Annotated in this window: 45 protein-coding genes and 2 pseudogenes (2 of these 47 running past the window's edge); 18 read left to right on the forward strand and 29 right to left on the reverse strand. The window is 57.3% G+C overall.

Annotated elements, in window-relative coordinates; all coding sequences use genetic code 11:
- The 5 genes from bcsZ to MMW58_RS01075 all read left to right on the forward strand — a co-directional run.
- On the forward strand, nt 1-710 hold the 3' portion of the coding sequence (gene bcsZ / locus MMW58_RS01055; protein ID WP_241722623.1) for a cellulose synthase complex periplasmic endoglucanase BcsZ. It extends 400 nt beyond the left edge of the window; 710 of the gene's 1110 nt are visible here — the last part of the coding sequence; the start codon falls outside the window, past its left edge; the stop codon is at nt 708-710.
- The gene (bcsC, locus tag MMW58_RS01060; RefSeq protein ID WP_241722624.1) at nt 692-4171 is read left to right on the forward strand and encodes a cellulose synthase complex outer membrane protein BcsC; all 3480 of its coding nucleotides are present in this window, start codon (nt 692-694) and stop codon (nt 4169-4171) included. The genes bcsZ and bcsC overlap by 19 nt, the downstream gene beginning before the upstream one ends.
- A 285-nt stretch (nt 4172-4456) precedes the next feature.
- Entirely contained in the window at nt 4457-6463 is a 2007-nt protein-coding gene (gene hmsP, locus MMW58_RS01065; RefSeq protein WP_241722625.1) for a biofilm formation regulator HmsP, read from the forward strand.
- 155 nt (nt 6464-6618) lie between these two features.
- The gene (locus MMW58_RS01070) at nt 6619-7905 is read left to right on the forward strand and encodes a dicarboxylate/amino acid:cation symporter (protein ID WP_076946222.1); all 1287 of its coding nucleotides are present in this window, start codon (nt 6619-6621) and stop codon (nt 7903-7905) included.
- Between the two features lie 219 nt (nt 7906-8124).
- Nucleotides 8125-9627, forward strand: coding sequence for a M16 family metallopeptidase (locus MMW58_RS01075; RefSeq protein WP_133600129.1), 1503 nt, complete (start codon nt 8125-8127; stop codon nt 9625-9627).
- A gap of 58 nt (nt 9628-9685) precedes the next feature.
- On the opposite strand, the gene kdgK is transcribed toward MMW58_RS01075, so the two are convergent.
- Complete coding sequence (gene kdgK, locus MMW58_RS01080) at nt 9686-10615, reverse strand: 2-dehydro-3-deoxygluconokinase (RefSeq protein WP_241723678.1); 930 nt, start codon at nt 10613-10615, stop codon at nt 9686-9688.
- A gap of 194 nt (nt 10616-10809) precedes the next feature.
- Here kdgK and MMW58_RS01085 point away from each other — a divergent pair, with 194 nt between their 5' ends.
- Nucleotides 10810-12861, forward strand: coding sequence for an AsmA family protein (locus MMW58_RS01085; RefSeq protein WP_241722626.1), 2052 nt, complete (start codon nt 10810-10812; stop codon nt 12859-12861).
- Nucleotides 12862-12907: 46 nt separating this feature from the next.
- Here the strand turns inward: MMW58_RS01085 and MMW58_RS01090 are convergent, their stop codons facing one another.
- From MMW58_RS01090 to MMW58_RS01100, 3 genes are all read right to left on the reverse strand, one after another.
- Nucleotides 12908-14230, reverse strand: a complete 1323-nt coding sequence (locus MMW58_RS01090; RefSeq protein WP_045853937.1) for an MFS transporter — start codon at nt 14228-14230, stop codon at nt 12908-12910.
- 269 nt (nt 14231-14499) lie between these two features.
- Nucleotides 14500-15531 carry an inner membrane protein YhjD gene (yhjD, locus tag MMW58_RS01095; protein WP_133600126.1) on the reverse strand — a complete coding sequence of 344 codons (1032 nt, stop codon included), beginning with the start codon at nt 15529-15531 and terminating at the stop codon, nt 14500-14502.
- A gap of 121 nt (nt 15532-15652) precedes the next feature.
- The gene (locus MMW58_RS01100; protein WP_241722627.1) at nt 15653-16552 is read right to left on the reverse strand and encodes a LysR family transcriptional regulator; all 900 of its coding nucleotides are present in this window, start codon (nt 16550-16552) and stop codon (nt 15653-15655) included.
- 118 nt (nt 16553-16670) lie between these two features.
- Between MMW58_RS01100 and MMW58_RS01105 the strand changes: the two genes are divergently transcribed.
- Complete coding sequence (locus MMW58_RS01105) at nt 16671-17429, forward strand: SDR family NAD(P)-dependent oxidoreductase (protein ID WP_159236572.1); 759 nt, start codon at nt 16671-16673, stop codon at nt 17427-17429.
- A 17-nt stretch (nt 17430-17446) separates the two neighbouring features.
- On the opposite strand, the gene MMW58_RS01110 is transcribed toward MMW58_RS01105, so the two are convergent.
- From MMW58_RS01110 to MMW58_RS01120, 3 genes are all read right to left on the reverse strand, one after another.
- A complete protein-coding gene (locus MMW58_RS01110) occupies nt 17447-17995 on the reverse strand; it encodes a GNAT family N-acetyltransferase (protein ID WP_133600123.1) in 549 nt (182 codons plus the stop codon).
- Nucleotides 17996-18064: 69 nt separating this feature from the next.
- Complete coding sequence (locus MMW58_RS01115) at nt 18065-19717, reverse strand: alpha,alpha-trehalase (protein WP_241722628.1); 1653 nt, start codon at nt 19715-19717, stop codon at nt 18065-18067.
- Between the two features lie 257 nt (nt 19718-19974).
- Nucleotides 19975-21123 carry an iron-containing alcohol dehydrogenase gene (locus tag MMW58_RS01120; RefSeq protein ID WP_241722629.1) on the reverse strand — a complete coding sequence of 383 codons (1149 nt, stop codon included), beginning with the start codon at nt 21121-21123 and terminating at the stop codon, nt 19975-19977.
- Nucleotides 21124-21362: 239 nt separating this feature from the next.
- Here MMW58_RS01120 and MMW58_RS01125 point away from each other — a divergent pair, with 239 nt between their 5' ends.
- The gene (locus MMW58_RS01125; protein WP_133600120.1) at nt 21363-21986 is read left to right on the forward strand and encodes a glutathione S-transferase family protein; all 624 of its coding nucleotides are present in this window, start codon (nt 21363-21365) and stop codon (nt 21984-21986) included.
- A 60-nt stretch (nt 21987-22046) separates the two neighbouring features.
- On the opposite strand, the gene MMW58_RS01130 is transcribed toward MMW58_RS01125, so the two are convergent.
- From MMW58_RS01130 to MMW58_RS01155, 6 genes are all read right to left on the reverse strand, one after another.
- Nucleotides 22047-22391 carry an EthD domain-containing protein gene (locus MMW58_RS01130; RefSeq protein WP_241722630.1) on the reverse strand — a complete coding sequence of 115 codons (345 nt, stop codon included), beginning with the start codon at nt 22389-22391 and terminating at the stop codon, nt 22047-22049.
- Between the two features lie 105 nt (nt 22392-22496).
- Nucleotides 22497-23840: an MFS transporter gene (locus MMW58_RS01135; protein ID WP_133600118.1), complete on the reverse strand. Its 1344-nt coding sequence runs from the start codon at nt 23838-23840 to the stop codon at nt 22497-22499.
- 105 nt (nt 23841-23945) lie between these two features.
- The gene (locus MMW58_RS01140; protein ID WP_241722631.1) at nt 23946-25199 is read right to left on the reverse strand and encodes a class II aldolase/adducin family protein; all 1254 of its coding nucleotides are present in this window, start codon (nt 25197-25199) and stop codon (nt 23946-23948) included.
- Nucleotides 25200-25250: 51 nt separating this feature from the next.
- Complete coding sequence (locus MMW58_RS01145; RefSeq protein WP_241722632.1) at nt 25251-26792, reverse strand: FGGY-family carbohydrate kinase; 1542 nt, start codon at nt 26790-26792, stop codon at nt 25251-25253.
- A gap of 35 nt (nt 26793-26827) precedes the next feature.
- Nucleotides 26828-27853 (reverse strand): hypothetical protein, encoded by a 1026-nt coding sequence (locus MMW58_RS01150; RefSeq protein ID WP_133600115.1) that lies wholly within the window; start codon nt 27851-27853, stop codon nt 26828-26830.
- 31 nt (nt 27854-27884) lie between these two features.
- Nucleotides 27885-28865, reverse strand: coding sequence for an NAD(P)-dependent oxidoreductase (locus MMW58_RS01155; RefSeq protein WP_241722633.1), 981 nt, complete (start codon nt 28863-28865; stop codon nt 27885-27887).
- Nucleotides 28866-29603: 738 nt separating this feature from the next.
- On the opposite strand from MMW58_RS01155, the gene MMW58_RS01160 reads away from it, so the two are divergent.
- Together MMW58_RS01160 and MMW58_RS01165 are read left to right on the forward strand one after the other, a co-directional pair.
- The gene (locus MMW58_RS01160) at nt 29604-30314 is read left to right on the forward strand and encodes a FadR/GntR family transcriptional regulator (RefSeq protein WP_133600113.1); all 711 of its coding nucleotides are present in this window, start codon (nt 29604-29606) and stop codon (nt 30312-30314) included.
- Nucleotides 30315-30548: 234 nt separating this feature from the next.
- On the forward strand, nt 30549-31682 hold the full coding sequence (locus MMW58_RS01165) for a serine hydrolase domain-containing protein (protein WP_241722634.1): 1134 nt from the start codon (nt 30549-30551) through the stop codon (nt 31680-31682).
- Nucleotides 31683-31849: 167 nt separating this feature from the next.
- On the opposite strand, the pseudogene MMW58_RS30245 reads toward MMW58_RS01165, so the two are convergent.
- The 4 genes and pseudogenes from MMW58_RS30245 to MMW58_RS01175 form a co-directional block, all read right to left on the reverse strand.
- Nucleotides 31850-31960: pseudogene (locus MMW58_RS30245) on the reverse strand (integrase); the annotation flags it as partial.
- 453 nt (nt 31961-32413) lie between these two features.
- Nucleotides 32414-32536, reverse strand: a pseudogene (locus tag MMW58_RS30250) (integrase core domain-containing protein); the annotation flags it as partial.
- A gap of 113 nt (nt 32537-32649) precedes the next feature.
- Nucleotides 32650-33495 (reverse strand): hypothetical protein, encoded by an 846-nt coding sequence (locus tag MMW58_RS01170; protein WP_241722635.1) that lies wholly within the window; start codon nt 33493-33495, stop codon nt 32650-32652.
- Nucleotides 33477-34457, reverse strand: a complete 981-nt coding sequence (locus MMW58_RS01175) for an IS5-like element ISKpn26 family transposase (protein WP_000019450.1) — start codon at nt 34455-34457, stop codon at nt 33477-33479. Before MMW58_RS01175 ends, MMW58_RS01170 begins: the two co-directional genes overlap by 19 nt.
- 310 nt (nt 34458-34767) lie before the next feature.
- Here MMW58_RS01175 and MMW58_RS01180 point away from each other — a divergent pair.
- Nucleotides 34768-35888, forward strand: a protein-coding gene (locus MMW58_RS01180) for an IS3 family transposase (protein WP_241722119.1) whose coding sequence is annotated in 2 segments (ribosomal slippage) — nt 34768-35026 and nt 35026-35888 — 1122 coding nt in all. Because the reading frame shifts where the segments join, the coding sequence is not laid out codon by codon here.
- A gap of 530 nt (nt 35889-36418) precedes the next feature.
- On the opposite strand, the gene MMW58_RS01185 is transcribed toward MMW58_RS01180, so the two are convergent.
- From MMW58_RS01185 to MMW58_RS01210, 6 genes are all read right to left on the reverse strand, one after another.
- The gene (locus tag MMW58_RS01185; RefSeq protein WP_241722636.1) at nt 36419-36571 is read right to left on the reverse strand and encodes a hypothetical protein; all 153 of its coding nucleotides are present in this window, start codon (nt 36569-36571) and stop codon (nt 36419-36421) included.
- A gap of 78 nt (nt 36572-36649) precedes the next feature.
- Nucleotides 36650-39142: a S8 family peptidase gene (locus MMW58_RS01190; RefSeq protein WP_241722637.1), complete on the reverse strand. Its 2493-nt coding sequence runs from the start codon at nt 39140-39142 to the stop codon at nt 36650-36652.
- A gap of 37 nt (nt 39143-39179) precedes the next feature.
- Nucleotides 39180-40184: an AAA family ATPase gene (locus MMW58_RS01195; RefSeq protein WP_241722638.1), complete on the reverse strand. Its 1005-nt coding sequence runs from the start codon at nt 40182-40184 to the stop codon at nt 39180-39182.
- Between the two features lie 64 nt (nt 40185-40248).
- Nucleotides 40249-40803: a recombinase family protein gene (locus MMW58_RS01200; protein WP_241723679.1), complete on the reverse strand. Its 555-nt coding sequence runs from the start codon at nt 40801-40803 to the stop codon at nt 40249-40251.
- A 323-nt stretch (nt 40804-41126) separates the two neighbouring features.
- Complete coding sequence (gene gorA / locus MMW58_RS01205) at nt 41127-42482, reverse strand: glutathione-disulfide reductase (RefSeq protein WP_241722639.1); 1356 nt, start codon at nt 42480-42482, stop codon at nt 41127-41129.
- Nucleotides 42483-42553: 71 nt separating this feature from the next.
- Nucleotides 42554-43396, reverse strand: coding sequence for a 23S rRNA (adenine(2030)-N(6))-methyltransferase RlmJ (locus MMW58_RS01210; RefSeq protein WP_133600110.1), 843 nt, complete (start codon nt 43394-43396; stop codon nt 42554-42556).
- A 193-nt stretch (nt 43397-43589) separates the two neighbouring features.
- Here MMW58_RS01210 and MMW58_RS01215 point away from each other — a divergent pair, with 193 nt between their 5' ends.
- The 3 genes from MMW58_RS01215 to rsmJ all read left to right on the forward strand — a co-directional run bounded on the left by MMW58_RS01215 (nt 43590) and on the right by rsmJ (nt 47976).
- The gene (locus MMW58_RS01215; protein ID WP_133600109.1) at nt 43590-44861 is read left to right on the forward strand and encodes an acid phosphatase; all 1272 of its coding nucleotides are present in this window, start codon (nt 43590-43592) and stop codon (nt 44859-44861) included.
- Nucleotides 44862-45046: 185 nt separating this feature from the next.
- On the forward strand, nt 45047-47089 hold the full coding sequence (gene prlC / locus MMW58_RS01220) for an oligopeptidase A (RefSeq protein ID WP_159236560.1): 2043 nt from the start codon (nt 45047-45049) through the stop codon (nt 47087-47089).
- A 134-nt stretch (nt 47090-47223) separates the two neighbouring features.
- Complete coding sequence (gene rsmJ / locus MMW58_RS01225) at nt 47224-47976, forward strand: 16S rRNA (guanine(1516)-N(2))-methyltransferase RsmJ (RefSeq protein WP_241722640.1); 753 nt, start codon at nt 47224-47226, stop codon at nt 47974-47976.
- A gap of 81 nt (nt 47977-48057) precedes the next feature.
- Here rsmJ and MMW58_RS01230 read toward each other — a convergent pair whose 3' ends face one another.
- Nucleotides 48058-49260 (reverse strand): NAD(P)/FAD-dependent oxidoreductase, encoded by a 1203-nt coding sequence (locus MMW58_RS01230; protein WP_241722641.1) that lies wholly within the window; start codon nt 49258-49260, stop codon nt 48058-48060.
- Between the two features lie 232 nt (nt 49261-49492).
- Between MMW58_RS01230 and MMW58_RS01235 the strand changes: the two genes are divergently transcribed.
- Nucleotides 49493-49996, forward strand: coding sequence for an RrF2 family transcriptional regulator (locus MMW58_RS01235; RefSeq protein ID WP_045853952.1), 504 nt, complete (start codon nt 49493-49495; stop codon nt 49994-49996).
- Between the two features lie 38 nt (nt 49997-50034).
- On the opposite strand, the gene dtpB is transcribed toward MMW58_RS01235, so the two are convergent.
- A complete protein-coding gene (gene dtpB, locus MMW58_RS01240) occupies nt 50035-51507 on the reverse strand; it encodes a dipeptide/tripeptide permease DtpB (RefSeq protein ID WP_159236558.1) in 1473 nt (490 codons plus the stop codon).
- A 321-nt stretch (nt 51508-51828) separates the two neighbouring features.
- Nucleotides 51829-52266, reverse strand: a complete 438-nt coding sequence (gene uspA, locus MMW58_RS01245; protein ID WP_041143102.1) for a universal stress protein UspA — start codon at nt 52264-52266, stop codon at nt 51829-51831.
- Nucleotides 52267-52643: 377 nt separating this feature from the next.
- On the opposite strand from uspA, the gene uspB reads away from it, so the two are divergent.
- On the forward strand, nt 52644-52979 hold the full coding sequence (gene uspB / locus MMW58_RS01250; RefSeq protein WP_045853954.1) for a universal stress protein UspB: 336 nt from the start codon (nt 52644-52646) through the stop codon (nt 52977-52979).
- Nucleotides 52980-53033: 54 nt separating this feature from the next.
- Here the strand turns inward: uspB and pitA are convergent, their stop codons facing one another.
- Entirely contained in the window at nt 53034-54530 is a 1497-nt protein-coding gene (pitA, locus tag MMW58_RS01255; protein ID WP_076946205.1) for an inorganic phosphate transporter PitA, read from the reverse strand.
- Nucleotides 54531-54760: 230 nt separating this feature from the next.
- Between pitA and MMW58_RS01260 the strand changes: the two genes are divergently transcribed.
- Nucleotides 54761-55954: a BaiN/RdsA family NAD(P)/FAD-dependent oxidoreductase gene (locus MMW58_RS01260; RefSeq protein ID WP_133600104.1), complete on the forward strand. Its 1194-nt coding sequence runs from the start codon at nt 54761-54763 to the stop codon at nt 55952-55954.
- A 4-nt stretch (nt 55955-55958) separates the two neighbouring features.
- Here the strand turns inward: MMW58_RS01260 and MMW58_RS01265 are convergent, their stop codons facing one another.
- Nucleotides 55959-56852 carry a LysR substrate-binding domain-containing protein gene (locus MMW58_RS01265; RefSeq protein WP_133600103.1) on the reverse strand — a complete coding sequence of 298 codons (894 nt, stop codon included), beginning with the start codon at nt 56850-56852 and terminating at the stop codon, nt 55959-55961.
- A gap of 109 nt (nt 56853-56961) precedes the next feature.
- Between MMW58_RS01265 and MMW58_RS01270 the strand changes: the two genes are divergently transcribed.
- Complete coding sequence (locus MMW58_RS01270; protein ID WP_133600102.1) at nt 56962-57543, forward strand: nuclear transport factor 2 family protein; 582 nt, start codon at nt 56962-56964, stop codon at nt 57541-57543.
- Nucleotides 57544-57589: 46 nt separating this feature from the next.
- Here MMW58_RS01270 and MMW58_RS01275 read toward each other — a convergent pair whose 3' ends face one another.
- Nucleotides 57590-57671 carry the end of a magnesium transporter gene (locus MMW58_RS01275; protein WP_241722642.1) on the reverse strand. Its footprint extends 932 nt past the window's final position, so 82 of the gene's 1014 nt are visible here — the last part of the coding sequence; its start codon lies off the right edge, out of view — the gene reads right to left on this strand; the stop codon is at nt 57590-57592.

Below are 57671 nucleotides of genomic sequence, written 5' to 3' on the forward strand. Positions count from 1 at the left end.
AGATGCCGCAGTACGTTGAGGTGGGGAAAGCGCTGCTGTCGCGCATTGCCGATGAAGAGGTGGCGGACGTGCCGGGGCTGGGGCCGCTGGTGCTGCCGGGGAAGGTTGGCTTTGCCGACGATAAAGGCTGGCGCTTCAATCCCAGCTATCTTCCGCCGCAGCTGGCGAACTATTTTGTCCGCTACGGCGCGCCCTGGCCGAAGCTGCGCGACGGCAATATCCGCCTGCTGCTGGAGACGGCGCCCAAGGGCTTCTCCCCGGACTGGGTACGCTACGAGAAAGAGAAGGGCTGGCAGCTGAAGGCGGATAAACCGATTATCGGCAGCTATGACGCGATCCGCGTCTATCTGTGGGTCGGCATGCTCAACGACGCCGATAAGCAGAAGGCGCGGCTGCTGGCGCATTTTAAACCGATGGCGGAACAGACCATTCGCCAGGGCCTGCCGCCGGAAAAAGTGAATATCGCCACGGCGAAGACCGCAGGAAACGGCCCGGTGGGCTTCTCGGCCGCGCTGCTGCCGTTCTTACAAAATGAGGATGCCCGGGCCGTTCAGCGCCAGCGCGTCAGCGACAACTATCCCGGCGCGGACGCGTACTATAGCGCGGTCCTGACCCTTTTTGGCCAGGGATGGGATCAACATCGTTTTCGCTTTACCGCCGATGGCGAATTACAACCTGACTGGAACCAGGAATGCGCAAGTTCTCACTAACGTTTATCACCCTGGCGCTGGGGGCTGCGCTTCTGCCGCTGGCGCAGGCCGCGACTACGCCTGCTCAGGACCATCTTCTGGAACAGGTGCGGCTGGGGGAAGCGAGCAATCGTGAAGATCTGGTGCGTCAATCGCTGTACCGGCTGGAGCTGATTGACCCGAACAATCCGGACGTTATCTCCGCGCGGATGCGCTATCTGCTGCGCCAGGGCGATACCGATGGGGCAAAGAAACAGCTCGATCGCCTGTCGAAGCTGGCTCCGGACTCGACCGCCCTGAAATCCTCGCGCAGCGAAATGAACCTCAGCACCGGCGACGGACGCCAGGCGCTGCAGCAGGCGCGTCTGCTGGGCGTGTCGGGGCATGTAGAAGAGGGCGTGGCCGCATATGAAAAGCTGTTCGGCGGCGTGCCGCCGGATGAAACGCTCGCCATTGAGTACTGGTCTCTGGTCGCGCGGCTGCCGGCGCGGCATAACGAAGCCGTCCTTGAGCTGAAAAAAATTAACGCCAGCTCCCCGGGCAACGTCGCCCTGCAAACCGCGCTGGCTAAGCTAATGTTTGCCGACAATAAGCCGGATGAAGGTTTTGCCTGGCTAGAGCAGATGTCGCGCTCGGCCGCCGGGCGCAGCACCGCCGCCTCGATATGGTTCGACAAAATAAAAGATATGCCGGTCAGCCGCGCCAGCGTGCAGGCGCTTCAGCGTTTTCTGCTGCTCTTTGCCACCGGCGAATCGGCGGCCAATGCCCGGGTACTGCTCGAGCAGCAGCAGGGGCAGCTCAAAGACCCAACCTTCCTCGCCCGCTCCGAAGGGCTGGCGGCGGTTAAAAGCGATAAACCGGGCCAGGCGGTGGCGGATTTACAGCAGGCCGTTCGCGCGGATGCCAGGGACAGCGACGCCGTGGGCGCGCTGGGCCAGGCCTATTCGCAGCGCGGGGATCGCGCCCGCGCCGTGGCGCAGCTGAATAAAGCGCTTGCCATGGACCCCGATAGTCCGAATCGCGACAAATGGCGCAGCCTGCTGCAGACCAACCGCTACTGGCTGCTGATTAAGCAGGGCGACAGCGCGCTGAAAGCCGGGCAGCTGGCGCAGGCGCAAAACGCCTACGCGCAGGCGCAGCGGGTGGATCGCACCGACAGCTACGCGGTTCTCGGCCTCGGCGACGTGGCCGCCGCGCGCAAGGAGAGCGCCGCGGCGCAGAGCTACTATCAGCGCGCGCTGCGCATGGATCGCGGCAACAGCCTGGCGGTACGCGGGCTGGCGAACCTCTATCGTGCGGAATCGGCGGAAAAAGCCAGCGCCTTTATCGCCGGGCTGACGCCGGCCCAGCGGCGCAGCATTGACGATATTGAGCGCAGCCTGGCTAACGAACGTCTGGAAAAGCAGGCTGAAGCGCTGGAGAGCCAGGGCAACTGGGCGCAGGCTGCGGAAGTGCAGCGTCGACGACTGGCGCTCGACCCCGATAGCGTCTGGATAACTTACCGCCTGTCGCGAGATTTAGTCAGCGCAGGCGAGCGGGCCGAGGCGGATACGCTGATGCGCACGATGGTCAAGCGTAAGCCCGGCGACGCCGATCGGGTCTACGCCTGGGGCCTTTATCTATCCGGAAACGGCCAGGACGAGATGGCCCTTGCGCAGATTAACGCGCTGCCGCGTAGCCAGTGGAGCGATAATATTCGCGAGCTTGAGGCGCGCCTGCAGAGCGATAATATTCTGCGTCAGGCCAACGGGCTGCGCGAGGCGGGCGAGGAAGAGCAGGCGATTGCGCTGATTAAGCAGCAGCCCGCATCGGTGCGCTACGATCTGACCCTCGCCGACTGGGCGCAGCAGCGCGGCGACGAGCAGACGGCGATCCTCCAGTACAACGCGGCGTTGAGCAAAGAGGCCAACAACGGCGACGCGCGCCTGGGGCTGGCGGAAGTCTACCTTGCCGAGGGCGACAAAAACGCCGCCCGCGCGCAGGTCGCGCAGCTGAAGGGCGAGGACGCCGAATCGATCAATATGCAGCGGCGCGTCGCGCTGGCCGAGGCCGGACTGGGCAACGCGGCGCAGGCGCAGCAGATCTTTAGCCGTATCACCGCCCGGGCGAAAGCGCAGCCGCCGTCGATGGAGAGCGCGCTGGTGCTGCGCGATGCGGCGCGTTTTCAGGCGCAAAACGGCCAGCCGCAGCAGGCGCTGGAAAGCTATAAAGACGCGATGGTGGCCTCCGGCGTGGCGACGGCTCGTCCGCAGGATAACGACGCCTTCACCCGCCTCACCCGCAACGACGCGAAGGACGACTGGCTTAAGCGCGGGATCCGCAGCGACGCGGCGGATCTTTATCGCCAGCAGGATCTTAACGTCACGCTGGAGCATGATTACTGGGGATCCAGCGGTACCGGCGGCTATTCCGATTTAAAAGCCCAAACGACGATGCTGCACGTGGATGCGCCGCTGGCCGACGGCCGGATGTTCTTCCGCACCGATTTGGTCAATATGAACGCCGGCAGCTTCTCAACCAACGGCGACGGCAGCTATTCGCCGAGCTGGGGCACCTGCGGCGAGATTGCCTGCACCAGCGGTAGCCTTCACCAGAGCGACGGCGGGGCGAGCGTGGCGGTCGGGTGGAAGAACGACACCTGGAGCGGCGACATCGGCACCACGCCGATGGGCTTTAACGTCGTCGATGTCGTCGGTGGTCTGAGCTACAGCGACGATCTTGGCCCGCTGGGCTACACCCTCAATCTGCACCGTCGGCCGATTTCCAGCTCCCTGCTGGCGTTTGGCGGGCAGAAGGACAGCGCCAGCCATACTGGTAAAACCTGGGGCGGGGTGCGCGCCGACGGCGGCGGCGTCAGCCTGAGCTACGACAAAGGGGAAGCCAACGGCGTCTGGTCTTCGCTGGGGGCCGACCAGCTCACCGGCAAAAACGTCGCCGACAACTGGCGCGTGCGCTGGATGACCGGCTACTACTATAAAGTTATCAACGAAGATAACCGCCGCGTGACGGTCGGTCTGAGCAATATGCTCTGGCACTATGACAAGGATCTCAGCGGCTATACTCTGGGACAGGGCGGCTACTATAGCCCGCAGGAGTACGTCTCTTTCGCCGTGCCGGTGACCTGGCGCCAGCGTACCGAAAACTGGTCGTGGGAGCTTGGCGGCTCCGTCTCCTGGTCACACTCGCGGACGAAAACCCAGGCGCGCTATCCGCTGCTGAACCTCATTCCCTCTGAGTATCGCGCCGATGCCAGCCAGCTCAGCGAGGAGGGCAGCAGCAGCCAGGGCTTCGGCTACACCGCCCGGGCGCTGGTCGAACGGCGGGTGACCGGCAACTGGTTCGTGGGCGCGGCGGTTGATATCCAGCAGGCCAAGGACTACACCCCGAGCCACGCGCTGCTCTACGTTCGCTACTCGGCCTCCGGCTGGCAGGGCGATATGAATATGCCGCCGCAGCCGCTGGTTCCCTACGCTGATTGGTAGCAGAATAGGCTGAATTACGCGATCAACCGTCACTCCACCCCCGTGTTCGCGTATACTCGTCGTACTTCGCGCCGTGGGGGGCATCCCCCCGTTCGCGCTGCGCTAATCGCGACGCCGGCCCGGCGTGTCCGCAAGCCCGGGGGCGGTGCCTGGCACCCGTCCTGGTGACCCGCCTGGCGCTCTCTGTCGGGCGTTTACGCGCTATTTCGCAGAGACAATCAGCCGCAAAATACCGGCGTTGATGGACGAAATCCGGACAGTATTCAGTATCAGTGGAGAACACAGTTGCGCGTCAGCCGCTCACTTACAATTAAACAGATGGCGATGGTCGCAGGCGTGTCCATGGCATTTGTATTGGTCTTTTGCTCTATTTTACTCTTTCACTTTGTGCAACAGAGTCGCTTTACTACGGCCACGCAGTTAGAAAGCATCGCCCGTTCCGTTCGCGAGCCGCTCTCTGCGGCGATCCTGAAGGCGGATATTCCTGAGGCGGAAGCCATTCTCGGTCGTATCCAGCCCGCCGGCATCGTCAGCCGGGCGGACGTGGTGCTGCCGAACCAGTTCCAGGCGCTGCGGATGCGATTTATCCCCGAGCGCCCGGTTCCGGTCATGATTACCCGCATGTTTGAGCTGCCGGTACAGATATCGCTGCCGATATATTCCCAGGAACGACCCGCTAACCCGCAGCCGCTTGCCTATCTGGTGCTGCAGGCCGACTCGTACCAGATGTATAAATTCGTGATGAGTACGCTTTCTACGTTAGTGACTGCTTACTTTCTGCTGGTGCTGGTTCTGACGGTGGCGATCACCTGGTGCATCAACCGCCTGATCGTCCGTCCGCTGCGTAAGGTGGCGCGTGAACTTAACGACGTCCCGCAGCAGGAGCGTCTCGGGCATCAGCTGACGCTGCCGCGGCTGCATCACGATGATGAGATAGGCATGCTGGTGCGCAGCTACAATCGCAACCAGCAAACCCTGCTGCGCCGGCACGATGAGCTCTCTTTACAGTCCACCCGCTTTCCGGTCTCCGACCTGCCGAATAAGGCCTTCCTGATGGCGCTGCTTGAGCAGGCGGTCGCCCGCCCGCAAACCTCGGCGCTGCTGGTGGTCGCCTGCGAAACGCTGCAGGACACCGCCGGCGTCCTGAAGGAGGCCCAGCGCGAAATACTGCTGCTGACTCTGGTGGAAAAGCTGCGGGCAATCATCCCCTCGCGTATGGTGCTGGCGCAGGTCAGCGGCTATGACTTTGCGATTCTGGCCAGCGGCATTACCGAGCCCTGGCAGGCGGTGACGTTAAGTAAGCAAGTGCTCACTGCAATCAGCGAGCGTCTGCCGCTGCACGGCATCCAGCTCCGCCCCTGCGCCAGCGTCGGAATTGCGATGTTTAACGGCGAGCTGAGCGCGGAGCAGCTCTACCGACGTGCGGTTTCCGCCGCCGTCGCCGCGCGGCGCAAAGGTAAAAACCAGATTGAGTTCTTCGATCCGCAGCAGATGGAGAAGGCCCAGCGCCGGCTGATGGAAGAGCACGATATTCTGGCGGCGCTGGATAATCAGCGTTTCGCCATCTGGCTGCAGCCGCAGGTGAATATCGCCAGCGGCGAAGTGTGCGGCGCGGAGGTTCTGCTGCGCCAGCGCCAGGAGGACGGCAGCTGGCTGCTGCCGCCGGATCTGATTGAACGCATTGAGGCCTGCGGGCTGATTGTCCCGGTCGGCTACTGGGTGATGGAAGAGGCCTGTCGCCAGCTTGCGGCATGGCAAAGCCAGGGCATTATGCTGCCGCTATCGGTGAACGTGTCGCTGCTGCAGCTGCTGCATCACGACCGGGGCGCAGAGATGCTGACCCTGCTCTCGCGCTACCGCATTGCGCCAGGCACGCTGGTTATCGAAATTACCGAAAGCCGCCGGCTGGACGATCCGCGGACGGTGGTCTCCCTGCTGCGCCCGCTGCGCGAAGCGGGGGTGCGCATCGCCCTCGATGATTTTGGCATGGGTTACGCCGGGTTGCGCCAGCTCCAGCATATGAAGTCGCTGCCGGTCGATATCCTGAAAATCGATAAGGCCTTCATCGATATGCTGCCCGAAGATACCAGCATGGTGCCGGCGATTATTCAGCTGGCGCGCGGTCTTAACCTGCGCATCGTGGCGGAAGGCGTTGAGAGAGAGGAGCAGCACCGGTGGCTGCAGGAGGCCGGCGTCGATATCGGCCAGGGCTACCTCTTCGGTTGCGCCTTACCGCAGGAGGCGTTTGCGGCGCAGTTTTTGTCGGTGAACGAAGAGGGTGCAAGCCTGTAACGGGAGGCTGACTTGTGCGAGTCAGCTCTAAGTTTTTAACAATTCCGTTGCAATTTCGCGCTTAGTTATTTCTGAAATGTTTCCCGGGTGTTACTTTTAAGCCACAGACGACCTATAACCCTTCCAGGTCTGTGGTTATACCCAAAGGACACCCTATGAAAACCTCTCTCTTCAAAAGCCTCTATTTTCAGGTTTTGTCGGCCATTGCGATCGGTATTCTGCTGGGCCATTTCTACCCGGAACTGGGCGCGCAGATGAAACCCCTCGGCGACGCCTTTGTTAAACTGATTAAAATGGTTATTGCACCGGTTATCTTCTGCACCGTCGTGACGGGGATTGCCGGGATGGAAAGCATGAAGGCCGTTGGCCGTACCGGTGCGGTAGCGCTGCTCTATTTTGAAGTTGTCAGTACCCTTGCGCTGATTATCGGGCTTATCATCGTCAACGTGGTGCAACCCGGCGGCGGCATGAACGTCGATCCGGCCACCCTGGATGCGAAGGCGGTGGCGGTCTACGCCGAGCAGGCAAAAGATCAGGGCATTGTCGCCTTCCTGCTGGATATTATTCCCGGCAGCGTGATCGGCGCTTTCGCCAGCGGCAACATCCTGCAGGTGCTGATGTTTGCGGTGCTGTTTGGTTTTGCCCTGCATCGTCTGGGCAGCAAGGGCCAGCTGATTTTTAACGTTATCGAAAGCTTCTCGCAGGTGATCTTCGGCATCATCAACATGATTATGCGCCTCGCGCCGATCGGCGCCTTCGGGGCGATGGCCTTTACCATCGGCAAATACGGCGTCGGCACCCTCGTGCAGCTGGGCCAGCTGATCGTCTGCTTCTACATTACCTGTATTCTGTTTGTGGTCGTGGTGCTGGGCACCATCGCGCGGATCACCGGCTTTAGCATCTTTAAATTTATCCGCTATATCCGCGAAGAGCTGCTGATTGTTCTCGGGACCTCCTCGTCCGAATCGGCGCTGCCGCGCATGCTGGATAAGATGGAGAAGCTGGGCTGTCGCAAATCGGTAGTGGGTCTGGTGATCCCCACCGGCTACTCGTTCAACCTTGACGGCACCTCCATCTACCTGACGATGGCGGCGGTATTTATCGCTCAGGCGACCAACAGCCATATGGATATTTTCCACCAGATAACGCTGCTGGTGGTGCTGCTGCTCTCCTCGAAAGGCGCCGCCGGCGTCACCGGCAGCGGTTTTATCGTCCTTGCAGCCACCATTTCTGCCGTGGGCCATCTGCCGGTTGCCGGTCTGGCGCTGATCCTCGGTATCGACCGCTTTATGTCCGAGGCGCGCGCGCTGACCAACCTCGTGGGCAACGGCGTGGCGACTATCGTGGTGGCGAAATGGGTGAAAGAGCTGGATTCCCAACAGCTGGATGATGTCCTTAATAACCGCACTCCGGCGAACAAATCGCACGAATTATCCTCTTAAATCCATCTGTTAGGCCCGTTGCTCTTGCTGGACTCCGGGCTCCTGCGCATAATTAGGTATCGCTCCCCGGGGTTGGGGAGTGATACTAAATGATTATTTTACGTCTCCGTGCGACATTTTCCTCTCCGCGTGGTCTAACCGACGTACTTACTCACCATATTTTTTGGCAGCCCTTCAGCGGGCTGCTTTTGTAACCAGGAATGTTCATCAGGGGTTCACATGCAGGGCACAAAAATTCAACTCTTAACGGGTGGTTTGCTGATGATGGCAGCGGCCGGTTATGTGCAAGCAGAAGCGCTCCAGCCGGACCCGGCCTGGCAACAGGGGACTCTCGCCAACGGACTTCAGTGGCAGGTTTTAGCCACTCCGCAGCGTCCTAGCGATCGTATTGAAGTCCGCCTGTTCGTCAATATTGGCTCGCTGAGTGAAAGCACTCAGCAGAGCGGTTTTAGCCACTTTATTCCCCGCCTGGCCTTAACGCAGAGCGGCAGCCTTCCGACGATGCAGGCGCGCTCCCTGTGGCAGCAGAGCATCGATCCGAATCGTCCGCTACCGCCGGCGATCGTCTCCTATAGCTACACCATGTTTAACCTCAGCCTGCCGAATAACCGCAACGACCTGCTGAAAGAGGCGCTGAGCTGGCTGGCCGACGCCAGCGGGAAGCTAACGGTGACGCCTGAAGCGGTGAATCACGCCCTGCAGGGTGGCGACATGGTCGCGACCTGGCCGCTGGATACCAAAGAGGGCTGGTGGCGCTACCGGCTGAAAGGTTCCACCATGCTGGGGCATGACCCCGCCGCGCCGCTGAAAACCCCGGTCGACGTTGCGCAGCTGAAAGAGTTTTATCAGAAATGGTACACCCCGGACGCCATGACGCTGATCGTCGTGGGCAACGTTGATAGCCGTAACGTAGCGGAGCAGATCGGCAAAAACTTCGGCGAGCTGAAGGGCAAACGAGAAACGCCGGCCGCGGTGCCGACGCTGGCTCCGCTGCCGACGACGCCGGTGAGCATCATGACCGATACCGTGCGTCAGGATAAGCTGTCGATCATGTGGGACGCTCCGTGGCAGCCTATTCGCGATTCGGTGGCGCTGCAGCACTACTGGCGCGACGATCTGGCCCGCGAGGCGCTGTTCTGGCACGTGCAGCAGAACCTGAGCAAAAACAATATCAAAGACGTGAACCTCGGCTTTGATTGCCGGGTGCTGTACCAGCGCGCCCAGTGCGCGATCAACATTGAATCGCCGGGCAACAAGCTCAATGCGAACCTGATTGCGGTGTCCCGCGAGCTGGCGAAGGTCCGCGATAACGGTTTACCGCAGGATGAGTTCGATACCCTGATTGCGCAGAAAAAGCTCGAGCTGCAAAAGCTCTTCGCCACCTACGCGCGTACCGATACCGATATTCTAATCAGCCAGCGCATCCGCTCGCTGCAGAATCAGGTGGTGGATATCGCACCGGAGCAGTATCAGAAGCTGCGTCAGGAGTTTCTTGATTCTCTGACCGTCGATATGCTGAATCAGTATCTGCGTCAGCAGCTGTCGCAGGATATGGCTCTGGTGCTGCAGCAGCCGCAGGGAGAGCCGGAATATAACATGAAGGATCTGAAGGCGACGTGGGAGAAGCTGATGGTGCCAGTGCCAACGGCGACGACGACGGCCGGAAGCGGCGAGGCTGCCGAGGCGCGCAGCGACGCGACGGATATTCCCCCCGCCCAGTAGGCCCGGTTGACGAGGCTCTTCCCGGGCTGCGGCATCGATGGCGCAGCCCGGGCGAAGGTTACTGCGGCATCGCGTCGCGCGGAATAATCGCCCCGCGATACTGAATGACCGTGCTGGCGGTCAGGTGCCCGCGGACGGCGGCGGACCGGGCGTCACCGCCGGTCAGGCGCACGGCGAGGTAGCCGGCGCTGAACGAATCGCCGGCGGCAGTGGTATCAACCACCTTCTCTTTCGGCAGCTTGACGGCAGGGATCTCCTGCTGCGGCTCGCCGACAATCGACACCAGGCACGAGTCGGCCCCGCGTTTTACCACCACCTCTTTGACGCCGGCGGCATGCGTGCGGGCAATCACTTCTGCTACCGGTTTTTCACCCCATAGCGCATCTTCGTCGTCCAGCGTCAGGAAGGCGATATCGGTGCAGGTCAGCATTTGCTGATAAACCCGCTGAGTCTCTTCTTTGCTGGCCCACAGGCGCGGGCGGTAGTTGTTGTCGAATATCACCTGCCCGCCGTTAGCGCGACATTCGCACAGCAGCGTAAGCAGCTTCTCGCGGCTCTGCGGGCTGAGAATGGCGAGGCTAATTCCGCTGAGATAGAGGTAGTCAAAGGTCGCCAGCTCTTCGCAGATCGCGGCAGACTGCTCGCTCTCCAGCCAGAATTTTGCCGCCGCTTCGTTGCGCCAGTAGTAAAACGTCCGCTCGCCGGTATCGTCGGTTTCGATGTAGTAGAGTCCCGGCAGACGATCGGCCATACGCTGGATAAGATCGGTTTTGACCTCCTCAGCCTGCCAGGATTCCAGCATCTGCTGGCTGAAGGCGTCCGTCCCCAGCGCGGTAACGTAGTGCACGGCGAGCGCGCTGGCGTCGGTCTGACGCGCAATATAGACCGAGGTATTTAAGGTATCGCCGCCAAATCCACGGTTTACCGCCGCGTTTTTCTCTGACAGCTCAATCATACATTCGCCGATAACGGCAATTTTTTTAGACATCATCATGACCTGGGATTAAATCGGAATTAGCGCTAGTGTGCGCCGCGTCGTTTTTATGGTCAACCATATTAAAACATCGTTCCATTATTTTTTTGACATCAGGCACGTAATGTGACGAAAGGCGCATTTGTCGGAGAAAGATGCGCTTTTCAACTATATTCAGGACTGACGAGGAGCAAAGGAGCTGAGAGGGTATGACCACAACCCGCAAGACGATTGCCATTATCTCGGGAACGATAGTCTTACTTATCGTTGTGTTTTTCATCGTACTGGCGACCTTCGACTGGAACCGCCTGAAGCCCACGATTAACCAGAAGGTCTCCGCCGAGCTGAACCGGCCGTTTGCCATTCGCGGCGACCTCGGCGTGGTCTGGGAGCGCCAGCGCGACGAGCGGGGCTGGCGGAGCTGGGTGCCCTGGCCCCACGTCCATGCCGAAGATATTGTCCTCGGCAACCCGCCTGATATCCCCCAGGTTACGATGGTGCACCTGCCGCGCGTCGAAGCCACGCTGGCGCCACTGTCGCTGCTGAGCAAAACGGTCTATCTGCCGTGGATTAAGCTGCAGCAGCCCGATGCCCGGCTGATCAGGCTCTCTGAGAAAACCAATAACTGGACCTTTACCCTCGGATCGGACGACGCTGCGGCCAGCCAGGCCGCGCCATCCGACTGGTCTTTCCGGCTGGATAACATCCTCTTCGATCGCGGACGGATCGCCATTATCGACAAGGTGACGCGCGCCGATATTACCCTGACGGTCGATCCGCTGGGCAAACCGCTGCCGTTTAGCGAAGTCACCGGCACGGAAGGCAAAGAGGCGCCAAAGAGGGTGGCGGACTACGTTTTTGGGCTGACGGCTAAGGGGAGCTATCGTGACCAGCCGCTCTCCGGCAGCGGTAAAATTGGCGGCATGCTGGCGCTGCGCAGCGAAGGGACGCCGTTCCCGCTGCAGGGCGACTTCCGCTCCGGCAATACCCGGGTGGCCTTTAGCGGGACGGTGAGCGATCCGCTGAGCCTGGGCGGCGTCGATTTACGCCTGAAGTTCTCCGGCGATTCGCTGGGGGATTTATACGATCTCACCGGAATCGTCCTGCCGGATACGCCGGCGTTCTCCACCGACGGGCGCCTGAGGGCGACTTTCAATCAGCAGGGCGGGTCGCGCTTTAGCTATCGCGATTTCAACGGCCGGATCGGCGAAAGCGACATTCACGGCTCCCTGACCTACGCCACCGGCAAGCCGCGGCCGAAGCTGGAGGGCGACGTTGAATCCCGCCAGCTGCGCCTGGCGGACCTCGGGCCGCTGATTGGCGTGAACTCCGGGAGTAAGGCGAGCAAAACCGAGCAGCGTAAAGGCGAAGCTACGCCGCAGCCGGCCGGGAAAGTCCTGCCTTACGATCGCTTTGAGACCGACAAGTGGCAGCTGATGGATGCCGATGTCCGCTTCAAGGGGCGGCGAATTGAGCACGGCGGCACGTTACCGATTAGCGACCTCAGCACCCACGTTATCCTTGAGCGCGGCGACCTGCGCCTGCAGCCGCTGCGCTTCGGCCTCGCCAACGGCACGATCGCCGGCAGCCTGCATCTGCAGGGCGATAAAAAGCCGCTGCAGGGCAGCGCTAACCTGCAGGCCAGGCGCCTGAAGCTCAAGGCGCTGATGCCGAACGTGGAGATGATGCAAAAGACCCTCGGCGAGATGAACGGCGATATGCAGCTGCGCGGCACCGGTAACTCGGTGGCGGCGCTGCTGGGCAACAGCAACGGCAATATCAAGCTGCTGATGAACGATGGCCTGATTAGCCGAAACCTGATGGAAATTCTGGGGCTGAACGTCGGTAACTATCTTATCGGGCAGATCTTTGGCGACGACGAGGTGCGGGTAAACTGCGCGGCGGCGAACGTTGACGTGGTTAACGGCGTCGCGCGGCCGCAGATCTTTGCCTTTGATACCGAAAATGCGCTGATTAACGTCACCGGGACCGCCAGCTTCGCCTCGGAGCAGCTCGACCTAACCATCGACCCCGAAAGCAAGGGGCTGCGCATTATTACCCTGCGCTCGCCGCTGTACGTGCGCGGCACGTTTAAATCCCCGGATGCCGGAGTGAAGGTGGGGCCGCTGATTGCGCGCGGTGCGGTAGCGGCCGCGCTGGCAACGCTGGTCACCCCGGCTGCGGCGCTGCTGGCGCTGGTATCGCCGGCGGAGGGCGAAGCCAACCAGTGTCAGACGATTTTGTCGCAGATGAAAAAGTAGGCGCAGAGGAGAAGGTGCCCGGCGCGGCGCGCCGGGCAGCAAAGGATTACAGCGACTGGTGGCGAGTTTCGTGGGTCAGCAGCAGCGCAATCAGCGTCAGCGCGGCCATCGACGCCAGGTAGAGCCCTACCGCCGTCAGGCCGTAGTTGCCCTGCAGCCAGGCGGCAATATACGGCGCGACGGAGGCGCCAAGAATCGACGACACGTTATAAGAGAATGATGCGCCGGTGTAGCGTACTTCCGTCGGGAACAGCTCCGGCAGCAGGGCGCCCATCGGACCGAAGGTCAGCCCCATCAGGCTCAAACCAATCAGCAGAAACGCGAAGACCAGCACCGGCTGACCGGAACCCAGCAGCGGCTTAAAGGCGAACAGGGCAAAGAGAATAATCATTGAGGTAATGACGATCATGCTCTTACGACGGCCAAACGCGTCCGCCAGCAGGCCGGCAATCGGCACCATCACGCCAAAGCCAATCACCGCCATCATCAGCATCCACAGCACTTCGTTACGCGGCAGACCGAGTCCCACCGGCGCAGCACCGGTGCTGAAGGTCATGGAGTAGACGGTCATGATATAGAACAGGGTATAGGTAGCCAGCATGATAAAGGTGCCGAGTACGGTCACCCGCACGTGCTTAGTCAGCAGCGTCCCCAGCGGAATTTTCACCTGCTTCTTCGCCGCGGCGATTTTGGCAAAGACCGGCGTTTCATGCAGCGAAACGCGGACGTACAGCCCGATAATCACCAGCACGGCGGAGAAGATAAACGGCACGCGCCAGCCCCATTCCATAAACTGCTGGTCGGTCAGCAGCCAGGAGAGCAGCAGGAAGGTGCCGTTTGCGAAGAAGAAGCCGATCGGCGCGCCCAGCTGCGGGAAGGAGCCGTACAGCGCGCGTTTGCGCGGCGGGGCGTTCTCGGTGGCCAGCAGCGCCGCGCCGCCCCATTCGCCGCCAAGGCCCAGCCCCTGACCAAAGCGCGCCAGCGCCAGCAGCATCGGAGCCAGAATGCCAATGCTCTCATAGCCCGGCAGCAGGCCGATGACTACGGTAGAGATCCCCATGGTCAGCAGCGAGGCGACCAGCGTCACCTTACGACCGACGCGATCGCCGAAGTGGCCGAACAGCGCTGAGCCAATCGGACGGGCGACGAAGGCAATAGCGAAGGTTGCCAGCGACTGTAGCGTCGCGGCGGCCGGGTCACCCTGCGGGAAGAAGATATGCGGAAACACGATAACCGCGGCGGTGGCGTAGATGTAGAAGTCGAAGAACTCAATGGCGGTGCCGATGAGTGAGGCAACGACGACCTTATTGCGCGAGTTAACCGGTGCGGTTTCCTGCGCCTTGTCGAGCGTGGTGGCTGTGGCTTGCATAGATCTTTCTTATTTTTAGCGAACGAAAGGCCATATAGCCACAGCAAAAGCGACATTTCAATCTGTAACAGGGCGCGGGAGAGGTCAAAAAACGGGCAAAAAGCGGATAATTTGTGTGCCTGAAAAATAACTTCTATGAAATGCTTCACATAAATAAAACAATGGCAGATAAAACCAGGTTTAGGTTAAATAAAAGTTACACGTTGGATTTATCTGCTGAAATGATGGATCGGGCTGAATGATACCTCTCCATTCAGCCCGAACCGGCATCAATCGTGGGTTTTCCCCGGCATCCGGCGGTCGTCTTTATACTCGGCGGTGGCAATCCACGCCGCGCAGAACAGCGTCAGGCGCGCGAAGAAATAGAAAAAGGCCATCAGTCCTAAAACGGAGCCAAACGCGGCGCCCGAAGGGGACTTCACCAGCGCCGGCAGCGTCCAGGTCATCACGATTTTGATCACCTCAAAGCCGATTGCCGCAATCATCGTGCCGCGTATCAGCGCCTTGCGCCGCGGTCGGTGGCGCGGCAGGCGCCAGAATATCCAGAAAAACAGCAGGTAGTTGGCGAAAATTGAGATCGCCAGGCCAATTAGCCGCCAGGCCGGTTTTAACCACTCAATATTATCGAGATACAGCGCGGAGATAATGGTCTGCTGCGCGGCGCCGGCAATGGAGGTAATGGAGAGGGTAATAATCAGGGCGACCAGCAGACCAATCAGCGAAATAAAGTCGCGGAAGTATTTTACCCAGATTTTTTCCTGATCCTGCGGCGTACGCTCCCAGACGTCGCGGGACTGGGCGCGGATGGCTTCCCGCAGGTTGCCCATCCAGTTAATGCCGGAATAAAGCGCGACCAGCAGCCCGACCAGGCCGACGGTAGTGCGCTGCTGAACCGCGGTATTGATGGTGTTCTTCAGCGTCGCCGCCAGCGTCGGATCGCTGACGTTGAGCAGGATTTTATCGAAGATATCCTGCAGCAGCGTTGGATGCCAGGTGAGGACAAAGCCGGCGGCGGCGAAGGAGACCATCAGTATCGGGATCATCGACAGAAACGAGAAGTAGGTGATGGCCGCGCCGAACTGATTGCCCAGGCGGTCGTTAAAGCGTTCGGCCGCGCGGATCAGGTGCGCAATAATCGGATTTCGCTGGACCTTTTCCGCCGTCCCGGTCACGCTTTTCAGCGCCTGGTTCGCTTTCTGTCCCACGGCGGATTCGTTGATGGCGGCCAGCTTGCTTTTACTTTTTTCCGGCTGCTGGCCCGGATCCTGGGTCGGGCGTGTGGCGTCGTTTTCCGGTGTCATTAGTTATTTCTTCCTTTTTTTACAGCGAGATTCAGCAAAAATTATATACGCAAAACGCCGGTTGCGGCGGCGGAGCGGTAAACCCGACCGCAGGGCCCCGGCAAAACGGGCCCGTCGCGGGCTAATCAACGTAGCCTTTCATCACGCCGCCGAGCCACTCCATAAACAGGTGTACGCGGCGCGAAAGATTGCGCCGATGCGGGTAGATTAGCGAAACCGGCAGCGGTTCGGCGCGGTATTGCGGCAGAATTTCAATCAGCTCGCCGGTGCGCAGCGCGTCGCGAACGCCGACGCGCGGAACCTGAATAATACCCAGCCCGGCCAGGCAGGCGGCCTGGTAGGTCTCGGTGCTATTGACGGTCAGTATGCCGCCGGTTTTTATCCAGCGCGCGGCGCCGTCGCTGATGACCTCAAAACCCGCCGGGCGGACGCCAAGGGTGCTGGCATAGTGGATCAGGGCATGATCGCCGAGATCGTCAAGAGAGTGCGGGTAGCCGAAGCGCGCCAGATACTGCGGGCTGGCGCAGTTAATTTGCGTCAGCTTACCCAGCGGACGCGCGATCAGGCCGGAATCTTTCAGCGTACCGACGCGGACGACGCAATCAAAACCTTCACGGACCACGTCAACCAGCCGATCGCTGCTGCTCAGTTCGAGCTCGATCCCCGGATACTGCTGCAAAAAAGCCGGCAGCCGCGGAATAATCAGCTTTTTTGCCAGGCCGACGGGCATATCTACCCGCAGTCGTCCGCTGATGCTGGAGGGATCGTGCTGGAATATGCCGTCCAGCTCATCGAGGTTGCTCAACAGATCTTTGGCGCGTTCGTAATAGACCATCCCGTCCTGAGTGAGCTGGACCCGGCGGGTGGTGCGGTGCAGAAGGCGCGCGCCGAGGTGGCTTTCCAGCGCCTGGATCTGGCGCGATACGCTGCCTTTCGGCAGGCCCAGGGTGTCGGCGGCGCGGGAAAAGCTCTCCAGCTCCGCCACGCGAATGAACAGCTGCATTGCGTGAATTTTATCCATACCTGAGACCTATTGTTGTTGCCAAAGAAACAGTAAAACGTAATTTAGCGTATTTATTGTTTTTTCGTCAGCTAATAAGCTCTTTTACGATGCAAATGCAACTGATAAGGGGTTTCTGATGACACAACGTATTGCTTTAGTGACCGGCGGTAGCCGTGGATTGGGAAAAAACGCGGCGCTGAAGCTGGCGGCGAAGGGAACCGATATTATCCTGACCTACCACAGCAACCGGCAGGCGGCGCTGGAAGTTGTCGCTGAAATCGAACAAAAAGGGGTTAAAGCTGCGGCATTAGCGCTTAACGTCGGCGATACGGCGAGCTTCGAAAGCTTTGCTCTGGAGGTGGAAAAACTCCTGCAGCAGCGCTGGCAGCGCGGCACCTTTGATTATTTATTAAACAACGCCGGGATCGGTCTCAACGTCGCCTTTGCTGAGACCCGCGAAGCGCAGTTTGACGAGCTGATGAATATCCATTTTAAAGGCCCGTTCTTTCTGACCCAGCGTCTGCTGCCGCTGCTGCAGGACGGCGGACGCATACTCAACGTCTCAAGCGGGCTGGCCCGCTTCGCGCTGCCGGGATACGCCGCCTATGCATCAATGAAAGGGGCAATGGAGGTACTGACCCGCTACCAGGCAAAAGAGCTGGGGGCGCGCGGGATCTCGGTGAACATTATTGCGCCGGGGGCCATCGAGACGGACTTCGGCGGCGGCGTGGTGCGCGATAATGCGCAGGTAAACCAGCATATTGCGGCACAAACGGCGCTGGGGCGGGTTGGGCTGCCGGACGATATCGGCGATGCGATAGCGGCGCTGCTGAGCGACGATCTGCAATGGATGAACGCCCAGCGCGTGGAGGTTTCCGGCGGGATGTACCTGTAAGCCGCCAGGCCGCGGCGCTAGCCCGCTGCGGAGGCGGGGCGGTGATAATCGCGCGGCAGCAGGCCAAATAGCCAGTCGTTATGCCAGCGGCCGTTGAGCCAGTAGCATTCGCGCAGCTCGCCCTCCAGCAGAAAGCCGGTTTTCTGTAACAGGCTTTTCGAGGCGATGTTGCCGGCGGTGACGGTGGCGGTCAGGCGACGGACGCCGCCTGCGGAAAAGGCGAAATCGCACAGCGCCTGCAGTGATTCGTAGCCGTAGCCTTTTCCCTGGGCCTGGGGAGTGAACAGGAACCCGACCTCAGCGCAGTCGTCCTCGTGGTGCCGGTAGCCGGTCATCCCGAGCGGCACGTGGGTGTGTCGGTCGCGGACGATCAGGCACAGCCAGTGCCTGGCGCCCGGCGTCCACGGCGACAGGCGCGAATCGAAGGCTTCGCGGATCTCGGCGAGCGGGCGCGAATCGGCAATATAGAGCATCACCTGCGGATCGCGCTGCAGGGCTAAAAAGAAGGACCAGTCATCCAGCTGCAGCGGCGAGCAGCGCAGTCGTGGCGTAAGCAGTTCAGGCATAGTTCAGGATTCCTGCAACGGTCAATAGCGTGACCATAGCAGGACATTCTTCGCCGGAATAGCACCTGGTTATAATGGCTCGCCGTAGAGGCCTATCAGCCGACGCACCACGCCGTTGGTCCAGCCGAAACCATCCTGCAGCGGGTATTCCCCGCCGCCGCCTTCGTGAGGGACGCCGCTGGCAATATGGTACTTCTCAATCAGCTTATGATGCTGTTTGTAGAAGTGGTTCACCGTTTGCAGCCAGCTTTGGGCTATTTCATCGCCGAGCGGGTCCTGACCGTACATTTTGAAGCCCTGCACCGCCATCCACTGCAGCGGCGCCCAGCCGTTGGGCTTATCCCACTGCTCTCCGCTTTCATACTCGGTGGCCATAATGCCGCCAGGGGTCAGCAGGCGAGCCCGCACCGCGTCGGCAAGGCGATCCGCCTGTTCATGCGTGGCCATCCCGACGTACAGCGCCACGATGCTGGCGGCTGAAAAGAGCGCCAGCTGCTCGCGGCGCCAGTCGTAGTCGCGGAAGCAGCCGCTGTCGTCATCCCACAAATAGCGGGTCACCGCCGCCCGACGGTCGCTGGCCTTCTGGCGAAACGCGGCTTCCGTTTCGCGATCGCCCTCAACGCCGGAGAGATTGGCGATGGTATTTTCCAGCTTGAACAGGAAGGCGTTCAAATCGATGGGGATAAACTGGGTGGTGCGAATACTCGCCAGGCGGGTAATATCGCGCAGCCAGCGGCTGGAATAGTCCCAGCCGGAGGCGGCGCCGGCGCGCAGGTCGCGATAAACCTCGTTAGGCGGGCGGCCGGAGCGTTTTGCCGTTTCCACATCTTCACGCCAGGACTCGTCGCGCGGGGTGTCGCGATCGTCCCAGTAGCGGTTGAGCAGCGAGCCGTCCGGCATACGTACCGCGTGGCGATACGCCTGGTTCGGGATCAGCGACTCGGCGCCGTCCATCCAGAAGCGGTACTCCATCTTCAGATGCTCAAGGTAGCGGCGAGCGCCGCGCACGCCGTCCTCTTCAAACAGCTCAACCATCAGGGCAAAAACCGGCGGCTGTGAACGGCTGAGGTAGTAGGTGCGATTGCCGTTAGGGATATGGCCGTAGGTTTCAATCAGCCAGGCGAAGTTGTCCGCCATGCACTTCAGCAGGTCTTCGCGGCCGCTCTCCGCCAGACCCAGCATCGTGAAGTAGGAGTCCCAGTAGTAGGTCTCGCTAAAGCGGCCGCCGGGCACAATATACGACTGCGGCAGCGCCAGCAGCGACGACCACGGGATATGATCCTGCGGCTCGCGGGTGAGGATCGGCCAGAGGTGATCGATATGCTCTTTCAGGGATCGCTTAGGATCGGAAACGTAATCTTCCGCACGATGATCCGGCAGCCAGAAGTGATCCTCAACGAACTGCCGCAGATCGAACCCTGGGGTGCGCCTCACCCGGCGGTAGTGGATTAAAATATCCAGCGGGTCCTGCTTTGGCGCGCAGTCGGGGAAGGTTTTGCTGTCGGCGAAAATGCGCGATTTTTGCACGTGGGCGAACAGCTCCAGATAGCGATCGGCCGGGGTCAGAGCGTCAGACGCCGGCAGCCCCTCGATAATTTCTGGCTCCGGTTCGGCGTCGAACATTTCGTCCAGTTTTAACTCATACGGATCGGCTTCGTAGCGCAGATCGACGTCGATCTTTAACTCATCGCTATTATCGTTGCGTAATGTCTGGCTGGACATAGTGATACGGACCTCCGGATCGCGTCGCTTAATGGCGCCGGGTATTCCCGGCATGGCTTTTAAGCTTAGTCATTCGCTTCGGTTTTCGTGGGGGAAACTGTGCGTCAGGTCACGCTTCTGTGCAAATACCTGAAGGCTGTATTTTTATTACTAACTGATTTTTATCGTTAATTTATGATCTGATGCTCTGAATCGCGCAGAAAAATTCAGAGCAATCGTTTTGCAACAAAATCTTATTTTATGGCGAAGGCGCGGGATTACTCCCACGCCGCTTCCAGCATCTCCAGCAGCTGTTCGCTGCTCAGCGTGACCGGGTTGGCTTTCATCGACGACGAGCCGCTGGCGGCCAGCGCGGCGGGCTCAAGCGCCCGATGCGCCACGCCAAGGTCATTGAGGTTGCCGAGCCCGGCGCCGCGGCTCCATTCGTGCAGGCTCTCCCAGGCGGTATCCGGATGCACGTTGAGCCCGTCGGCCAGCCAGCGGCGCACGTCGTTAAAGCGCCCGCGCAGGGCTTCGTCGGTGACCAGCGATTCATTCAGCGCGAGGCCGAAGGGCAGCAGGCAGCCGCACAGCGCGCCGTGGGAGGCGTTGCTCAGGCCGCCCAGCGGCCCCGCCAGGCCGTGAACCACGCCGAGACCGGCATTGGCCAGCGCCAGGCCGCCGCACAGGCTGACCCACGCCATTTCATCGCGACTCTGCGGGCACTCTTTCGCCATCAGCGTTTTTAGCGCCTTGATGCCGCGCGGGATCGCCTCCCGGCACAGGGCGTCGGTAAAAGGGTTGGCCCGGGTGCACAGCCAGGGTTCGATAAGCTGGGTGATCGCATCGAGGCCGGAGCCCAGGGTTACCGACCGCGGCGCGTTATCGGTAAGCGACGGGTCGACGATCGCCAGGTCCGGCAGCATCCGGTCATCGCGCAGGCTGACCTTACGCTGCTGCTGCACGACGTTAATCACCGCGTTTTTCGTCACCTCGGCGCCGGTGCCGGAGGTGGTGGGGATGGCGACAAAGGGCAGCGGATGCGCTTCCAGTACCCGGCCGCTGCCGACCACTTCCAGATATTCGATGACCTCCCCGGATGCCGGCACCAGCGCGGCGATGGCCTTCCCGGCGTCGATCACCGCGCCGCCCCCGAGGCTCACCACCGCCCCGACGCCCCTTTCGCGCGCCAGGCGTACGCCCTGCTCGATCGCCTGCAGGTCGGGCTCATGGGCGATGGAGAGGGTCGTCACCTCCAGCGCGTGGGCGAGAAGTTCGGCCAGCAGAAAGTCGGCCCGCTGCGGGCTGGCGCCGTGTACCAGCAGCACCTTGTCGCTGCGCTGGGCCAGCCAGGGCGCAGCGCTCGGCGCCAGGCCGCGACCAAAACGAATATTTCCCGGGGTTAAAACGTTAAAGGGGGTCAGCATCACGGGCTCCTGTATCGGCAAATAGGGCAAGCACCAACTATAACCTAAATCATTCGCGTTGCAGGAAGGCGGCAACGCAGGCAAGTGACCGGGGCGAGCGAGGAGAGCCAACGCACGTGCAGCTTGAAGCATGACGGGTATCGACACATTATCCGACGGGCTACTCTTTGTTGGCTGTACTCGCGTAGCCGATGGAGTATGGTGAATAAAACGTCTCTTCAGTTAAGGAATCCCTGACAATGCTAACAATATTGGGTAAACGCTCGTCAATTAACGTTCGTAAAGCGCTGTGGACCTGCGAAGAAGCGGGCCTTGAGTATCAGCAGGAGGATTACGGCAGCGGGTTTCAGCCGATTGATACCGCGGAGTTCCGCGCGCTGAATCCGAACGCCCTGGTGCCGGTGCTGCTGGATGACGACTTTGTGCTGTGGGAATCGAACAGTATTTGTCGCTACCTGGCGCGTAAGGCCGGGCGGGAGGATCTGCTGCCCGTTGCGCCGCAGGCGGCGGCCGAGGTTGAGCGCTGGATGGACTGGCAGGCCACGGAGTTTAATAACGCCTGGCGCTACGCGTTTATGGGGCTGGTGCGTAAGGACCCGCGCTTTCAGGACCCGGCGGCGCTGAAAGAGAGCATTGCCAGCTGGACCCGCTGCGTGCAGATAGTGGACCAGCAGCTTCAGCAAACCGGCGGCTGGCTGGCCGGCAGTCGGTTTACGCTGGCGGATATCGTTCTTGGGCTGTCGGTCCATCGCTGGAAAATGACGCCTTTTGCCCATCCGGAGATGCCGGCCGTCGAACGCTGGTATATGGCGCTCAACCAGCGCCCGGCGTTTATGCGCCACGGTAACAACGGCATGGCGTGACGGCAGGCTCCAGGAGCGCCGGCCGCGCCCCTGAGCCGCAAGCGGCCACCCGCCGTCGCTTCAGCTCCCGGCGGGAGAAAGATGATTAAAGACGGTATGAAATATCGTTCCCTCAAACATGGCGATCAGCGTCGCGGATTCGCGCTTGCTCTGCGCGCGTACCGGTGACGCCAGCGCCAGCTCAATATCCTGATGGCTATCGAAACGCATAACCATCACCAGCGGATAGGCGGGCCGATCGATGTCGGCGCTCTCCTGCGTCAGGACGCGTACTTCCCGCACCGCGGGGAAACGCGACCACAGCGGGATCATGACGTTTTCTACGTGCTGATAGAACGCCGCTTCCATGCCGGGAAGAATGCGTCCCTGAAAAAAAGCGCATCGGGTCAGGCCTGATTGATTCATGATGTATCCTTTATCTGCGCCCGCCTGGCGGCGGGCAGCTTAGCGTTAACTAACGGGGCGAGCCGGCTCTTCGCCGCGAAGGTCGCCGCGGAGAAGAGCGGTGAATCAATGAATGGCGTCCTTCAGGTCGGTCAGGTCGCGGCCGCGGGTCTCCGTCGAAATGGCGACGCCAATTAAGGTCAGGATGGAAAGGATGCCGGTATAGACGCCCATTACCCAGAACGCGCCTCCCGAAAGGCCGATCAGGTAGATGCCGAGCAGCGGAGCGATGCCCCCTGAGAGCATGGCCCCCAGCTCGCGCGCCAGGGCTACGCCGGAGTAGCGATAGCGGTTGCCGAAGAGTTCGGCAAAGTGCGAGCACTGCGCGCCCAGCATGCTGTTACAGCCGATCGCCAGCCCGCCGAACATGGCGATGGTTACCCACAGCACATCGCCCGTATTGATCATCCACCAGGCAGGAATGGCCCACAGCAGCATAAATGTCGCGCCCCAGCGGTAAATCGTCTTACGGCCAAAGCGATCCGACATGGCGCCAAAGAACGGTGTGGTAATCACGCTCGACAGGGTGGCAATCAGCGCGGCGGTGGTACCGACGCGGCTCAGATCCCCGGCCGCGAGGCCAAGCCGCGGCGCGACGACGCTGCCGAGGAAAGCGATAACGATGGTGGTATAAATCGTCGAACCGCCTTGTTCCGCGAGGCGCATCAGCACCGCGGCCAGAATCGGCCGACGCGCTTCTTTGATGACCAGCTTCATGGGCGAATGCACCACGTTACGTTCGCCTTCCAGCGCCGCGAACGTCGGGCTCTCCCGCAGGCGTAAACGGATCCATACCGCCACGCCAATCAGAATGATGCTGGCGAGAAACGGCAGGCGCCACGCCCAGGCAAGAATTGTCTGCTGATCGAGCAGGTACTGCATGACGCTAAAGGTTGCGGTCGCGATGCCAAAGCCGGCGAAGATGCCCACGAAAGGTAGCGCTGCGTAGAAGCCACGCTTAGTCACGGGCGCGACTTCCGCCATCAGCGTAGAGGCGCCCGCCTGTTCCGCTCCCGCGCCAAACCCCTGCAGCAGGCGCAGTAAAACCAGGCCGATCGCGCCCGCCGGTCCGGCGGGCAGCAGACCGACCATCATGGTTGACGCGCCCATGATGGCAATAGTGACCAGCAGCACGAACTTGCGTCCCTTACGGTCGCCCAGTGACCCAAAGAAGAGTCCGCCGAGCGGGCGGGCGAGGAAGCCCACGCCGTAGGTGGCAAAGCTGGCGAGCAGGCCGGCGTTGGAATCCAGGGTGGCGAAAAATACGTGGCTGAAAATCAGCGCCGTTGCCAGCCCGAAGATGGCAAAGTCGTAGTACTCCAGCGCGCTGCCGACCGCGCTGGTGAGGATGGCCCGCCGCAGCTGCTCGGGCGTGACTTCGAGTGACTTTATTTTGGGTTGCTGGGGCATCGAAGAAAAAACTCCTTCGACGGCCGATTGTTCTAATCGCATGATTGCCTCCATCATTATTATAAAAATAGGACGCGGCGGTGTACTCCGCCCGTCCCGGGCGGGTTACAGATTGAATGCCTGATGAATATCCTCGATATCCTGCGGTGGAATATGCACGATGTGGCCGAGTGCCCGGGCGTAATCCCCCGCCCTGGCGCTGAACTCCAGCACCTCCAGCCGGTCGTAAGCCTTAAGCGGGCTTTCGCCGCACACCATCACCATCGCGTTCTGAATCAGCAGCACGTCGCTGCGTCGGTCGATAAAGTCGGGTAGCGAGCCGTCGAACAGCGCTTCATATTCCGGCGATTTCACCTGCCGCATCACCATGTAGGACTCGGGGATAAGCCGCGAGTCGAACGGTACGCCGGTGCAGGCGAAGCCCATGGCGTGCGGCGGGAGCGCCATCATGATGGTGCGAATGCGCGGATGGCGCGCATAAATCGCCTGATGCAGAGCCGCGAGCGACGAAGGGGCTGGCGTCTCCTCTAGCCGGACGAAATCGTCCGCGGTCAGGGTATGCAGCATCTTATCGGAGCGGGAGATCAGGACGGTGTCGTCCTCCAGCCGCTGCGATAGGGAGAAAAAGGCGCAGGGGGAAAGGCCTTTTTGCTGCACGCGATGGGCGATGTCGTTCAAAGCCTGGCGTTCGGGCAGATGCTCCTGAGTCAGCGGATAGCGCTGCCGCGCCTGCATCAGGCCGCGGAATTTTTCGCACTGTTCGTCGCTCAGCGTTTTCAACGGCCCCAGCGGCGCGCCGTGAATGGCGGTGGCGGCACAAAAATTCAGCAGCTCAAATTTGAGCCAGGCGTCATCCAGCGATTTGTCACCCACCGCGATCCCGTGGTTTTCGAGAATGACGGCGTCGCAGCCCAGCGCGAACTGCTGCGCGATATTTTTGCCCAGCAGAGGGCTGCCGGGCAGCGCGTAGCGGGCGATATCGATTTTTGCGCAGTGCAGTTTAAACAGCGGCGCAATAGCGATCGGCGGCGTTTTATGTACCAGGCTTGCGGCAATCAGCGCCGGTGGATGCGCGTGAATAATCGCGCGGATATCGGGTCGGCTTTGGTAGATCTGCTGATGGAACGGCAGCTCGATCGACGGTTTATGCCGTCCGGAAATCGTGCCGTCGGCGCCGATCCGCACAATATCATCTTCCTGCAGACTGCCTTTATCCACGCCCGATGGCGTTATCCAGATTGCGCCATCGTCGTCCAGAATGGAAAGATTGCCGCCGGACACCGTCGTCAGGTTATTCCGGTAAATCAGGTTCATCACCTCGACGATTTTCCGGGGACTGCTTACCGCGATCTCACTCATGGGAGATTCCTCACCGCTATTAATCGAAAAGCACAAGAGGCAGAGCCGGGATCAGTGGAACCCGGTGACGTCCGCCAGGTCCTGGTAATTCTTTTTGATGTCCTCGTAGATATTGCGGTAGATCCGAAATAGCTGACGATACAGCGCCGTATTTTCCGCCTGCGGCTGGTGGGAGGCGCCGATGTCGGTCCAGCGTTTCGCCACCGAGTAATCGCTGAAGATACCGGAGCCGACCCCCGCGACCAGCGCGTTGCCGAACGGCGCGCCCTTCGCTTCTTTCATAAAGACGCAGGGCACGCCCAGCATGTCGCACACCATCTGGCGCCAGAACGCGTTGCTGGCGCCGCCTTCGGTCAGCACCAGCGGCAGGTTCATTTGAACCCCGCTCGTCTGGATCAGATCGTAATTGTGCTTGAGGGCAAAGCAGGCGCCTTCCATAAAGGAGCGCAGCAGGTGGCTTTTGCCGTGGGATAGCGACAGGCCGAATACCACCGCGCGGGCAATCGGATCCCAGACCGGCGTGCGCTCACCCATGAAATAGGGCACGGTGATCAGCCCGTCGCAGCCGGCTGGCGCCTGCTGGGCAAGCTGTGAAAGCAGTTCGTAAACCTCCGCGCCGCTGCTCCGTGCGGCCTGCATTTCCATCTGCCCGAAGGTATCGCGGAAGTAGCGCATCACCGAGCCGCAGGCGGTAATTGCGGCGACGGTGGTGTAGGTATCGCGGGAGTCCACCGCATGGGCGATGGTTATCATATTTTTGGTAAAGCGGGGCTCTTTGTGCACCACGCCCATCACGCCGGCGGTGCCCATCGCCAGCGACATATCGCCGTTTTCGGTCGCACCGCCGGCAATCCAGGCCGCCACGCTATCTACCGTTCCCGCCATCACCGGCGTGCCTGCCGCCAGGCCGGTACGCAGCGCGGCTTCGCGGGTCACTTCGCCGATGATTTCATCGCAGGGGAAAGAGTGCGGAAATTTATCCGCATCGAGGCCAATCTCTTCGAGCAGCGCGGTGTCCCAGCGCTTATTGACGATGTCGTAGCCGGCGCCGAACAGGCTGGCGTTGGAGAAATCGGTGATCGCCCGTCCGGTCAGCTTCATGCACGGATAATCCGCCGCGGTCTGGATTTTGTACGCCTCGCGGTACAGTTCGGGGCGGTTATCCCGCTCCCACATCAGCTTGACCGTGGCGTAATAGGGGTCGACCGGGTTACCGCTGGCGGCGTGGATACGCTCTTCGCCGATGTGGTCGCGCAGCCACTGGGCCTGCCGGGTGCCGCGTCTGTCCATCCAGATATGGCTGTTTTGCAGCGGCCTGAGCTTTTTATCCACCAGAATACAGGCCGGCGCGAGGGCGCTAATGCTGATGCCGCGGATCTGCCGGGGGTCGATTTTAGCCTGCGCAAGCGCCTGCTTAATCGTATCGGCAACGGCGTTCCAGTAATCTTCCGGGTTATGTTCTGCCCAGCCGGGACGCGGGGTGATTAAGGGATATTCGATATAGGATAATCCCAATATATTCCCATCTTCGTCAATAATGACGGACTTCGTGCCGGTGGTACCCACGTCGGAGCCTACGAAATAGTTTGTCATAAACCATTCCTTTATTTCAGAGGAGGTAAAAGAAATTAAGACGCGCTATAAATGACGGCTTCGTTATTTTCACGATTGGCTGCGAGAATAATGTCCTGGCCGTTATGCTGGAGGACATGAATATTACTCGGGCCCTGGCCGCTATCGATAAGCTGCGTTTTAAATTCGCCTTGCTGATAACGAATTTCAAATAACTCTTTTTTTCCGGCGCGATAGCCGCAAATAAATAGCGGCTGGTCTTTTAGCTTTCCGCCCCAGGCCACGTGACCAAATTCTATTTCACCGGAGTATTCCCAAATAGCCTCATAGCGGTTGCCCTGCTTTTTATATATTTTGGCCTGGTTGCCGTGGAAGGCCTCGATGGTCAGCAGCTCGTCCACGCCGTCGCCGTCAATATCCACCGCAGCGACGTCGCCGGTCGGGTTGCTGAGCAGCGGGCGGATACGCCACTGGCCGGTGGGCTCCTGCGGTGGGTATACGGCAAACACCCCCTCATCGCTGGAGATGAGAAAGGTTTTCTCCCCATCGAGCGTTCCCTGCCAGAAGCCGTGGTTACGGGTCAGGCCGTCCATCAGCACGTCCAGCGACAGTGGGCCATCCGGGGTATCCGGCAGTTCGCCGATCAGCACCTTGCCCGGATCGGACCAGTCGTCGATGGACTGTTTCGATGAACACAGGGTGGCAATGATAATGAAGTTTTTCTCGCCTATCCGAATGATGCCGAAGCGATGAACGTACGGAATATCAAGAAAAGGTGCGACCTGGAAGGTCCCGTCTTCCTGCGGCTGAACCCAGACGATGTTGGACTCCGCCGCCTGGTAGACCGGGAAAAAATTCTGTACCGCGAGGAAAGCGCCGTCCGCGCCGGGAATTTCCGCTATTGAGAGGGTGCCTCCCGGCTCTTCCCAGACGGTCTGCGTGTTCCTGTCTGCCGTATCGTACAGGTAGCAGCCACCGTGCGCTTCGGTGGCAAAAATCAGCTTTTTGCAGCCGCCGATAGTGGTGCTGGAGACGGCATAGCAGGTATCCAGCGTTCCAATCACGTGTTTCTTGTAATTCATCACTTCTCCCTGGGCTAAACGAAGCCGTTAGTTAGTTATCAAAAACGTGGCGATTCACCAGATTCGTCGGCCGCTTGCCTTCTAAAACCGCAGCCATTCCGGCAAGCGCTTCTTTCAGCATCGTGACGCGTACTTCCTTCAGATTGGTGCCAACGTGCGGGGTAATCACAATATTGTCGAGAGCGGCCATCTCTGCGCTGATGGTGGGCTCAAATTCAAAAACGTCGAGCGCCGCGCCGCGAATGGTTTTGTTTTGTAGCGCATCCAGCAGCGCGCGCTCCTCGACGATAGGGCCCCGCGCCGCGTTCACCAGGTAGGCCGTGGGCTTCATTAGCCTGATGTTGTCGCGGTTGATCAGATGGTGAGTTTCCGGGAAATAGGGGGCGTGGATGGCGATAACGTCGCTACGCGCCAGCAGCGTCTCCAGCGCCAGGTACTCCGCGTGGTAAGCGGCATCCAGCTCCGGAGTCAGGGGGGAGCGATCGGAATAGCAGATTTTCATCCCGAAAACGCGGGCCTTTTCGGCGAGCTTTTTACCGATATTGCCCATGCCGATAATGCCGAGCGTTTTACCTTCCAGCACCATATCGCGCTCGAAGAACATGTCCTTCCGGCAGCGGCGGGTGGTTTTCAGCTCGTTGTTATACATCACGATGCCGCGGGTGATGGCGAGGATCAGCCCGATAGCCAGTTCGGCGGTGGGTTCCACGACAGAAACCGGCGTATTGACCACGGCAACGCCATGCGCGGTGGCCGCGTTAATATCGATATGATTAAACCCTGCTCCGCCGTTGCCAATAACCGCCAGCCGGTCGGCCAGGGCGATCATTTCCTCCGGAATAGGATATTCATTAATACTGAGCAGCGCATCGTGATCCGGCAGCAGCGCGGTTAGCTCTGCGGCGGAGAATATATCTTTCCCGGCGTCGGGCATGGTGATCAGATAGTTTTTTTCAACATCCGCAAGCGCTTCTTGCGGGATATTCCGGGTTAATAAGATCTTTTTCATCATGTGTACTCAACCAAAATGGTTAAAGTCTCCGGTTCAGGTTACTGCGTTAAACAACGATATTTTTTAAAGTCCCTGGAAATAAACCGATCGCGATCGGCGGTGGACCTGGTGTTACGCGATATACAGGCGATCTGCGCTCCAATAACTCCATAAGATCTCTTGTGGATGCCGATAATAATTCGCGGCAAGCCGGTTCGTGATCCTGTTTATGACGGTCAGCCGCGGTTGAACGATATCGAAGGAAGAAAAACGGAGGACCGTTTTTTATCCCTTTATCGCGGCGAACCGGCAGATTTTCCTAATCTGATATCTGGTAATGAGTCATCTGATGACCTATGTCTCATTTGCTGCTTAGTTGATGTCAAAGTCAACGGCCTTTATGAGATTTTGTGAGGAGAATAACGTTGTTAAATTTGCTGAAGCGAAGCGTAAAAATGGGCGTAAAGCCGCGAGCCTTCTGGGCTGGGATAGGGAAAGCGAGCCGCGGGGCGATAGATAAAAAATGTGCGTTGCACGCTTTGAGCCTGGCGATACCGGCGGTATTTTCTTCTTGCTCGCGAAGGCCGCTCGCAGGTCGAATGACGCCTTAGCACCGCCAGACGCGCCGGCGATGGCGGCCGGAGGGATACCGTTTTTATGCTTAACCCTGTATCATCAGCGGGTGAAAAAGCGTAGATAACTCACTGAAAAAAGCTGCTTTATAGGTTGTCGTTACGAATGGATTATTGAGGCAAGATAATGAATAAAGAAGAAAAATCAGACTGGATAACGCCAATTCCCAAACAATCTATTTCCAGAATGGTGCTGGAAAAGATCAAAGACGCCATGATCAGAAAAGAGTTAAAACCCGGTGATTTTCTGCCCTCGGAAAATGAGCTGGTGACGAAAATGGGAGTAGGGAAATCCAGCGCGCGTGAAGCCATTAAAATGCTGGAAGCGATGGGCGTTATCGAAATCATTAAAGGGCAGGGCTGCCGCATAAAAAGCACCTTCGATAGCGATGTTTTACAACCGATGATCTTCCAGATGATCCTGCAGCAAAATACGGATAAGGACCTGATAGAACTGCGCCTTTTGTTTGAAATCTCAGCATCCCGGCTGGCCGCGCAAAACGCCACGGAAGAGGATTTTTTACAGCTGGAGAAATCTATCGAGAAGACTGAAAAAGATTATGCGCGGGGCATTCATACGGCCGATAACGACATTGATTTTCACAATTTGATTTTTAAAAGCACCCACAACCCGTATCTGGTATTAATCGGCGCCACCATTATGGAGCTGTTCCGCAGCTCGCTGACCGTTGTTAACATTACGCAGTGCGAGGCGATTCTTGAGCAGCACCGCATGACGCTAAAAGCGCTGCGGGATAACGACATCGACGCGATTGAAAAAGTGGTGCACAGCACCGTCGATAAATGGAAAGAACACTCCCTGGACCACCATAAATAGCCGCGAAACGACAGTCCCATGCGGCAGGATAAAAGACGTCCAGATTGACCGCGCCGCGGACGTTAAATTCAGCCTATTCGCTTTGCAATCACCGATGACTGCCGTTACGATCTGCGTCCCTTTTTTATCCACCCGGTAGCGCGTACGGCAGGAAGGTATGGTTTGAGCAGGCGGTTGAGCCCTGTGTTGCTGGCGTCTGCGCTGCTTGTCGGATGCTCCGGAACGCTTTCGCAAATGAGTGTCCCTTCTGACGAAACCAGTCAGATAGGGCAAAACGGGCATCGACTCTCCGTCGATACCTTCGTTAACCACTATATGCAGAGCAAGCAGGTGAGCGGCGTGGTGGTGGCGGTGATCCGTCATAACGGCCCGGCGGAGTTTCACTGCTACGGCGTGACCGATGCCAAAAATCGCTACCCGATTACCCCGGATACGCTCTTTGCCCTCGGCTCGCTGAGCAAAGGGGTCACCGCAGAGGCGATCACCCTGCTGGTCAATGAGGGGCGGCTGCACTGGGACGACACGCTCGCCATGCTGCTGCCGCCGGAGACCCGGCTGAGCGCAGACGCCAAAAAAATCACCCTGCTGCAGCTGGTGACGCACACCTCCGGGCTGCCGCGCCAGCCAATGAACCTGCTGTCGCTGGAGCATCTGCTGGCCTACCTGAGCGATGGGGAAAACTTCTATCACGAGCTCGACGGCGACGGCGCGCTGGGCTATCTCAGCACCTTCAACGCGCCGCTGGTGCGCGAGCCTGAATACTCCAATCTCGGCTACGCCATTCTCGGCTACATCCTCAAATATCAGACCGGAGGATCCGTTGAGGCGCTGGCATCGCGGATGATTTTCCAGCCGCTGGCCCTGCATAACACCAGCTTCGTGCCGTCAACGCTGCGCGGATACTCCCGGCGCGCCCTCGGACATGCGGGGGATCAGCCGAAATTTAAAACCCGCGGTGCGCTGACGCCGGACTGGCAGTTCAGCAACAATATGGTGGGGGCGGCAAACCTGTACAGCGACGCCCGCGACCTTGTCGCTTACGCCCGCGCTCATTTTTCACCGACCGGCAATCCGGCGCTGGATAAAGCCTTCGCCGACGTTAGTCACGACTACTATCCGCGGCAGACGGAGGCGGCGAATATTGCCTGGGTGACCGATACGATCGGCGGGCAGAAGATTACCTATCAGGTGGGCTACATCGGCGGCTATTCCAGCTATATCGGCTTTGATAAAGCGAACCAGAATGCGGTGGTGGTGCTGCAAAATAGCTTTAACTGGAGTAACTACATCGGGCATGCGATTTTGCAAAATCAGGCGGCGGGAACGGCTTATCAGGCGCGTCATGAGGGATTAAAAAAAGCCCCGTGAGTACGGGGCCTTGACGTTTAGCGCATGGTCACGCAATACCTATGCACTTTTTTAGAAAGAATATTTAAATATATTTTAAACAATGAGTTAAATGTTATTTTGAGTTTTTCAGAAAAAAATTCATTCAGAAATGAGCAGGAATTAAACATATTGTAAGCATACCCGTTTTAGTTCCACGCACTTTTTGTGATTTCCATGTTTTCAGACACCAACCGGTACTCTTCCGGTGTCAGATTATTCAGGGACTCATGTGGCCGTTCGCTGTTGTATTCCGTCAGCCCATTGAGTATTTTTCTTTATTAGCTCTAGGCTATTAGGGTTAACTAGTGAGCACTCATTATAGTCCTCCTGTGTAACATATAGGCCGACAATTCGAGGGTAATTTCTGAGCCTATTTGTCCAACTGAAGATCATCTTTGGCTTAGTGGATCGTTGACCCCGTGAAAACCAGAGACTCTGAGCAAGATTTTTTCCTCGTGCGGTGACTGCATGTGAGAGAATTTTAGTTGTCCAATGGGTTGTCAGTGCAGCCATGACTTCGATAACTTTTTGCACGATCGGAGAAACTACCCACTCTGTATTTTTTCCACCATTTTATGGTTTTAGCTTTTAAAAAATGAAAAGATCTGCTGACCCGCGACCCATATGTGGTCCATTCATAATCAGGAATAACTGGCCTCATTATGATTACTTATTCTGGCAACCGGCAGTGCAAATTCGTAGGGTGTCATCTAGCCCAGTGCATAATAGAGACGACTCTGGTTATAGTGTATGAGCTAGGCTTCGATTTTGCTCCGTGCATCTTCTAGCGACATGAACCAGTTTTCGTTCGGGCACTCCTGCCGCAGTGAACCGAGATGTGTTTGTAAAACAGTCACGGGATTTTTTTGGGCGGAAGCAGTATAAATAAGATATTTTTCAGAATAATAATTTCATTAATAATCAATATTATATAGCTTGGCGAGATCTAAAAAGGCCCGGTTTTATACTTGGATGACTCAATGTAGCTATGCATGCACTGAACAAACTCACAGATTTTATCGATAGTGAAGTTTAATATTTCAAGGTTTAGTTCATGTTCATCCCCTTCTTTATTATAGCCATTTCTATGGACGATATCATGCCTGATATCAACGGCTTTGCAGATGAATTCAGTTTTTTCTGTGATATTTTCTGGTTTTCTCTCTCCAAGAACCATACTGTATATTGATATGACTTTTGGGATGTTGTGATAAAGGATATCACTAAGTGTACTTAGAGCCATTTTTTTCACAATATTTACATCATTATGCACCTGAAATAAAGTAACTTTTTGTTGTTTCAGGTCTTCAATTTTAGTTATTGCATTTTTCAGATATGCATCATCGTATAAAACAATGCTTTTTAGCATATCACACAAGCACGACTCCATCAGGGTAATAACATAAGAGTAATTCATCTTTATTAAGATGGGGGAAGGGTTTTGTGGAATTATGGATTGGATTTCATTTATACTGGCAAGGAAATTTTCGAAGGCGTGTCTTTCTTTTGACAGCCAACTTATCTCTTCTGAATACCTCTCATCTTTGAGTACATCCCAGTATTCAGTTCCTTGATAAAAACTACCTTCATGACTAGAAATAAAATCTCTCAATTCTTCATCACTAAGGAAGGTGCGAATAAGCAGGTCATTTCTTCCCAAGCTGACTCGCTGATTAAAATTTCGCGGATCTGGGCCGATTTTTTTCCCGCAAACACATCGAATCAGCCTATTTAGGCTATTTTTTCCACCATTTCTGGCGTTATTTCCGGTTTTTACTGAGATCTCTCCCACTGACGTATCATTTGGTCCACCCGAAACAGGTTGGCCAGGGTGAATAACATCGCCAGTTGGTTATCGTTTTTCAGCAGCCCCTTGTATCTGGCTTTCACGAAGCCGAACTGCCGCTTGATGATGCGAAACGGGTGCTCCACCCTGGCACGGATGCTGGCTTTCATGTATTCGATGTTGATGGCCGTTTTGTTCTTGCGCGGATGCTGCTTCAAGGTTTTTACCCTGCCGGGACGCTCGGCGATCAGCCAGTCCACATCCACCTCGGCCAGCTCCTCGCGCTGTGGCGCTCCTTGGTAGCCGGCATCGGCTGAGACAAATTGCTCCTCTCCATGAAGCAGATTACCCAGCTGATTGAGGTCATGCTCGTTGGCCGCGGTGGTGACCAGGCTGTGGGTCAGGCCACTCTTGGCATCGACACCAATGTGGGCCTTCATGCCAAAGTGCCACTGATTGCCTTTCTTGGTCTGATGCATCTCCGGATCGCGTTGCTGCTCTTTGTTCTTGGTAGAGCTGGGTGCCTCAATGATGGTGGCATCCACCAAAGTGCCTTGGGTCATCATGACGCCTGCTTCGGCCAGCCAGCGATTGATGGTCTTGAACAATTGACGGGCCAGTTGATGCTGCTCGAGCAGGTGGCGGAAATTCATGATGGTGGTGCGATCCGGCAGGGCGCTATCCAGGGATAATCGGGCAAACAGGCGCATGGAGGCGATTTCGTACAGGGCATCTTCCATGGCACCGTCGCTCAGGTTGTACCAATGCTGCATGCAGTGAATACGCAGCATGGTCTCCAGCGGATAGGGCCGTCGGCCATTGCCCGCCTTGGGATAAAACGGCTCGATGACAGCGGTCATATTCTGCCATGGCAGAATCTGCTCCATGCGGGAGAGGAAAATCTCTTTTCGGGTCTGACGGCGCTTAGTGCTGAATTCACTATCGGCGAAGGTGAGTTGATGGCTCATGATGTCCCTCTGGGATGCGCTCCGGATGAATATGATGATCTCATATCAGGAACTTGTTCGCACCTTCCCTAATGGAAATGAGATATTCTTTAAGTCTCTTTCTTAGCTCTGACTCTTCATAAATTTTTTTTACACCACCCATTGTTGTCTCCTGTTTTGCATTTTAAGCATTTTAAGCATTTTAAGCATTTTAAGCATTTTTAGTATGGTTTCTGACTGGCAAGATACTGTATTTAGGATGACCTGCTCCCTGTTGATTAACACACTGCGATGCTAGTAATGTCTTCATAAGCCACATGAGGACATCCCCATGAAGAAGCGTTTTTCCGACGAACAGATCATCAGTATTCTCCGCGAGGCCGAGGCTGGCATTCCCGCCCGTGAGCTTTGCCGTAAGCATGCTATTTCTGACGCGACCTTTTACACCTGGCGTAAGAAGTTTGGTGGCATGGAAGTACCGGAAGTAAAACGCCTTAAGTCGCTTGAAGAAGAGAACGCCCGTCTCAAGAAGTTGCTTGCAGAAGCCATGCTGGATAAGGAGGCGTTACAGGTGGCGTTGAGCCGAAAGTACTGACGACAGACCACAAGCGGGAAGCTGCTGTAGTGATGTGTGAAGCGACGGGTCTGTCGCAACGCCGAGCCTGCAGGCTGGTTGGTTTGTCCCTGTCGACCTGCCGCTATGAGGCGCAGCGTCCGGCGGCTGATGTGCATTTATCCGGACGCATCACTGAGCTGGCGCTTGAGCGCAGGCGTTTCGGTTACCGCCGTATATGGCAACTACTGCGTCGGGAAGGCCTGCATGTTAATCACAAGCGCGTGTACCGCCTTTATCACCTCAGTGGCCTGGGTGTTAAGCGCAGACGACGTCGTAAAGGACTGGCAACAGAACGTCTGCCACTGCTCCGTCCGGCTGCTCCTAACCTGACGTGGTCGATGGATTTCGTCATGGACGCACTGGCTACCGGACGCAGAATAAAGTGCCTGACCTGCATCGATGATTTCACGAAGGAATGCCTGACAGTCACTGCCGCCTTCGGTATATCAGGAGCTCAGGTCACACGCATTCTGGACAGTATTGCGTTATTTCGTGGCTATCCGGCAACGATCAGAACAGATCAGGGACCAGAATTTACCTGCCGGGCACTGGACCAGTGGGCTTTTGAGCATGGCGTTGAGCTTCGGCTTATTCAGCCGGGTAAGCCGACACAGAACGGGTTTATCGAAAGCTTTAATGGTCGATTTCGGGATGAGTGTCTGAACGAGCACTGGTTCAGCGATATCGTTCACGCCAGGAAAATCATTAACGACTGGCGGCAGGACTATAACGAGTGCCGGCCTCATTCCTCACTGAATTATCGGACGCCAGCGGAATTTGCAGCGGGCTGGCGAAATGGAAAAATTGAAGGTAAACAAACCGACATTACTAACTGACGATTGTGTTTAATACTGGGGGCAGGTCAAGGACTATCTTAAGGCAGCCCTGAGGTAAAGTAGTGTGTATGAATTAACTTACTTATTACAAGGCTGCAACTAGATTTTATCGCTTGTGTAATATATTGTCGCAGCAATGTTATGTGCTATTGTGTATATTTTTATCATGTAGCGCTAAAGCCGACTGGCGTTCTTGGATGTGTACAGTAACGGCGTGAGCAAGGAGCGTAATGAGCCTCCCAAGACTACATGGTTACTGAGCTGGCGCTCAGCGAATGCTGACTGTGACTTGATCTCCCCGGTTACAGTGCTCGCTACTGCAGTCCTCTTTCCAACTAACCTCATCAGGACATAATGCTCCAGACGAACGCTTTACCGGAAGTCGATAATTGGACTATTGAGCCAATATGATTCGCGTTTTAACTATCAGTTTTACCTCTCTCCATGCTCTTTAATTAGAGCTATAGTCGGGATGTTGCTATCTTATAACTAGCTCATGATCTGGATGATTTGCTACTTTTTATGAAGTGTTATTTACTGTAAACATCATTTAAAACCATATACTCTCCCTTACCCAGTAAGGTAACGGAATGCTCATCTTCAACACGTCCGCCACTGGACTCCTCCCACTCATAATCGAGTTCCATGGTTCCTGACGCTGCATGAGTTTGACGCTTTGCCATTATCTTCGCCTCTAAATAATTAGCTTAAAAACTGCTTTCCAAAAAAGCTGCGGAACATTTCCGCAGCCGCGCTTCTTATCAGGTTATGATTGGAATATCGACTATATTTTTGATTTCATTATAGATGTTCACATTCTCATCCGGAACCTCAATACTAATGAGAAGGGAGTATTTAACTTTGTTTTTCCACCGCTCTTCACCCGCTCGATATTTCCACCATCCACTTACCGGAAATACTGCAATAGTATGCATGTCGATAAGATCGGCTACTGAACCCGTCCATCTATCTGAATGAACGGAACCTCGTGTCCTCAATTGTGTCCCGAGGAACCATCCCTGATTGTCACCTTCAGGTCCGGTATAATCCTCCGTTAAGGCAAGTCCATTAATCATTGAGCGAAAGTTTTCCAGTGTCTGTCCGGGTCGTATAGTGCTGAATCGCAGTCCGTGTGACTGATAGCTGTATCTTGAACGATATCCCCGACGGCCGGGATTGGGTTCAATGAAATATGAGAGTGTGACGCGCATTTTGACAGGCGTTTCTGGAGGGAGTGCATGCAACGCAGTTATCGGCCACGGCAACTGGTGCAGGTTCATCACATTATTTTTCGGATCGGCAGATGCAGCAGCGTCATCTTCCTTAATGAAGGGTTGTAATTCGCTTTCTGCTATTAATGTTAGTGCATTATCAGCACTGTACCGTGCCCGATTAATGTCCGGAACACCGTGGCCAACCATCCTGAGAAGATATTCTTTTGCAAGCCCCGCAGAACGGGTACCGCAAAGCTCATCAAAACGCGTCATCATGCGCGGAGTCCATTCTGCTGAGTGCACAACCAAACCACGAATAGTTTCAGGCCACAGTTCTGGATATTGCGTGCGAAGAAGTGCCGCATCTCGGGAAATCAGGGCACATGCAGCACTCGTATCTCCATGGCTTTGAAAAGAAGGGCCGGGAACTCTCCCGGATGTCGTCAGTAGAGAAACGTCAGAGCAGGTATCAACCGTTGTTTCGTCCGGAGAAAGAATATGGTTTCCACCTTCTGCCACAACATCAGGTTTATGAGGGGCCTGCTTGCGCCACGACCACTGTACCGATGACCGGCTTGAAGGCGAAATATCACCAGACAAAGCAAATGCTGACCAGCCTGCGAACGTAGGGTCGTCAATGGTAGTTAGATCAGTGTAAGCCCCGACGGTTAGCGCATTCCATGACTGGGCCGGATCTTCGATTGGTGAAAGTGCTACCTGATGCCAGTAATCTGCATCATGGCTGACATTGCGGTTGTTGCCAGCAGATACGACGAACAGGCGCCTTACACCATCATCAATCCCACAGATGAAGCGGTCTATTTCCGCAGACCATGATGATGGCATTCCTGTTGCCGCTCCCTGTGTAGAAGTGATCGCCAGGCTGTATACACGATTAATATGTGGTCGTGCAATTTCAAGTCGGGAAGCGGTACCCACTGTGATGCTGCCATAGAGCTGGGGAGGGTTAATTCCGATTGGCGGAATAATTCTCCCTGACTCGATGAGAAAAGGCACATGTACTGGAGCATTACTCTGACTGACTTTAAGTAAATCGCCAAACGCCACGAGGCCCGCCTGCATTGAGCCATGTTGAACTTCAATATTTTGATGGTTCGAATAATGTGGCCACTGAGGTATCCAGCATTCGGAATAAGCACCTGCTGTCGCGTACATAAGCAGGTGATGGTGATAGTTTATCCCCGTATCAAGTATGGTTACTGCACAGTTTGCATTGGCAAGAGGTTGGATGCGCCGGGAGATATCATTAACCCATTGTGCCTGTTCAAAGGGGGAAGAGCCAACAATAGGAAAGGGCGTATCTTTCGCTCTTCTGAGCTCTTCGAGATTAGCAATTAGTTCGGGCGCTCTTTCCAGTTGGTTTCGCGAGCATTTAATGAGCAGGACGACAGACTTGAAAAAACTGAGAGAGGAGCGGCCCAATTCAGCATTGAGCCTTTCAGCGAGTTGTACGCCTGTCCGGTGAGGATCATTATTCTGATCTTTTTTAAGCCAGAGTTCCCACCATACCTGCTCATCAGGATCACGGGGGTAAAGCTCAGCTTCATCTGTCCAGAAAGAATAAAGACGAGCAAATCTTATCTCTGCGATACTGGCGATTAAAGGGTGGTTTGCAGGGTAATACTTATCTTCTTTTTCTTTATAGCGATCTTTATCGGGATCAAGATACTGATTAACTTTTCTTAGAAAAGCCCCACGTCTGTTATCAGGGATAAACAAAGTTGCAACTTCATGTTGTTCCTCTGTTTTGATAAGGCAAAGCTTGAAATCAGTATTGTCCAGTTTATCCAGTGGCAGCTTGCCCCCTTCCTGACCGATAACTTCAATATAAATGCCTATATCTTCTGTCAGTGGTACTTCACGTATTATAGCTCTCGCATCATACCGAGATAATATATTCTCATATTGCTGCTTAAGGGCACCGCCGTGAGCTTGTCTGTCAAGTGCGGGGATCTGAGTGCTTCTTGCTGTGTTTTTAGATTTAAACTTTTCAGGTTTAACAAACTTCGTGACGCTCAAATGATTCCTGTCATGTGCCATTATGCCCTCTACTGTGTTATTCCCGGTTTACGCCACCCCCTTTATGTCTTCTTGCGAGGGCTTTGACGATTACCTGTGTTTCCAGTTTTCCGTCAGAATATATAACGGCATCCTTTGCAGCATCATCACAGGAGCGCGTAATTTCAGCAGAACTAAGGCCCAGAGCCTCTCTTGTGATTGTTTCCCAGTCGAGATGGTTAACATCAAACAGGGAGAGTCGATTTTTCATCAGCATATCAATCTGTGCTTCTTGCGGCTTTTCAAACTGAATAATATCGTCGAAACGGCGATAAAGAGCCTGATCAAGTAGCTCCGGGTGGTTTGTCGCTGCAACAATTACGCTTTCCGAGTAATCCTGCTCCACAAACATCAGAAAGGAATTCAGCACCCTTCTGATTTCGCCCACATCATTTGATGCACCACGTTGTGTGCCAATAGCGTCAAATTCATCGAACAAATAGACAGCTCGGGTCTGTCTGATGTGATCAAAAATGAGACGTAATTTTGCCGCAGTTTCTCCCATATAACGGGTAATTAGGCTATCTAGGACAATGGTATAAAGCGGCAAACGAAGTTCAGTAGCCAGCATGAGCGCTGACATTGTTTTACCTGTTCCTGGCGGCCCGGTAAAGAGGAGTTTACGTCGGGGGACCAGTCCGAAGCGCTTCAATTTGTCCGACTGTCGTTGCTCAGTCACGACTTTCTCAAGTCTTTCTTTGACATCCACGGACAGAACCAGCTCTTCAACATGTACATCGCTGGGTGTCAATTCCAGTAAGCCCTGGAGCTCACTTTTAGGCTGATGTATGAAGGGAAGGGTCTGTGCAGTAGTCAGATGACTCACTTTTTCTTCGTTCTTCTGTGATTTTTCAACAAGTAATTTGATGTCGTTTGCTAGTTTGCTGTGACCCTGACGTGCTTCTTTCGCCGCGACCTGGAGAGCGATGGAGTAAAAGCGCGCTTCATCACCGTCAGCGTGACTCTTTAAAAGCGCTTTAAACTGTTCTGCTGTTGCCATCATCAACTCTCCTTTGAGTGCGTTCATAGTATAAATATTAGTTCTTTAATGCACGTTAAGATGTGGCCTATAGTGCACGATCAGGAACGATTACTCCGACATATTTGTAGATTGTCGTTCTGGAGACACCGTACTTTTGCGCAATCTCACTCACACTACTTTCAGGGTGACTCAATAATTCTTTGATATGTGTGATGTCTTCCCGGCTGAGTTTCATTTTTCTTCCACCAAGGCGTCCTCTTGCCCTGCTGGCCGAAAGGCCTTTCAGGTTTTTCTCCCGAACGAGAGACTGTTCACATCCCACCAGTAACTGGCACATCCTCACCAGCGCATCTCCGGATTCTTGTGAAGAATCCAGTTGCTCACTCATGCTGGTCAGGAAAGCTTTCTTCTGAGCTATGGACGTTATGGTCTTAATGACTCCGGCCAGATTGCGTCCCAGTATTTCAAGGCTGGTAACTACCAGTACATCCCCAGGCTTGAGAGCCTCTAGGCAAACATTCAATTGCTGTAAATCTTTTTCTTCATCTTCAAAGATCAACGTACAACCAGCAGATTTCAGATTTTCTCGTTGGTTGAGATTATCTGCGAAGTTCCTCAGATAGCCTATTTTTTGATTCATTAACAATAAATTTACATTGATTTATTTACGAGTAAATTAACACTAAAGTCATAAAAAATCCACCAAAAGTGGTTGTGTTCATTCATTCGAAATGGTGGTCCTCTGGCCGACGTATCCCCAGCAGCAACGCCTAGTGAACAAATGGAAAAGCTGCGGCATAAAACGGCTGGATAAACTGGAGACTTAATCTGGCGCATAAAAAAGAGGTCTTACGATTTGAGATGAGAACAACTTTTTGGTCCATTGAGAAAAGCCAATAAAAAACTGGCCAATATCAGCCAGTTTTTCAGAGTTAAAAAAGGTGTAGGAATGAATTTTCTATACTAACGTGTCATGGTCACGAACTCTTCCGCGGCGGTCGGGTGGATCGCCACGGTGTTGTCGAAGTCCTTCTTGGTGGCGCCCATCTTCAGCGCGACCGCAAAGCCCTGCAGCATTTCATCCATGCCGAAGCCGATGCCGTGAATACCGACAATCTTCTCTTCCGGGCCGACGCAGACCAGCTTCATGCGGCACGGCTGGCGGTGCGAGGTGACGGCGGTATACATCGCGGTAAAGGAGGATTTATAGACCTTCACCGCCTCGTCGCCGTACTGCTCGCGGGCCTGCGGCTCGGTTAAGCCGACGGTGCCGATCGGCGGGTGGCTGAAGACCACGGTCGGGATGTTGCTGTAGTCCAGATGCTCTTCCGGCTTGTTGTTGAACAGACGCTCGGAGAGGCGGCGGCCGGCGGCAACGGCGACCGGCGTCAGCTCGACCGCGCCGGTGTTATCGCCCACCGCGTAGATCCCCGCCACGCTGGTGTTCTGCAACTTATCCACGACGATATAGCCTTTGTCGTTGGTTTCCACCCCGGTGGCCTTGAGGTTGAAGTTATCGGTCTCCGGCTGGCGGCCGATGGCCCAAATCAGGCAATCGACGGTCTGACTGCGGCCATCTTCGAGGGTCAGGGTCAGGCTGCCGTCGGCGTTTTTCACCACCGACTGCGGAATAGCGTGGGTATGCAGCTGCGGGCCTTCGGCGTTCATCACCTCAACCAGCGTCTCGACAATCAGCGGATCGAAGCTGCGCAGCGGCGCGTGCTTGCGCACGAACAGGTGCGTTTCGGCCCCCAGACCGTTAATCACGCCCGCCAGCTCAACGGCGATATAGCCCGCGCCGACAACCGCCACGCGCTTTGGCAGCGCCGGCAGCTCGAAGAAGCCGTTGGAATCGATGCCGTACTCTACGCCCGGAATCGACGGATGGCTCGGGCGGCCGCCGGTGGCGATGAGGATATGATCGGCCGTCAGGGTCTCGCCGTTGACTTCCACTGTTTTGGCGTCAATAAAGCGGGCGAAGCCCTTAATCACATCGACCTTATTTTTACCCAGCACGTTGTCGTAGGAGGTATGAATGCGGTCGATGTAGGCGCTGCGGCTGGCAACCAGCCGGCCCCAGTCGAAGTGGTTAATGGTGGTATCGAAACCGTAGTCCGGGCCGTACAGGTGAATCGCTTCGCGAATTTGCGCCGCGTGCCACATGATCTTCTTCGGTACACAGCCGACGTTAACGCAGGTGCCGCCCAGATCTTTCGCTTCAATCAGGGCGCACTTCTGGCCGTACATCGCCGCGCGGTTGATGGAGGCAATACCGCCGCTGCCGCCGCCAATCGCAATGTAGTCATAATGTTTGCTCATGAGTCATATCCTTAATATCTGAATGCTGCGATTGTATACCGGAAATCAATAGGTTCCGCCGATGACTGCGATTACTCCGGGACGATCCAGCTAACCGTTGCGTGGCCGATGCCGGTTGGCACCAGCTTTTTGTGCAGCCACGGCAGGACGTTGTTCATCTGCTGTTCCAGCTTCCACGGCGGGTTGATAACGATCATCCCCGACGCGGTCATGCCGCGCTGGTCGCTGTCCGGGCGCACGGCAAGCTCAATCTGCATGATTTTACGAATGCCGGTTGCTTCTAACTCTTTGATCATGCGCTTAATCTGCGCACGAAGGACCACCGGATACCACAGCGCATAGGTGCCGGTCGCGAAGCGCTTGTAGCCTTCGTGAATGCCGGTCACCACCGCCTGGTAATCGCTTTTAATTTCGTACGGCGGGTCAATCAGAATCAGGCCGCGACGGGAGGCGGGCGGCAGCTTAGCCTTCAGCTGCTGATAACCATCGGACTTTTCCACGCGCGCGCGCTCGTCTTTCTGGAATTCTGAGCGCAGCAGCGGGAAATCGCTCGGGTGCAGCTCGGTCAGCTGCAGGCTGTCCTGCTCGCGCAGCAGCTGGCGGGCAACCAGCGGGGAGCCGGGATAGTAGCGCAGCTGGCCGCTACGGTTGAAGTGCTGAACTACGGAGATATAGGGCTCCAGCTCGGCCGGCAGGTCATCCTGCTGCCAGATGCGGGCGATGCCTTCCAGGTACTCACCGGTACGCTCGGCGTGCTCGCTGCTCAGATGGTAGCGACCTGCGCCGGCGTGGGTGTCCAGATAGAGAAACGGCTTCTCTTTCTCTTTCAGCGATTCAATGATCAGACTCTGAACGGTGTGTTTGAGGACGTCGGCGTGGTTGCCTGCGTGAAAGCTGTGGCGATAACTGAGCATGGATGCAGAGATTCCGGGAATTAAACAAGATAACCGATAGTTTACCGCAGATCCGTGCGGATTACCGCTGTAGCGCCGTGCTGTTTCAATTGTGGCAAAAGCGTTGCAAAACATAACGGTGTCATAAAAACGTCAAACGGTCGCGCTAGCGTCGCGTGCAGGCAAGGTAATCGTTTGAATAAAAGGAAAAATAATGAAACTGCAAATCACACTTCTGACGTCGGCGCTGATCCTGGCGCTGCCGGCGCTGGCCAAAGACGTCCCGCTTAATCAGGCGGCGGCGATCGCCGCCAGCGTCACCCCTGCGGCCGCCAGTCCGGCGTTTGACGCGCTGGAAAGCCAGACGCTGGCGGCGCTACGCCAGGCGCTGAAGGGGGATGCCGCAACCCTCACCCGCGGCCAGCTGGAGCACGCTAAGCAGAATAAAACCCAGGCGGATAAAGCCTGGCTTAAGGCCAGCGGCTACGATTTTCAGGCTAAAGCGAACCAGCAGGCGGGGATTGAGCTGCTCTCGGCGTTCAGCAAGCTCCCGGATTCGGTGGTGAAAGATAATCTCGCCACCGTCACCGCCATTAACCGCGATGCCACCCAGGCTACCCGCCACCAGGCGTTGGCCGATGCCGAGGGGATAAGCTATCTCTACTTCCTCAGCGATGCGATGGGGCCCCGGCTGGGCAAGGCGTTCCTTGCGGCCTACGACAAAGGCGAGCTGGGTAAAGCGGCGGCGCTGATTAAGGCCAGCGAAGTCAGCACCGGCGCGGCGAAAAAGCACTTCAATAACCCGCGTCCGTTCCTGATTCAGGGCAACACTATCCACCTGGTGCCCGATGACGTGGTGGTGAAGGATAACCAGCCCTATTCCGCCGACGAGGGATCTTTCCCCAGCGGGCACACCAATACGGGCTATACCGATGCCCTGCTGATGGCCGAGATGATCCCGGAGCGCTTCGATGCGCTGGTGACCCGCGGCGCGCGCTACGGCTACTCGCGGATCGTGCTTGGCGTGCACTATCCGCTGGACGTGATGGGCTCGCGGATGGTGGCGCAGCGTAACGTCGCCCACTATCTGAACGATGCAAAATATCGCGCGCTGTTTAACGAAGCGCGCGACCAGCTGCGAGCCGCGCTGGAGAAAGAGTGCGGCACTTCGCTTGCCGAATGCGCGAAAAGCGCCGGCAAGGACGATCCGTACCGCGACCCGGCCATGAACGCCTTTTATCGCTTCACCATGACCTACGATCTGCCGCAGCAGAAGGGCGAGAAGCCGGCCCTGAAGGTGCCGGAAGGGGCCGAGGTGCTGCTTGAGGCCGCCTTGCCGCACCTTTCCGCCGCGCAGCGTCGGGCGCTGATGGTGAAAAGCGCGCTACCGGCCGGCTATCCGCTGTCGGGAGAGACCGCCGACCAGCAGTTCTGGCAGCGCCTCAACCTGCCTGCCGCCTGGCAGATGGCGCAGAAGACGCATTAATCTCACCCAGCCCGGCGAAGCAGCGCGCCCGCCGGGATTTTGCTCAACGGCCGGGCTTATTGCAGCAATACCCGGCTCTGCGCATCGCACGACATTGAAATTCACCCAACTATCCCCCATTCTAGATCTCATGCTAAAGCGCCGGAACGCGCGCTTCATTTCCCCTTTTCAACAGGACTGCGCATATGACCAATCCATTACTGACGCCTTTTTCGTTGCCGCCTTTTTCTGCAATCAAGCCGGAGCATGTGGTGCCTGCGGTCACCAAAGCGCTGGACGATTGCCGGGCAGCGGTAGAGAGCGTCGTGGCGCAGGGCGCGCCCTATAGCTGGGAGACGCTGTGCCAGCCGCTGGCGGAAGTCGACGACGTGCTGGGGCGTATTTTTTCTCCCGTCAGCCATCTGAACTCGGTAAAAAATAGCCCGGAGCTGCGTGAAGCCTACGAACAAACCCTGCCGCTGCTGTCGGAATACAGCACCTGGGTGGGCCAGAACGAAGGCCTGTACCAGGCGTATCGCGACCTGCGCGACGGCGACCACTACGCCACCCTCAACACCGCCCAGAAAAAGGCGGTGGATAACGCGCTGCGTGATTTTGAACTTTCCGGTATTGGCCTCGCAAAAGAGCAGCAGAAGCGCTACGGCGAAATTGCCGCACGCCTCTCCGAGCTGGGCAACCAGTACAGCAACAACGTGCTCGACGCTACCATGGGCTGGAGCAAGCTGGTCACCGACGAAGCCGAGCTGTCCGGGATGCCAGAAAGCGCGCTGGCCGCGGCTCAGGCCCAGGCGCAGGCCAAAGAGCAGGAAGGCTATCTGCTGACTCTTGATATCCCGAGCTACCTGCCGGTGATGACCTACTGCGACAACCAGGCGCTGCGCGAAGAGCTCTATCGCGCCTACTCCACCCGCGCTTCTGACCAGGGGCCGAACGCCGGCAAATGGGACAACAGCCCGGTGATGGCCGAGATCCTCGCCCTGCGCCACGAGCTGGCGCAGCTGCTGGGCTTTGACAGCTACGCGTCAAAATCGCTGTCGACCAAAATGGCGGAAAATCCGCAGCAGGTGCTCGACTTCCTGACCGACCTGGCGAAACGCGCCCGTCCGCAGGGGGAGAAAGAGCTGGCCCAGCTGCGCGCCTTCGCCAAAGCGGAGTTTGGCGTTGAGGAGCTGCAGCCGTGGGATATCGCTTACTACAGCGAAAAACAGAAGCAGCATCTCTACAGCATCAGCGATGAGCAGCTGCGCCCCTATTTCCCGGAGAACAGAGCCGTTAACGGCCTGTTCGAAGTGGTTAAGCGCATTTACGGCATCAGTGCCAAAGAGCGTACCGATATCGACGTCTGGCACCCGGAAGTGCGCTTCTTCGAGCTGTATGATGATAAAGGCGAGCTGCGCGGCAGCTTCTATCTCGATCTCTACGCCCGCGAGCACAAGCGCGGCGGCGCGTGGATGGACGACTGCGTCGGCCAGATGCGCAAGCTGGACGGTTCGCTGCAGAAACCGGTGGCCTACCTGACCTGCAACTTTAACCGTCCGGTTAGCGGCAAGCCGGCGCTGTTCACCCATGATGAAGTGATCACCCTGTTCCACGAATTCGGCCACGGCCTGCACCACATGCTGACCCGCATCGATACCCCGGGCGTGTCCGGCATCAGCGGCGTGCCGTGGGATGCGGTTGAGCTGCCGAGCCAGTTCATGGAGAACTGGTGCTGGGAGCCGGAGGCGCTGGCGTTTATCTCCGGCCACTACGAGACCGGCGAACCGCTGCCGCAGGCGCTGCTGGAAAAAATGCTCGCCGCGAAGAATTACCAGGCCGCGCTGTTTATTCTGCGTCAGCTGGAGTTCGGCCTGTTCGACTTCCGCCTGCATGCGGAGTATCAGCCGGAGCAAGGGGCGAAAATCCTCGAGACGCTGGCGGAGATCAAAAAGCAGGTCGCCGTGGTGCCTGGCCCGTCGTGGGGCCGCTTCCCGCACGCCTTCAGCCACATTTTTGCCGGCGGCTACGCGGCGGGCTACTACAGCTACCTGTGGGCCGACGTGCTGGCGGCGGATGCCTTCTCCCGCTTTGAGGAAGAGGGGATTTTCAACCGCGAAACCGGCCAGTCGTTCCTCGATAACATCCTGAGCCGCGGCGGTTCTGAAGAGCCGATGATCCTCTTCAAACGCTTCCGCGGCCGCGAGCCGCAGCTGGACGCGATGCTGGATCACTACGGGATTAAGGGCTAATTTACCCGCCATACTTCAGGCTGCCTCTGCGGCAACTGCACTCACTCACCCCGGGAACGTACGCTGCGTTCGTTGCCGGGGATTTGTTCCCTTGTTGTCCTGAGGCAACGCGAATTATTTAGGGTAAAGCGGAAGTGAAAATCTGCTTAATTGATGAAACGGGCGCCGGAGACGGCGCCTTATCCGTTCTGGCCGCCCGCTGGGGGCTGGAGCATGACGAAGACAACCTGATGGCGCTGGCGATGACGCCGGAGCATCTGGAATTGCGCAAGCGCGACGAGCCGAAGCTTGGCGGCATCTTTGTAGATTTTGTCGGCGGGGCGATGGCCCATCGGCGCAGGTTCGGCGGCGGACGCGGCGAGGCGGTGGCCAAAGCGGTGGGCGTCAAGGGCGACTATCTGCCGGACGTGGTGGACGCCACGGCGGGGCTGGGGCGTGACGCGTTTGTGCTCGCCAGCGTAGGCTGCCGCGTGCGGATGCTGGAGCGTAACCCGGTGGTGGCGGCGCTGCTTGATAATGGCCTTGCCCGCGGCTATGCCGACCCGGAAATTGGCCCGTGGCTGCAGCAGCGCCTGCAGCTTATTCACGCTTCGAGCCTGACGGCGCTGGGCGATATTACCCCGCGACCGCAGGTGGTCTATCTCGACCCGATGTTCCCGCACAAGCAGAAAAGCGCGCTGGTGAAAAAAGAGATGCGCGTCTTTCAGTCGCTGGTGGGACCGGATTTAGACGCCGACGGCCTGCTCGAGCCGGCGCGCCTGCTGGCGACCAAACGGGTGGTGGTCAAACGCCCTGACTACGCGCCGCCGCTGGCGGATGTTGCCACGCCGAACGCGGTGGTTACCAAAGGCCATCGGTTTGATATTTACGCCGGCACGGCGGAATAGCCTCTTCTCGCAGAACACCCCGCACGATACGCCTTATCCGGACTACGTAGCCCGGATAAGCATCGCGCGGCCTGGGCGCGGTTAGACGAACGGCGCCAGCGGATCGGCAATCTCAAAGGCGATGGCTCTGTCGGCCTTCGGAGGATAGATAAGCTCGCTGGTTATCGCGATCTTCACCTTTTTCGCCTCTTCTCGCGTCAGCTTCACCTGCTGGTCCCAGCCTTCGGTATAGACCGCGCCCCAGGCGCCGAGGTCCAGACAGGTGACGTAGTTTTCCTGGCGATAAGGTAGCGGCGCCACTTCCAGCAGGCTGGCCGCCGCGTTGTTGCCGGCAAATTTGCCCAGCAGAATTGCGTGCTGGCAGGTCATCAGCGCGTGGTTGCCCTTGTCATCGGTGGCGGCGTAGGCCACGTCCCCGGTGGCGTAGATCTCATCATGACCCATCACCTGAAGATCGCCGTTGACGTGCAGGCGGCCCTGGCGATCGCGCGGGGCGTCAATCTGCGCCGTCAGGTCGTTGGCCTGTACGCCGACGGTCCAGATAACGGTCTGCGACGCGATAGTCTGCCCGTCTTTCAGCGTCACGCCGGACGCGTCAATGCTTTCAATCTCCGCGTTCACCAGCCACTCAACGCCGAGCTCTGCGGAGGCCTGAACGATAACCTCGCGCAGCGCGTCGCTGTAGCGCGAGCCCGGCTGCGGGCCGCGTTCAACTACGACTACTCTGGTCTTAGCATTTGAGCCCAGGATGGCCCGCAGCTTGCCCGGAAGCTCCATCGCCATCTCGATGCCGGTAAAGCCGCCGCCGCAGACGACGACCGTATTGCGCGCCACGCTATCCGCGGCGTGGGCCAGGGATTTGAGATGGTTTTCCAGAACGGTGGCGCTTTCCAGCTGGTCGAGGTCGAAGGCGTGAGCCTCGGCGCCGGCGACCTGGGTACGGTTAACGCGGCTGCCGCTGGCGAGAATCAGCCGGTCGTAGCCCGCGCGCTGCGCGTTGCCGGAGGCGTCTATCCACGCCACTTCTTTGGTGGCGGGAACGATGCGCTCAACGCTCCCGCGCAGGAAGCTGACGCCGGTGGCGTCAAATAATGGCTGTAGCGGGGCGACCAGCGTCGGCACATCGTCCTCATAGAAACGTGGACGCACCCGCAGCTCGGGCTGCGGGGCAATTACCGTGATTTCCACGGTCTCGTCGCGGTGCTTATCCGCCAGGCGTGCGGCGCTGAGCGCCGCCCACATTCCGGAAAAGCCCGCGCCGACGATCAGGATTTTTTTAGCCATTATGGTTTCACTCACTGTTTGCTACGATGTATTTACTCGGATTTTATTTGTCGTAGTTATAAAGTGCAACGTGATTTGTGCTGTTGTCAGGATTAAAAGCGGGGTTTTGATTGTATGCATATGATAAATATTGAAATAATTATTTATCCTGCCGCTTGATACGGCATCTGTCTGGTATGGGTGAGATGAAAAAGCTACAATAACTCAGATTTGTTTTGGCTGAGATAAGAGAATGGCGTTCTACAGTTCTGGCGTTGAGTACGGCATCCATAGTTTGATGTGCATGGTGGACAGCAAAGGCGACGCGCGCGATATGAGCGTGCGGGAAATCGCCGAGCTGCAAAGCGTGCCCTACGACTACCTGGCCAAAATATTTACCCGCCTCTCCCGGGCAGGGCTGGTGCGCAGCATGGAGGGCAAGGGCGGCGGCTTTCAGCTGGCGAAGCCCGCCGAACACATCACGGTGCTGGACGTGGTCAATGCCATTGATGGCGATAAGCGTATTTTCGAGTGTCGTGAAATTCGCCAGCGGCTGGCGGTATTTGACGAGCAGCCGCCGGAGTGGGCCTGTGAAGGCATTTGTGGCGTGCGCTCGGTAATGGACATGGCCCAGCAGCGCATGGAAGAGGCGCTCGGGCAGCATACGATTTTGGACCTCGCCCGTAAGATGTACCGCAAAGCGCCGGATGAGTTTGTGATTGAAGTGCAGGAGTGGATTGACGCTCGTAAGGGTTAACCTCAGCCAGCCGTCGCTGGCCGAGGTCTGAGCCGACGCTATTTGCCGTCGGCAGGGGTATTAATCATACGGTTGAGCCACGGCACCAGAATCGCCATCACTATCGCTACCGCCAGGGTCACCAGGCCAATTTTGCCGAACACGTCGGTGTAGATCGGCAGGGTCTGCAGCGGGTCGGTGATATTTTCCGGCACCGCGGTGAAGGTCGCCACGTATCCCCCCATCAGGAAGGCTGCCGCCTGCGTCAGGAACCACATTCCGAGGATAAAACCCATCAGCTGCTGGGGAACCAGCGCGGCGACCATCGCCAGGCCGAGCGCGCTAATCAGCAGCTCGCCGAGGCTCTGGAACAGATAGACCAGCACGATAAACCACGGCGAGGTGAGCCCCTGAGCGTCGGCAAACCAGATGCCGGCGGCGGCGGCGGTCAGGAAGCCCAGCGAACATAAAAACATCCCAAGGGTAAACTTCATCGGCATGGTCAGGTCCCGACCTTTGTTGCCGAGGCGGGTGTAGATTGCCGCCAGTACCGGGCTGGCGACCACTACCCAGAACGGATTCAGCGCCTGGAAGCTGACCGGGTTAATGGTGATGCCAAGGATCTGGTGGTGCACGTTGTTGATGGCAAAAAAGTTGAGCGACGTGGGCATTTGCGCATACAGGATGTAGAACAGCACCGCTTCCAGCATCAGGATAAAGGCGACAAACATCCTGTTGCGGCCGGTTTTATCGAGCTTGAAGGCCTCGCGAAAGAAGAAAATAATCACCACGACAGAGAGGACGATCAGCACCAGGTTGGCGATTTTCACGTTATGCATGAGCCAGGCGCAGAGGAAAATCATCGCTACCGTACCGACCAGCACATACAGCAGGTTGCGCAGCACCAGCGGCCGATGGTCGGGCTCCGAACCGATATCTTTGACCATCCCGCGGCAGGCGAAGTAGACCAGCAGAGCGATAATCAGCCCCGCCCCGCACAGGTTGTAGGTGACGGCATAGCCGAACTTCTCGGCAATCACCGGCGCCAGCGATAGCGACAGCAGGGAGCCGATGTTAATCGACATGTAAAACAGGGTGAACGCCCCGTCGAGGCGGGCGTCGTCCGGGGGATAGCACTTTGACAGCAGGCTGGCGGGGTTGGCCTTAAACAGCCCGTTGCCGACGGCGATGGTGCCCAGAGCGATAAAAATGAGATCGGGTTTCAGGAGCGACAGCCCGGTCATGAAATAGCCGAGCGCCAGCACAATCGCCCCCAGCACCAGCGTCCGTTTGGTGCCCAGCAGGTGGTCGCCGACGTAGCCGCCGATGGAGATCAGGCCGTAGACCAGCGCCGCAAATGCGCCGAAGGTAATGAACGCCTGTTCCTGAGAGAATCCGAGCTGTTTAACAAAGAAAACCGCCAGGATGCCCTGGACGCCGTAATAGCCAAATCGCTCCCATAACTCTACAAAAAAGATCATGAAGAACGGCCGCGGTTGCTGCAGCAGGCCCGTAGGTGCAGTTGTTTTCATATTCCTTCGCCTTTTAGTGCTATCCCAAAAAAGTATGAACGCGTATGCCAGAACGCGCTGAAAAAGTATGATGGCGCGCTATACTGCGGCCATTGGCTTAATGATTAGATTATTATATAGATGTTTTTTCTTATAATTGGTTGATCACACTAACTGATATTAAATATGTGGCTTGATATCCTGCTAGTTGATCCCGGCGGGCGATAACGATCCGTTCGGGATAGTCGGGATAATAGCGGGCGGGGGATGGCGGCGCGGACGGGTAAAGAAACGCCCGCATAAGCGGGCGCAGACAGGCTAATGCTGAGAAAGGCGAAAGCGTTATTCGTCTTCTTCGTCGCGCAGCGGGACAATCAGCATATCGACATGTACGGTGTTGATCAGCTGGCGTGCGGAGGACATCAGCTTGCTCCAGAAGTCCTGATGGTGGCCGCAGACGACCAGATCCATATCGTATTTTTTAATCGCATCAACCAGCACCTGGCCGAGATCGCCGCTGCCGCTCAGGGTTTCCGTAATCGGATAGCCCGCGTTGCCGGAGAGTTCGCTCAGCGCGTGGTGGGTCTCTTCAGAAATGCGTTTCTGCATGTCGCCCAGATTGACGTCGATAAGACCGGTGTAGAGGTCGGAGTAATTCACATCGACGTGGATCAGGGAAACCTTGGCATTGTAGGGACGTGCCATAGAAACGGCTTTCTCTACCAGCACTTTGCTTTCCGGGGAGAGGTCTACTGCAATAAGAATATGTTTGTAAGCCATAGTGTTACTCCTTCCATAAGTTGTCGATGACCGTTGGACCAGACAGCTAGCGCTGCCGCTTCGCCCGCGTCCTGCGTGCTAATTCGCGGGGGTTCAGTCCGTTAAGGACTTAATTGTAGAAGATATTTCTACCTTATAGCGCCCCTCGCGCGCCGTCAATGCGCCTGGTTCACCAAATAGTTAAACAAATATATCCGTCTTATGTATTGATAACGATTAACCTTGTGGTAAAAAAATTAACTGATCTCCTACACTATTTAATGAGCCGATCGAATAAATAAACGTGATTGGTATCGCACTCTTCTATTGTATGGGTCGGGTATTGGGGAGCGCTAGCCCCGGAGACGTCTCCGAGGGCGGGTCGCCGGGGAGGATGTATGATCAGCACGATTGCGCTGTTTTGGGCCCTGTGTATCGTTTGTGTGGTGAATATGGCACGCTACTTCTCATCATTGCGTGCGTTATTGGTAGTGCTACGTGGTTGCGATCCCTTGCTGTATCAATATGTTGATGGCGGAGGGTTTTTTACCTCTCACGGCCAGCCGGGTAAACAGATGAGGCTGGTCTGGTATATCTACGGCCAGCGCTACCGCGATCATCATGACGACGAGTTTATTCGCCGCTGTGAACGGGTGCGGCGGCAGTTTATTTTGACCAGCGCGCTGTGTGGCCTGGTGGTGGTGAGTATGATTGCGCTGCTTATCTGGCACTAGCGCAAAAAAAAACGGGCCAGTTTCCTGACCCGTTATATCACTGCCGTTAGCCGCTTAGATAAGCTTCAGCGCTATCCAGTACAGCCCGCCTGACAGCAGAATCGCCGCCGGGAGGGTGAGAACCCACGCCATCAGAATACTGGTGACGGTTTTTCTCTGCAGTCCGCCGCCGTCAACGAGCATCGTCCCTGCAACCGAGGAGGAGAGCACGTGGGTGGTGGAAACCGGCATCCCGGTATAGCTCGCCAGACCAATCGATACGGCTGCGGTCATCTGGGCCGACATACCCTGTGCGTAGGTCATGCCTTTCTTACCGATCTTCTCGCCGATAGTGGTCGCCACGCGGCGCCAGCCGATCATGGTGCCGATACCCAACGCCAGAGCAACCGCCATAATGATCCAGATTGGCGCGTACTCGATGGTGCTCAGCATATCGGTTTTAAGCTTCTTCAGCAGACGCTTGTCATCGCCATTCACTTCCGGCAGCTTCGCGACTTTGTCGGTGGTGTCGGAAATACACAGCATAATGCGGCGCATCTGGCTGCGCTGATCGAGAGTGAGCGCGTCGTAGCTTTCGATTCCGGTAAGCATCGTTTTCACGCGGCTAAGCGCGTTGACGGTGTTCGCCGGATGGCAGTGGAACTCGCCCGCGGCGACCGCACCGGCTTCCGGTGACGGAATCAGCTGGTCAACGCCGGTCGCTTTCTTCAGCAGCTCAGGACGCTGTTCGAAGAAGGTTTCCACGTTATTGACCGCATCGCGGGTACGGGTGATTTCGTAGCCGGAGGCGTTCATGTTAACCACGAACCCTGCCGGCGCTACGCCGATAAGCACCAGCATGACGAGGCCAATGCCCTTCTGACCGTCGTTCGCGCCGTGCGAGAATGACACGCCGATGGCTGACAGAATCAGCGCAATGCGGGTCCAGAACGGCGGTTTTTTCTTCCCGTCTTTCTTTTCACGTTCAGCAGGCGTCAGGTGGATACGGGCGCGTTTCTTGGTATTGCTCCAGTAGCGGCGCAGAATGAAAATCAGGCCGCCAGCCACCACCAGGCCCACGATAGGCGAGACGATCAGCGAGGCGAAAATACCGATGACTTTCGGGATATTCAGCGCGTCAACCACCGAGGTGCCGGTCATCAACGCATTGGTTAAACCAATCCCGATGATGGCGCCGATCAGCGTATGCGAACTGGAGGCCGGAAGACCGAAGTACCAGGTTCCGAGGTTCCAGATAATCGCCGCCAGCAGCATGGAGAACACCATAGCGAGGCCATGTGCAGAACCCATGTTAAGCAGCAGGTCGGTCGGCAACATATGCACAATGGCATAAGCTACGCTAAGACCACCTAACAGAACGCCGAAAAAGTTGAAGAGAGCCGCCATCGCCACAGCAAGCTGCGACCGCATTGCGCGTGTGTAGATCACAGTTGCAACAGCGTTTGCGGTATCATGAAAACCGTTAATCGCTTCGTAAAACAGCACGAAAGCTAAAGCAAGCAATAGTAATAGCCCGGTATGTAAATCCAGACCGGCAAATAAATGTAGCATAGGACGTTACGCCATTTTGAGGACATGAACGCGGCGCATTATCAGTGACTTTAGCGGCGCGGGCAAAGTGAAATATAGACTTTTTTTGATTTCCCTGCTCTTCAGGTACGACGCGCTTGGGAGTAATCCTATATATTTCAATGATGTAAATAAATACTTAATTTTTCGCGCTGGTGCGACCAGCGTGAAATATTTACAATTCCCGACAATCGGGACATGAGGAAAGCAGTGTGGAAAGGTTTGATGCCATTGTAATCGGCGCCGGAGCGGCGGGAATGTTTTGTGCAGCACAGGCGGGCCAGGCGGGGCTGCGCGTGCTGCTGCTGGATAATGGTAAAAAACCGGGCCGTAAAATCCTGATGTCCGGCGGCGGGCGCTGCAATTTTACCAATATGTATATCGAGCCGGCGGCCTATCTCAGCCAAAACCCGCATTTTTGCAAGTCGGCGCTGGCGCGCTACACCCAGTGGGATTTTATCGAGCTGGTGGGTAAACACGGCATCGCCTGGCATGAGAAGACGCTCGGCCAGCTGTTCTGCGACGACTCTGCCGAACAGGTGGTCAACCTGCTGCTGGCCGAATGTGAAAAGGGCGGCGTGCAGCTCCGCCTGCGCACGGAGATCCTGAGCGTCGAGCGCGACGACGCGGGCTTCACCCTGCAGCTTAACGGCGAAACGGTGGCGGCGAACAGGCTGGTGGTCGCCTCCGGCGGCCTGTCGATGCCGGGCCTTGGCGCGTCGCCGTTCGGCTACAAGCTGGCCGAACAGTTTGGCCTGACGGTGCTGCCGACCCGCGCCGGGCTGGTGCCTTTTACCCTGCATAAACCGCTGCTCGAACAGCTGCAGGTGCTCTCCGGCGTGTCGGTGCCGTCGACCATTACCGCCGAGGACGGCACGGTTTTCCGCGAGAATCTGCTGTTTACCCATCGCGGGCTCTCCGGCCCGGCGGTGCTGCAAATTTCCAGCTACTGGCAGGCGGGAGAATTCGTCAGCATCAACCTGCTGCCGGACTGCAGCCTCGACGACTTCCTCAACCAGCAGCGGGCAGAGCATCCGAATCAAAGCCTGAAAAATACCCTCTCCATGCAGCTGCCGAAGCGTCTGGTCGAGTGCCTGCAGCAGCTGGGGCAGATCCCGGACGTCACGCTGAAGCAGCTCAACCTCCGCGAGCAGGAGGCGCTGGTGGAGACGCTGACCGCCTGGCGCGTGCAGCCCAACGGCACCGAGGGCTATCGGACGGCGGAGGTGACCCTCGGCGGCGTGGATACCAACGAACTCTCCTCCCGCACGATGGAAGCACGGAAAGTGCCCGGGCTCTATTTTATCGGCGAAGTGATGGACGTCACCGGCTGGCTCGGCGGCTATAACTTCCAGTGGGCGTGGGCCTCCGCCTGGGCCTGCGCGCAGGCGCTGGCCCAGAAGTAGGGCGCTACTCCCCGGCGGCAGAAGGCGGCGTAAACAGCGCCTGCCAGGCGCGCGCCGCCCCGTTAATCTCCTCTTTGCGGCTGACCCGGATCAGGTTGGCGCAGAGCTCCGGGGCATCCAGCGGGCGATAGACGATGCCCGGAATGCCGACCTGCACCACCGGCTCGGGGACCAGCGCCACCCCCAGCCCGGCGCCAGCCATCGCCAGCACGCTCAGCGTCCCCGAGGCGCGCGAGACGAGGTGATTTTCCCTGCCGCCGAGCGCCTGCAGCGTTGACGCCAGCCGCGCGTCCGCATCGTGGCTGGCGTAGAGGATCAGCGCTTCGTCCGCCAGCATCTCAACGGTCAGCCGCGGGTGAGCGGCCAGCGGGCTCTCTTCATTCATCGCCACGAACCGCTGCCAGCTGCCGACCGCCTCCCGGCGCAGCGCCGGGTGGTTTGCACCCTGAAAATCCGGCAGATAGCCAATATCCAGCTGGTCATGCAGAATGGCTTCGATTTGCTGATGCGGCTCCAGCTCCTGCACCCTGAGCTCCGCCTGCGGATAGCGCTGGTGGAAGAGCCGCATATCGGCAATCAGCCGCCCGCTGAGCACCGCGTTACCGGCAAAGCCGACCCGCACCTGGCCCATCTCCCCTTTGAGCGACCGTTCGACCATTAAGCGACTATGCTCAGTCTGGGCGAGGATATTTTGCGCCTGAACCTGCAGCAGCTTCCCGGCTTCGGTAAGCGTCACCCGCCGGCTGGAGCGGATAAATAGCGCGCCTCCCAGCTCGTTTTCGAGATCTTTAATCTGCTTGCTCAGCGCGGGCTGCACGATGTGCAGGCGCTCGGCGGCGCGGCCGAAATGGCTCTCCTCGGCAACGGCCAAAAAGTAGCGCAGGTGGCGTAGTTCCATAGGGACCCTCATTCATCACTTAAAGTGATTGATCGATGAAATCTGTATATTTGAGTTTATTGGATCGCGGGCACAAACTACACCCGGTTCACTAATCGGAGAGACCAACATGCATAGCCAACTGCAGGACCGCCAGCAGCTTAACGACCTGATGACCGGCTGGATCCATCGCGACCTGAGCGAATGGGATAAATTACGCGAGCTGTTTCACCCGGACGGAACGATAGAAATTACCTGGTTTGAAGGGCTGGCCAGCGATTTTATCGATGGCTCGATGCGCATGGGCGCCTCTGAGCTGCGGACCCGGCACCTGATTAGCTCCCCGGTCGTGCAGTTCAGCGACGACGGCAGCCGCGCGATCCTCGAAACCTGCGCCATGATTATTGCGGAAAATACCCGGCTGAATATCGGCTGCGAGTGCCACAACCGTTTTTACGATATGGCGGAAAAGCGCGATGGCGTGTGGCGGCTATTCCACCGGCAGAGTATCTACGATATGGGGACCTTTACCTTCCCGCTGGGGCCGACTGAGATTGATTCGGCGCTGGCGGCAAAGTACCCGCGCGAATACGCCGCGCTGGGCTATCTGCTTGAGCAGAGCGGTTTTCCGGTACAGCGGGTTTTTGCCACCCGAGGCAGCGACCAGGAGCGGGAGATGAAGGCCGCAGGCATGCGCTGGCTCTCGGCATAGCGCGGGCAAAGCGGGCCGCCGGGTGAGCCGGCGGGCCCGTACGCCGTCAGTTCAGACCAAGAAAGTACTGGGCGATTTTGAAGTAGATGATCAGGCCGGTGCCGTCGATCAGGGTGGCGATAAACGGC

It is taken from the genome of Klebsiella sp. HC6 (genome assembly GCF_022605325.1).
Lineage (GTDB): Bacteria > Pseudomonadota > Gammaproteobacteria > Enterobacterales > Enterobacteriaceae > Klebsiella > Klebsiella terrigena.

Bases quoted from the DNA above. Each gene is read 5' to 3' on its own strand.
- bcsC (WP_241722624.1), top strand. From the start codon at position 692: ATGCGCAAGTTCTCACTAACGTTTATCACCCTGGCGCTGGGGGCTGCG.
- MMW58_RS01070 (WP_076946222.1), top strand. From the start codon at position 6,619: ATGAAAACCTCTCTCTTCAAAAGCCTCTATTTTCAGGTTTTGTCGGCC.
- MMW58_RS01075 (WP_133600129.1), top strand. From the start codon at position 8,125: ATGCAGGGCACAAAAATTCAACTCTTAACGGGTGGTTTGCTGATGATG.
- kdgK (WP_241723678.1), bottom strand. From the start codon at position 10,615: ATGTCTAAAAAAATTGCCGTTATCGGCGAATGTATGATTGAGCTGTCA.
- MMW58_RS01085 (WP_241722626.1), top strand. From the start codon at position 10,810: ATGACCACAACCCGCAAGACGATTGCCATTATCTCGGGAACGATAGTC.
- MMW58_RS01090 (WP_045853937.1), bottom strand. From the start codon at position 14,230: ATGCAAGCCACAGCCACCACGCTCGACAAGGCGCAGGAAACCGCACCG.
- yhjD (WP_133600126.1), bottom strand. From the start codon at position 15,531: ATGACACCGGAAAACGACGCCACACGCCCGACCCAGGATCCGGGCCAG.
- MMW58_RS01100 (WP_241722627.1), bottom strand. From the start codon at position 16,552: ATGGATAAAATTCACGCAATGCAGCTGTTCATTCGCGTGGCGGAGCTG.
- MMW58_RS01105 (WP_159236572.1), top strand. From the start codon at position 16,671: ATGACACAACGTATTGCTTTAGTGACCGGCGGTAGCCGTGGATTGGGA.
- MMW58_RS01110 (WP_133600123.1), bottom strand. From the start codon at position 17,995: ATGCCTGAACTGCTTACGCCACGACTGCGCTGCTCGCCGCTGCAGCTG.
- MMW58_RS01115 (WP_241722628.1), bottom strand. From the start codon at position 19,717: ATGTCCAGCCAGACATTACGCAACGATAATAGCGATGAGTTAAAGATC.
- MMW58_RS01120 (WP_241722629.1), bottom strand. From the start codon at position 21,123: ATGCTGACCCCCTTTAACGTTTTAACCCCGGGAAATATTCGTTTTGGT.
- MMW58_RS01125 (WP_133600120.1), top strand. From the start codon at position 21,363: ATGCTAACAATATTGGGTAAACGCTCGTCAATTAACGTTCGTAAAGCG.
- MMW58_RS01130 (WP_241722630.1), bottom strand. From the start codon at position 22,391: ATGAATCAATCAGGCCTGACCCGATGCGCTTTTTTTCAGGGACGCATT.
- MMW58_RS01135 (WP_133600118.1), bottom strand. From the start codon at position 23,840: ATGCCCCAGCAACCCAAAATAAAGTCACTCGAAGTCACGCCCGAGCAG.
- MMW58_RS01140 (WP_241722631.1), bottom strand. From the start codon at position 25,199: ATGAGTGAGATCGCGGTAAGCAGTCCCCGGAAAATCGTCGAGGTGATG.
- MMW58_RS01145 (WP_241722632.1), bottom strand. From the start codon at position 26,792: ATGACAAACTATTTCGTAGGCTCCGACGTGGGTACCACCGGCACGAAG.
- MMW58_RS01150 (WP_133600115.1), bottom strand. From the start codon at position 27,853: ATGAATTACAAGAAACACGTGATTGGAACGCTGGATACCTGCTATGCC.
- MMW58_RS01155 (WP_241722633.1), bottom strand. From the start codon at position 28,865: ATGATGAAAAAGATCTTATTAACCCGGAATATCCCGCAAGAAGCGCTT.
- MMW58_RS01160 (WP_133600113.1), top strand. From the start codon at position 29,604: ATGAATAAAGAAGAAAAATCAGACTGGATAACGCCAATTCCCAAACAA.
- MMW58_RS01165 (WP_241722634.1), top strand. From the start codon at position 30,549: ATGAGTGTCCCTTCTGACGAAACCAGTCAGATAGGGCAAAACGGGCAT.
- MMW58_RS01175 (WP_000019450.1), bottom strand. From the start codon at position 34,457: ATGAGCCATCAACTCACCTTCGCCGATAGTGAATTCAGCACTAAGCGC.
- MMW58_RS01185 (WP_241722636.1), bottom strand. From the start codon at position 36,571: ATGGCAAAGCGTCAAACTCATGCAGCGTCAGGAACCATGGAACTCGAT.
- MMW58_RS01195 (WP_241722638.1), bottom strand. From the start codon at position 40,184: ATGATGGCAACAGCAGAACAGTTTAAAGCGCTTTTAAAGAGTCACGCT.
- MMW58_RS01200 (WP_241723679.1), bottom strand. From the start codon at position 40,803: ATGAATCAAAAAATAGGCTATCTGAGGAACTTCGCAGATAATCTCAAC.
- gorA (WP_241722639.1), bottom strand. From the start codon at position 42,482: ATGAGCAAACATTATGACTACATTGCGATTGGCGGCGGCAGCGGCGGT.
- MMW58_RS01210 (WP_133600110.1), bottom strand. From the start codon at position 43,396: ATGCTCAGTTATCGCCACAGCTTTCACGCAGGCAACCACGCCGACGTC.
- MMW58_RS01215 (WP_133600109.1), top strand. From the start codon at position 43,590: ATGAAACTGCAAATCACACTTCTGACGTCGGCGCTGATCCTGGCGCTG.
- prlC (WP_159236560.1), top strand. From the start codon at position 45,047: ATGACCAATCCATTACTGACGCCTTTTTCGTTGCCGCCTTTTTCTGCA.
- MMW58_RS01230 (WP_241722641.1), bottom strand. From the start codon at position 49,260: ATGGCTAAAAAAATCCTGATCGTCGGCGCGGGCTTTTCCGGAATGTGG.
- MMW58_RS01235 (WP_045853952.1), top strand. From the start codon at position 49,493: ATGGCGTTCTACAGTTCTGGCGTTGAGTACGGCATCCATAGTTTGATG.
- dtpB (WP_159236558.1), bottom strand. From the start codon at position 51,507: ATGAAAACAACTGCACCTACGGGCCTGCTGCAGCAACCGCGGCCGTTC.
- uspA (WP_041143102.1), bottom strand. From the start codon at position 52,266: ATGGCTTACAAACATATTCTTATTGCAGTAGACCTCTCCCCGGAAAGC.
- uspB (WP_045853954.1), top strand. From the start codon at position 52,644: ATGATCAGCACGATTGCGCTGTTTTGGGCCCTGTGTATCGTTTGTGTG.
- pitA (WP_076946205.1), bottom strand. From the start codon at position 54,530: ATGCTACATTTATTTGCCGGTCTGGATTTACATACCGGGCTATTACTA.
- MMW58_RS01265 (WP_133600103.1), bottom strand. From the start codon at position 56,852: ATGGAACTACGCCACCTGCGCTACTTTTTGGCCGTTGCCGAGGAGAGC.
- MMW58_RS01270 (WP_133600102.1), top strand. From the start codon at position 56,962: ATGCATAGCCAACTGCAGGACCGCCAGCAGCTTAACGACCTGATGACC.